Raw genomic sequence first — 54,742 nt, 5'->3', positions numbered from 1 at the left:
TTATCTTCTGATACGCGTACCTCATTCATTCTAGCTAACTTAAATATCCTATAATTATTTCCTTCAATACTAAAGGCTTGCAAATACCATTTGCTTTCCTTAAATACTGAATAATATTTGACTTATGAAAATGAATATAGTTTAATTACATTGTATATTAAATATTGTTGATAAATTTCACTTTTTTTATTATAAGGCTCTATTCTTTACATATTTTAATATTTATTATTGGGAGATGTTTAAAATGTCTAATAGATCTGTTCGAGTTTTTCATAATAATTTTTTTATAAATAAGCTAAAGAGAACCAAAAAATTTGATATGCCTCAACATCATTTTCATGAAGATTATGAAATATTTTATTTAATTCACGGCGAAAGAAAATATTTTATAAATGACACTATTTATAAAGTATCTGAGGGAAATCTTGTATTAGTAAACGTTAACGAAATCCATAAAACTTCTGATTTTTCAGATTATTCTCATGAAAGAATTGTAGTAAATTTCACTCAAACATTTTTGTCAGAATTTTCCCAAAATGTGAATGCTCTTAATTTATATTCATGTTTTAATTTAAAAAATAGAGTATTACCTTTATCATTTAAGTATAAGAACAATATTGAGAGTGTCCTAAATCATCTTCTTGAAGTTGATAAAAGTCAAAGCGATAAAAAAGATTTTCATTCCAAAGTATTGTTGTGCGAATTGCTAATTCTAATTAATAATTTTGTTGATGATTTTAAGTTAAAGGATTACAATTCTATGCAACCAATTAATCCAAAAATCTCAAAAGTAATTAAATATATAAATGAAAATTACTACCAAGCTATATCCTTATCTTCAGTTGCTAAAGAATTTTATTTGAGCCCATTTTATTTAAGTAAATTATTCAAGCAAACAACAAACTTTACATTTATTGAATACTTAAATAGCATAAGAATTAGAAATGCAACACAATTGCTTCAAAATAGAAAGTATAAAATTATTGATATTGCTGAAAAAGCTGGCTTTACCAATAATACACACTTTACACGAGTTTTCAAAACTGTAATGGGCATGTCTCCAATGAAGTATAGAAAACTTCTAAGTGAGAGATAAATTCACCCTATGATATTCACCATATAGCTTAAACTTATGCCATAATCCACCGAAAGAATTAGAACTGGTAGTCTTTTGGCTATGTTACTAGAGAATATTGCTGTGAATTTCTAACAATAAAAGTTATGCCCATTTAAACTTCCTCTTAATATAAATTTCTGGTAAGTTTAAACGGAATAACTTCAACTAAAGAAATACCTACAGCTATATTTTCAATGCAACACTGCACAATAAACTACCAGTTCTTTCTAGTGAATATATAAACTTAAAGTTTTAGCAACTTTATAAATATGATCATCTAATACGCTTACACATACTTTTAATTTTTTCCATACCATAAATTAAATATATTTTTGGAAACATGCCTTTGAAATTGGACGGTTAAGGTTCTTAGTTCAAGGTTGATCTATTTATCTATATTTAATTTTATTATTGGTTCTGTTGCTGAATTTTCTACTACAACATCTTTTAGCTCTAATTCTTCTATATTATTGAAATAGAATCCATTTTTATACATTGGTTCAACAAAACTTAGCATATCAGGCTCACCAGCTTTTGCATCTGCATCAAAGTTCACATAGATATTTTCCATTTTTACTTTCTTGATCTTTCTTTCTGGAAGTCCATACATGAATCCAGCAGCAACTTGAGCATTTAAACAAGTGATATTTTGAAGATAAATGTTACCTATATATGGCGTTTTATCGTCTATTGGTAATTTCTCTTTACTCCATACATATTCTGTCTTACCATCTATATCACAGAAGTAAAAACAATTAATAGTAAAAGGTGTCAATACTTTATTCATCTTTATATTTCTTGCATATATTTCGTCAATAATAGCAGTATCCCCTCTGCCTCTCCTTGTTTTTATTCTAATACCTCTATCCGTCTCATTAAACAAACAATTTTCTACATATATATTATTTATCCCACTGGACATCTCACTTCCAAGCACTACAGCGCCATGTCCAAAATTCATATTGCAGTTTCTAATATAAATGTGTTGTGAAGGCATTGTCTTTATTTTACTTATAAATATTTTTCCTGATTTTATTGCTATACAGTCATCTCCAACAGAAAAGTTAACTCCTAATATATGCACATTCTTACAGGATTCTGGATCTAAACCATCAGTATTTGGAGAATCCTTAGGATTTTCAATATATAAATTAATAAATTTTAAATCTTCACTCATTAAAGGATGTATTGTCCATGATGGCGAATTTTTAACTGTAACGCTTTCAACTAAAATATTTTTGCATCCTACAAGAAATATCATTCTTGGTCTCCATGCAATTCTTTTTTTCTTTGCTTCAAACCACCAATTATCAATGCTGGCATTTCCATCTATGATTCCATTACCAATTATGTTTACATTCTCTACATTGATTCCAGTTATTAAACTAGCAAAGCAATCATCTGGATCGCCTTCCCAAGACCCTAAGAAGTATTCTTCCTTTGATGAACCTTTTAGCAATCCTGGTAATATAGGATATTTATTTCTATCCTGAGCGCCTAATAATACAGCACCTTCTTCTAATTCAATAGTTATATTACTTTTTAAAAAGATTGGAGTTAATAGGTATCTTCCTTTGGGCACTATAATTCTTCCATGTAATGGGCAAGCTGCTATAGCTGCTTGTACTGCAGCTGTATCTAATTCTAGACCGTCACCTTTTGCGCCAAAATCTTTTACATTAAGAACATAAGATTCACTTAAAGTTTTTATTTTAATCTTCTCACTTATGTCTTTTGTAGAAATCTCTTCAATGTATATAATATATTCAGTATCTTGATTTAAATCCTTAATTGTATATACATTAGTATTAATTTCCGATATCTTTTCATTATTTATATATAAATTCACTGCTTCCTTTAAATAAAAACTTTCTTCATTTACAATTTCAATTGAAATTGTCCTAGATGTTTTTGATATTATATTGAAATTTAAAATTGTAATCTACATCCTTTCTAAATTTATATACACGTATCATTAGTATATATAAAAACTTATATCCTACTACTCTAATTAAAGTGCATTTTTTGCTTCATATTTTATATGTTTATAAGTTGGTACATAATCTACACATGTTTTACCCATTATATTTATTAATGCAAAAATTGTTAATAACATTAGTTTGCGATAATACTCTATAAACTTATAACTACTATAAGTTTATTTTATTTGCATATGCTACATTATTTGTATATGCTACATTGTTATTTCCAAAGCAGTTTTCATATTTCCAGCCTGTCAAAACTTCAACAGCTACTTTAGCTTCTGGAGTTACGTCATCCATTGATCCGCCAGCTTTAATTCTATTTACTTCATCTACCAATAATTTATGAGTTTCTTTTGTAAGCTTATATCTTGAAGCTGCAATCCAAGTTATTACAAGCAATACTATTGGAAATACAATTGTAACTACAGATATACCTGTTATTGCACTAGCTGGCTGTGGAGGCATAACCTTAGCTTTTGCACTTGTGCTTACAAATCCAAATGCTGCTAAACCAATTCCAAGTACAAATGATTCTATTGATGTTGCAAGCTTACCAAATAAACCATTTATTCCATTATAGATACCTTCTCTTCTCTTTAATGTAAGTGCTTCATCTATATCTGCAACGAATCCCATTTGGTAAGTTGGTATATAGTCAACAGCAGCTTTACCTACAATATTAACTACTGTAAAAATAAAGAATAAAGTTAAAGTCATTGAATTATGTCCTGCAAATACAAGATATATATAACCTAAAAGTGAAACTAATATTATTCCAATACCTAGTTTGAAAGTCTTTGGTCCACCAAATTTATATGCAAGTATTATATATATAAATATAGCTACAAGTGATACTCCTGAAGATACGCTATTTACTGCTGAAACATTAACTGTTGTTAAGCTTAAGACATAAATCGCAAAGAAAGTAAGAACCCCTCCTGCAAGCTGTTTATAAACACTGCCTAAGAACCACATAATACTATGGAGTCTAAATGCTCTAAGTCTCATACAAGAAACTAAATCAACTCCAAGCTTTTTAAATACTTCGCCAAGTGAGCCTGCTGCATCTTCGTAAACAGCTGATTCTGGATCTCTTTCATATACATTAAATATAAAGAATAGTAAAGCTAATGTAGTTATAATTCCCCAAGAAAGTCCTATATACCAAAAGGATTGAGCTGAAGTTTTTCCAAAAGTGCTAAAAATCCATGCAGTTAATAGCCCTGAGATAAATCCAGATAAAGTACCACAATATTGTTTCCCACCAATAAGTTTTGCTTTTTCAGCAGCACTTTGAGTCATTTCAGCCGGAAGAGTTGTCCCAGGTACAAATATTAAAGTATAAGATATTTCATATATCATATTAACAGCAAAGTAATATTCAAAAGAGTGTCCTGATATCCATAAACATGGGAATATAATAGCTATTCCAACTATTCCAAGTGCAATAATAGGTTTCCTTCTACCAAATTTTCTACCTAATTTAGTTTGCCCCAAACCATCGCTTATAAAGCCTAATACCGGATTTCCAACAGCATCAATAAGTCTTGCAATTCCAAAAATCGATCCCGCTCTTACTGGATCAAGTCCACAAACAGTAGTATAGAAAAATAACAGCCATGCAGACATTAAGCCCTGAGCTCCACTTCCCAAAAAATTTATACTCGAATATCCAAGTATGTTTCTTAATTTAATTTTTTCAGTCATTATTTTTTCCTCCTTGTTATAATTTAGTACTCTCGAAAACTCTATAAAGCCAGAGTTTACTCGATTTTTATTTTTAATATTTCTTACAGTTTCCTTCAAAATTTATGCATAAATTTTCTGTTTTTTGTACAAATCACTTAACAAACTTACTGACTTTTTTCTAGAGGGCAAAAGTTCTTCTAACCACTACAAACGTCTTCTTCAAAAGATTTTCTCTATTCCAAAATAAAACTTCTCCCATTCTATTAAACGTTATCATAAACTATAACCGTAACAAATAGAACATTTCAAACGTTATCATTTACACTATTATTTATTAGAGGATATTTACATCTCCCTCTATTATTCGATTAGTTAGTGTAAACATCCCTCAATCAAACAAATTTATTATTAACACTTCAGATTAATTGATATTCAGATGCTGCTAAGATGAATGGCCCTAATCCCTTTGGTTCATTACTTATTATAGGTTCACTTATATAATAAGCAAAACTCCCATCTCTCTTATCAACTCCACCTAAACCTGCAACATAACAAATTTTGTTTAAATTTATTAACCCTTCTCTTGTTTCCAATATAAATTCATCGATTAAACCTTTATAAGATTTCTTTGCAACTTCTTTTAAATTTTCCGATAAATATCCTTTTCTTACTCCTTTAAGTAAGGCATATACTATCATTGATGATCCTGATGCTTCTAAGTAATTACCTTTTCTATCACCTTGATCTAAAATTTGATACCATACATAACTTGATTTATCTTGAACTTTAAGCAGAGCGTTTATGCAATCTTTTAGTATATCAATTAATCTCTCTCTATCCTTATGATCCTGTGGAAATACCTCAATTGTATCAACTAAAGCCATTACATACCAACCCATAGATCGTCCCCAAAAATGTGGCGATAATCCTGTTTCTTTATCAGCCCAAATTTGCTCTCTACTCTCATCCCAAGCATGGTATAAAAGACCTGTCTTTTCATCTTTCAGATTCTTTTCACATATTATAAACTGCTTAGCCACATCATCAAACTCTGATACTTGTCCAAACTCTTTTATATATTTAGCATAAAATGTTGCCCCCATATATAGTCCATCAAGCCATATTTGATGAGGATATATATTCTTATGCCAAAATACACCTTCATTAGTTCTTGGATGAGTATCTATTTGTTTTCTTAGTGAATCTAGTGCTTTCTTATACTTCTCATTTCTAGTCTCATCATATAAAGTTATCAGTATTTTACCATTGTTCAAATGATCTATATTATATTCATCTAGCATATAGCCATTTATAGTTCCATCTTCTTGTATAAAATGTTCCATGGTCTTTATTATAAAGTCTAAGTATTTCTTTTCTCCTGTTTTCTTCCATACCTCAGCTACTCCGTCTAAAGTTAAACCATACTCATAGCCCCAGTGATCAGTTAAATTTATATCTTTTGCTATTATCGAATCTGCCATCCATTTTCCGTAATCTCTCATCTTTTCTACCTCTTAATAAAATTAAAATCCTGCTTCATCAGCTATAACTATAATACTTATCCTACCATCAAACTTCCATCCGTGATTTATTACAGTCAAATAGTTACATATTCTTTTCTTCACATTACAATCCATGCATTTACCTGTTCTTACACAAGGTGTTTCATGGCCTATTCTTCTAGCATTTAGTGGTGCTATAGATTTAATTCTTTTAATAGCTGCTTCTACATCATCCACTAACTTATTTGCACTAGCGACTACTATAACTCTTTTAGGACCAAATATCATCCCAGAAACTCTATTGCCTGAACAATCCATATTAACCAATTCGCCATTTCTTGTTATAGCATTAGTTCCAGTTATTAGAAAATCTGCTAATAAAGATTGTCTTTGTATTTCAATGATCTCATCATGAGGTAATTTCTGATATCTATCAAATAGTTTATACTTACCTTCTCTAAATATTTTCAGTAAGCCCATTTCATCTATAGTTACAGAGCCTCCTAATGCAACACTTGCGCCTTCTGTAATCATGCCTAGTACCATATCTTTAGCTTCTTGAAGATTCTCTGCATAATGAGCATCATAGTGATTATCTTCAAGTATATCTACTGCTTCTTTGGCAAGACATCTATACTGCCATTTTTTATTTTCATTCATTATCTTCCCTCAAAAAAACTTTCATAGGTGAATTGTTAACGTTAACTTAATGTAAGTATAGCTCATCAAATGTAATAAATCTTATCATTTATTGTTTTTATTATTGATTTTATACATATTTTGTTGTCCATTTAAATTCTTATACAAAACTTAATTTCCCAATTATATTCATCAAGTTAGGCTTAAAAGTGCATTTGTCGAGATAAAAATCTATAAAAATGTCTATTAACACTATGCAGTACTTTTATTCTGAAATTTTTTATGCATTTGAATTTTTAAGTATGTATTTAGGAAAAATTTGTAAGATAAATATAATTTATTTTTTATTCTTTTAAATATTAAAATGAGTTAATTAACATGTTCAAAAAGTTATACCTTCAAAGAGTACCTCGTGCAGAGATTTTACTAAATTATAATTTCCTTAAGAAAATAAAAAAAAACAGACTGTTCTGTGCAGCCTGCCTTAAATCCTCTAAATAAAAATCACTTTCTTATAAAATTTTGATAAGCTTTTCTGATTTTTCTCTATGACCTTGTGCAAGTACTTCTATATCCTTATATTCATCAGTGTTTGTTACAACTATTGCTGTAGTAGTCACATATCCTGCCTTTTCAATATCAGATATAGAAAATGTCATCAGTGTTTGCCCACATTTTATTTTTTCTCCAGCTTTCACTAATGGATTAAAGCCTTTTCCGTTCATTTTAACTGTATCCATTCCTATATGAATTAGTAGTTCTATTCCATCACAGCTTTTCAATGCAATTGCATGTTTTGTTTCTGTAATCAAAAGAACTTCTCCATCAAAAGGTGCATATAATTTTCCATCGGCCGGCTTCATTCCACATCCTTTTCCAAGCATTTCTTCTGAAAATACACCATCATTAATTTCTTTTAATGAAATTACTTCGCCTTCCATTGGTGCATAAATAAAGCCATTTTCCGTTTTTTCTATAATTGTTTCTTCTTGCTTTTTATTTATAAATTTTTGAAATATATTCATTATATCACTCCCTGTATTTTACTCTTATTTTTTAATCAACTAATTCCTCTACTTAAATTTCTTATCTAAAAAGGGAATCTAAAATAATATATTAATTTTCAGATTCCCCTTTGTAAAAATACTTATTTATATTAAACATTCACCGTTTGTTTCTATTACTTTTTTATACCAATAAAAAGATTTTTTTCTTCTTCTCTCTAAAGTTCCAGTTCCATCATCCTGTTTATCTACATATACAAAGCCATATCTTTTACTCATCTCTCCAGTGGATGCTGAAACTAAATCGATGCATCCCCAAGATGTATATCCTAATAGTTCAACTCCATCTTCCATTGCTTCTTTCATTTCAATGATGTGCTGTCTAAGATAATCAATTCTATAATCATCATTTATTGAGCCATCCTCTTCTATTGTATCTTTAGCACCTAGTCCATTTTCTACTATAAATAAAGGTTTTTCGTATCTATCATATAGAGTATTCATAGTTATTCTAAGTCCTAACGGATCAATTGCCCATCCCCATTCACTAACTTCTAAATGAGGATTTTTTATAGATTTAACAACATTAGCTTCAGTTTGATTTTCCATATCCTTAGATGCACATCTAGAAGCATAATAACTAAAAGATATAAAATCTACTGTATTTTTTAATATATCCAGATCATTTTCTTCCATAACAATACTAACTTCTTTTTCCGCAAATACCCTCTTTGAATATGATGGATACTTACCTCTAGCCTGTACATCTATGAAAAATAAATTTTCTCTATCCTTTGTATGAGCCATCCATACGTCTCTTGGATCACATGAATACGGATAAAAATCTCCTCCTGCAAGCATACATCCAACTTTATTTTCTGGATTTTGTTCATGAGCTATTTTAGTTACTAAAGCACTTGCTACTAACATATGATGCGCTGACTGATATTTAACCTGATCTTTGTTTTCGCCTTCCTTAAAATATATACCTGCTCCCGAGAAAGGACTATGTATCAGTATATTTATTTCATTAAATGTCAGCCAGTATTTAACCAAACCATCAAATTCTTTAAAACAGCATCTTGCATACTTTTCAAAAAATCCTATCATTTTTCTGCTCTTCCATGATCCATATTTATTAACCAGTTCCATTGGAACATCAAAGTGACATAATGTTACCAATGGCTCTATATTATATTTTTTACATTCTAAAAATAAATCTTTATAAAATTTAATTCCTGCTTCATTAGGTTTTCTATCATCTCCATTAGGGAAGATTCTTGTCCATGCGATTGAAGTTCTAAAAACTTTGAATCCCATTTCAGCCATTAGAGCAATATCTTCTTTATAATGATGATAGAAATCAATTGCCTCATGACTTGGATAAAATTCACTATCTTTCAAAGTCAAATCTTCTTCTAACCCTAATTTTACTTTCATTCTGTTTATTCCATGTGGTATAACATCTACAGTACTTAAACCTTTTCCATCTTCTCTATAAGCACCTTCAGCCTGATTTGCTGCAATAGCTCCGCCCCACAGAAATTCTTCTGGGAAACTGTATTTACTCATTATCTGCCCCCATTATTTCAATATTATCTTCTGCTGGAATATCTTCAAATCCAAATATTAGAGTTAATACGAAAGATAATACAACTGCTAGTATCATTATTCCAATTATCCAAATAAGGCTTGATGGATTTTGTGGATCAAAAAACTGAACACTTGTGAACAAACCTGGTGCAGCCATAGATCTACTTGCGAGTCCTGCTATCCCTGCTACGGCACCACATACACCACCTGAAATTAATGATGCTATCAAAGGCCTTTTAAATCTTAATGCTACTCCATACAGTGCTGGTTCTGTGATTCCCGCAATGATTGCAGAAGAAGCAGCTGCAATTGCAGTTTGTCTTAACTCTTTATTTTTAGTTTTGAAAGCAACAGCTAAAGCTGATCCTCCTAATGAAAGGTTCGCACCTATTTCTGAAGGCATTACCATTCCTTCCATGCCTGTTTCTGCTATAGTTGTTAATATAGTTGGAGTAAATACTCTATGCATTCCAGTCATAACAAGTAGTGGCCATAAAGCTCCCATTATTGCTACTGATACCCATCCTAATTGACTGTGAACAAAATAAACTAAAGATGATATTGCTGTACCAATCCATATACCTAAAGGTCCTATTAATCCAATTGCTATTGGCGCTGCAATCAATACTATAATCGCTGGTTTTAAGAAATTTTTAGTTACTTCTGGTGTTATCTTATCTACAAATCTTTCAATATATGATAATATCCAAGTCATACAAAGTGCTGGTATTACCGTATACGTATACTTAACGGATGCAATAGGAATAAACGCTAAAGTTACTGCCTTACCTTCTGCTGCTTTTGCCATTAGGTTCACAAAATCCGGATGCACCATAAGTCCTGCTATTGCAATAGCTAAATAAGTATTAGTTTTAAATTTCTTAGATGCTGATACTGCCACCATAATTGGAAGGAAATAAAATGCTGCATCTCCCATAGCATTCAGTAAGGTATATGTAGTACTGTCTGCTGGTAGTACTTTTAACATAGATAAAATCATTACTACTAGTTTTACCATTGAACCACCAATAATTGCTGGTATCAATGGTGACATTGTACTTACTAATGCATCCAATATATTAGTTCCAACTTTTTTGATAGTTAGCTTTTCTTTTTTTATCCCTTTTGCAATGTCACTTTCATCTCCAAAGTTTCCTAATTTTAAAAATTCCTTATAAACATAAGATACATTATTTCCAATAATAACTTGATGTTGTCCACCTTGGTTCACATATCCCACTACTCCATTAATTTTTTTAATCTCATCTACATTTACTTTTGAGTCGTCCTTTAAACAAACTCTTAAACGAGTCATACAATGAGTTACACTTTCAATATTTGAGATACCGCCTAAATTATTCGCAATCGTTTTCGCAATTAATGCATAATCCTTTGCCATTTTATTACCTCACTTATATTTATTATTTTCGAATAGCTATTGAATTTATCTTAATGTTAATTGAAAAAGCGAATTTTGTCACTATGTAAACCTTTATAAAAAACATGTCTGTTCTTAAATAATTTGTTATTGCAAAAAAACAAAATGTTTTTTTGCAATCAAAATCGAAATATGTTCTTGACATTTCATATATTTAAATAACTGTGATTAACAAACAAAAGAGTAATTAAAATGAGCTTTATCAACTTGAGTTAAAAACTTCAAATTAATAAAGCTCTATGTAAAATACTTTTATTTTTCATGCATAGCTATTTACTCATCTTGTATAGATTCTTCTCGACGATTTTGTAATTTCCTTCCAATTCTCTCTATTATACTTATGATTGGAATTTGAGTTGTAATATCATATATTCCTATTTTAACATATGGTACATAATATGGTATATTATAATCAGACATTTTCGCTATAGTGCAGTTTTCAGTATTAGTAATACTAACAATACAGCAATTATCTTTTTTAAATCTATTTATGTGACCTATAATATCTTTTGATTCTCCAGACACAGAACATACTATCACAACTGAATTTTCATAAAATTTACCTGTAGTCGGGTAATACGGATCATCAATGCATAAACTAAATTGTCCAACACTTGATAGATATCTTGCTCCATATCTTGCTACAATTCCTGACATACTACTTCCTATAAAAATTGTTCTCTTTGCTTTTAATATGGCCTTTACTATTTCCTCTATCTTTTCATCATATTCTTCAGTATTCGTTTTCTTAAAGAAATCAATTATCTCTGTATTATCTTCACTTACTTTTGTAATTTCTTTTTCTTCTATAAATAATTTAAATTTTAGTTTAAACTCTGAATAACCACTACAACCTATTTTTTTGCAGAAATTTAATATGGTTGTAGTTGATACATGAGATTCAACTGCTAATTCCCTTATTTTCATATATCGAACCTTATCTTTATTATCCATAATATAATTATAAACGGAAATTTCTAAATCATTAAGACTTTTGATCTGACTATAACTGAACATATAATACTTCCTTCCATTGGACTATTGCCTCTACATTATATCAATTGATAACGTTTTTTTCAATCAAGGTATAATTAAATAAAAAAGAAAAGATCTTAGCTTATATTAGCTAAATACAAATCTTTAACTCCCAGAAATGGACTATATTTAGCCAAACTATTAAAAGAGAAACTTGATTTTTATAAATGCTGTTTCAGAATTATTAAGTTCTCCGGCAATTTTCTGCATTATAGACACTTTTATTTGTATAATTGAATTAATTTATAAAAAAGTTTTATCTTAATTTTAAAGTGAAAATTAAGATAAAACTTTTTCATACATATACTATTTATATTTCCTACATAGGGTGAATAATTTTGTATTATGTTATAGCCAATATTTTTATATAAATTTATTGCTTCGGTTTGTTTTATTCCAGTTTCTAGTATAGTATATTTATAGTTTTATATTCTGGCATTTACTTATCCCACAAATGTTATAAATGAAGTTTTATTATTGCAACATATTTAAACAAATTACCTCAGTTCTTATTTCTTTGGTATAACATTTAATTCTGTATTAATAACAGTTAACAGTTCCTTTGGTATGTTAAACCTTGATCTCTTAGACATGCTGTCTATAGTCATGAGCCCCATCATAACCTTAAACTGTTGACTTTCAGCTATATCTCCAAAATATTTCACAAATACAGCTTTTGCCTGCTCATCTTTATAAAGTTCTTCAATTGTATCAAAAGTTGAATAATATCCTTCTTTTATAGCTACTTCTTGAACATTAGACAAATCGAACTTTTGGAACCAGTTAGTAACATGTGTTTGTTCTTCTGGTTTTTTAAGTATGTAGCTTTCATCTGCTTCTTTAACATGCTTCAAAATCATTTCATCAATATAAATATCTCCATTTTCGTCAAAAGCCTCTGCCTTAATTTTGTTTTCTCCTAAAACTAATTTAACCGCTTCGAATTTCTTTATTGGTTCATTGCTATTAATTTCACTTATGAATTCATTATTTACGTACAGCTTAATATTATCAACATTTGAAATCACCACTATATCATTTAACTCCTCATGCCTATTTACAAATCTGCTGCCAGCCAATTTAACAAAATGCTCTTTTGACCAATATGCTTTGCAGAGATAAAAAGAATCTTTTTTTATCTTTCTGTCTATGGTTACTAGACCTTTTTGATTTCTCCCCTTTTCTCCGCCTTCATTTCTGATTTCGCTGCCAAAGTCAAACATAGCCCATATATACCCGCCCAAAACAAATTCTCTCTCATTAAAAGTTTTTAGAGCATTATTTTGGAACAATAGCTGATATTCTTCTGTATAATCCTTTACTGTTGGGTTATATGAATGAAGCTTAGGATTAGTATCAACCCCATATTCTGTAACCATAACTGGTATATTAGGTCTTGCCTTATGAAATTCATCTAATCTTGTTCCCAAATCCTGCATTTCCTTATAATACCATCCATAATATAAGTTATAGCCTACAAAATCAGTCAATTCATTAAGCTTACTTTCATTAGCCACTGAGTGAATATTAGCCTGGGCTATAAATCTGCTGGAATCTAATTCTTTAGCCATAATTGCAAGTTCTTTTACCATTTCATGTATCTGTTCATTTTCTATTGCTATAGTGATTTCATTTTGAACACCCCAGCAATAAATAGAACTATGATTATACGCCTGCTTAATTAATCTTTCTAACTGTTCCTTAGCATTTTTATTTTCCTTATCAGAAGTGGTTGGAATACTGATAAAAGGAATTTCAGCCCATACTAATATTCCCTCACGATCACAAAGGCTGTAAAAATAATCATTATGTTGATAATGAGCAAGTCTTATAGTATTTGCACCTATTTCTTTAATAATTGACATATCTAAATCCATGTGTTCTTTAGTTAAAGCATTACCAATACCTGCGAAATCCTGATGGCGGCTTATTCCATTAAATTTAATAGCTTTACCATTTAAAAATACTCCTCTATCTGGTGTTATTTCTATGGTCCTAAATCCAATTTCTATGCTTCGTTTATCACACATCATTTCTTCATAGTATAATTGTGCTTCAAATTTATAAAGATAAGGATTTTCTATTCCCTGCCATAATTCTGGATTATTTATTTCTTCTATTAATTCAAATTCCGAATCTCTAGATATGTTAATATTAACCGTTTTCTTAAATATTATTTTTTCTTCTTTATTTAATAATTTAAATTCAATCTTAGAAGCTTTTGTTTCTTTTAATTCATTTATGACTTTTCCATTTATTTTTAATTCAAACTTGTTCTCACAAATTCTCTTTTGAGTTAAGTATATACCATCTCTACCGTTATCCATTAAATCAAAGTGAAGAGCATCTGCTACTACAAGGTTAACTTCACGATATATTCCTCCATAAAATGAAAAGTCAGCCATTAGTGGATATACATCGTCATGACGACTGTTATCTACTATAATTGAAATAATGTTTTCTCCTAAATGTAAGAATGGATTTAAAAATACCCTAAACATTGAAAATCCACATTTACTGCTTCCAGCCAATTCTCCATTTACATATACTTTAGAAATAATAGCCGCGGCGCCTATTTCTAGAAATATAAATTTATTTAATTCCTTTTCTGTTATATCTAATTTTCTTTGATAACAGCATTCTCCTTTAAACATTCCCTCTCCGCTTTGCCCATCTACATCATTAAAACAATGGGGTAAAGTTACATTTTCACCTTCAGAGATTTCTTTTCCTATATATTCTTGAGTTTTTTCTTTAGTAAATATCCATTTATCATTTAAATTTATTACTTTCACAGCACTATCCTCCATATATACGTAATATCAAAAGTTAGAAATTCAACCATCACTAAAGGTGATGGTTTTAAATTAAATCTTTTATTTAAATTTCCTTAGTTTAAGAAGAGAATTAATTAAATTTAATCCGCTCTTAATAACATTCTATATTTCTAAAATATACTATTGATTTTCTGACTTTTGCTCTAATTCATAGGCTTCTTTGTCCGCTTTTCTAAAGAATGGATACCACACTAAAGTTGATAGTCCTACAAGTGCAACTTGTAATACGGCTATCTTCCAGCTTCCTTCCATTAAACCGCTAAATATTATTGGCATTCCACTCATTGGCGTCATCCCTGCAACTCTTGGCACTATTCCTGTTACTGTCATAAAATACGCAATAGTTAAATTAATTGCATTCATAAACACAAATGGTATTACAAATTTAAAATTAAAAACAAGAGGTGTTCCAAAAACTAATGGTTCACTAATTCCAAATAAAGATGGTACTGCTGTTAGCTTTCCTAAAGTTTTATATTGTTTACTTTTAGCTACAAATAGCATAAGTAAGGCAAATCCAATTGCACTGGCAGACATTGTATATACACTTACAAATGCTCTACCTGTTATATTTGGAAGAGCTTCTCCTGCTGAATAAGCAGATAGTTGTGCTGCATCCATTGCTGTGAATATCGGCATCATAACTGAATAAATAACCAATGTTCCATGAATCCCAAAAAACCATAATACTTGTGCAAATGTCCATAGAATTATTATTGATACAATATTTCCGCCAACACCTTGTAATGGTGTTTGAATAAAACTATATATAAATTGGTGCATAGTTTTAAATGGAGTTGCAGCAAAAATAGCTGATACAATTAAAAATACAATAATAGCTGCAAATCCAGGAAGCAAGCTGCTGAAACTATCAGATACAACTGGTGGCACAGTTGAAGGCATCTTAATAGTAATCCCTTTTTGCTTGATATATACATATATTCTGGTTGATACTAAACTTATAATAATAGCTGAAAAAATTCCAGGTGCCCCTAACCAGTACATAGAAAGTGTAGTACCTCCCTTATCTGTGGTAAATGGCGTTACTATAAAAAAGCAAACCAAAGCTAGTAATGCTGGCACTGTGCCATCTTCTTTATGCTGCTTTGCATAACTGCTTGCTATAGTTAAACCAAAAACTACAGCTAAGAAATTTGTTGAAAACATTATAGCTATATTTAAGGCATATGCAATTCCAGTTGCAGTAATAAAACCTTTCCATGCAGGTATTTGTAAGTTTAAAAACAATGCTGCAAATGCACCTAAAAGTGTAACTGGCATTGCCATCATCATTCCTCCAGAAACACCATTTGCTATCTTACTTTTCTGAATCTTATTTAACATTGGAGATATTTTTTTAGATATAGCTTTTGCATCAAAATTTGACATATTAAGTCCTCCTCCAAAAATATTTATAATAATATTTTCTTAATTAATCTAATAATGCAAGTGCATCCTTTAATACTTTTTCACCATTGAGAGTTCCATAATCCATCATATCTATTACTGCTACTTTAATTCCCTTTGGTTCATATTCTTCCTTTATTTCATCTGCCATATATTCAATTTGAGGTCCTAAAAGTAAAACTTCTGTTGGCTCCTCATATTCCTCAAATTTTGATTCTGACATAGCAATAATTTTTGCTTCGATTCCTTGCTTTTTTGCACTTTCCTGCATTCTAGCCATTAAAATACTTGTTGACATACCTGCTGCACATACTAAAGTTATATATCTCATTTTTTCTTCCTCCTAAAATTTTGTTATTAATTTTATTTACATCTTGTTATCAAGCTAATTAAATTTATTTTTACTTCATTTAATAATTATTTTCTAAACTCTTCATACATAGAAACCATTTCTTTAGCTAAATCTCTTACAGTCATAGCATTCATTAAATGATCTTGTGCATGCACCATAAGTAAACTTATCTCCAGACTTTCTCCTGCCGCTTCTTTTTGAATTAAGCTGGTTTGAAAATCATGGGCTTTATTTAAAGCTTCATTAGCTTCCTTTATTTTTTCCTTTGCTAATTCAAAATCACCTCCTTTTGCTGCTTTAATGGCTGCCATTGCTTTGCTTCTAGCATTCCCTCCATTTACGACTAATTCCATGACTATTTGCTCCATTGATAATATTTCCATTACTTCACCTTCTACTCTGATTATTTGATTTGCTTCTTGCTAATATATATAGCAAACTTCATGCCAACATAAAAAATTAATATAAAATATTTTTCAATTTCTTTGACTCTTGCATTTTAGCCTTTTTAGGCTAATAAAAAAAAGCTTTTAAAAAGTATTTATGTGCTTTACTTTTTAAAAACTTTTCAATGCACATGAAGAATGTGCTTTATTTTTTTCTACTCTTCATAGTAAATAGATTCATAAGATAACATATTTCATCATCTGAAATATAAATTGTATACTTAGTATTTAATATTGAACATTCACTCTTTATTATTCTATATAATTCTAAATTTTCTTTTATATATGAATCAGTATTTGCATATGTATCTATTACTCCATTATCACATAATCTATCAATCATTACTGCCATATGAAGAGTTATTCCTATAATTGCATTTGATGTTAATTTTATATTTAGTAACTTAGTAACTGTTGTAATAAATCTCCTTATATCACTAAGAACTACTTTCCCTTCTATTTTCTTTAACTGATGTTCTAAGGTATCTTCCATCTTAGCGTAAACTTTTTCTCTATTTATTAAGTCTTGTATATTTTCTATGCAATTACCTTCAATAACATCATCTAAATTATATTGCAGATAGTCACTTTCAAGTTCAAAAGGACTAACTAAACAAATTATTTGATATTTATTTGATAATTTATCTAATCTACTGTATATGCTTTCTTTTCCTATGAAATTAACAGGAACAATTTCTAGAAAATTATTTTCAAATTTGAGTTTTCTTTCTAACAATGCTTTCATTGCTTTAGCACTGCCTTCGCCAGTAGTACATACTGTTACAATTGCTAGCTTTCTTTCTTCAGGATCATCTGGAATATAATCTAATACATTATTATCGTATAAATTATTTACCTCTAAGGTATCTCTATATATTTCATCTAAGGTATACCCAAGCATCGCTTTTCTAGTTGCTTCAATACAATGTAGCGTACTTACTAATGGAATTGTCCTTGTCTTCAATTTAAATTCTTTTTCTATTTCTCTGCCAAATGTAACTAGAGAGCCCATATCCACTAAAAATAAAATATCTGATTTAATACCATTTTCTCTTACATAATCTTTAGTCTTCTCCAATATAATCTGTGGCTTTTCTTCTATTGGTGCATTTATTCCCTTTGCATATTGTGTTCCTAAGAGTCCATTTACTGCATTAACCATGGATGTAGCAGTTCCTTCACCATGAGCAATAATTATTACATTTACATCATGTCGCTTATTTCTTATTTTTTCACTATTGTAAATTAAAAACATAGTTAAAAATCCTGCTTCGTCAATAGGAACTTCTCTGTCTATAGATTCTTCTATTATCTTCAAAGCCTCTAGTGCAATATTAAATTCTTTATTATATTCTTTCCTTATTTTATTTAACTTTGGATTTTCAATTTTTTTATTTCTCTTAATTCTATCTATGGAATTACTAATATGGACTGCTAAGCCATATTGTATCTGTTTATCAAGCTCCCTTTTTAATTCTGCTTCACAAAAATTAATTACCCTTTTTATTATATCCATAATATATGGCTCTATAATATTCTCTAAATTCGTTGAATCTACTTTATTATGAAATCTAATCATGTAATTTTTAAAATAATCTTCTATATCACTCTCCATTTCTTCTTCAAATTGTTTCCCTTCAACCCCTTTCGCTTTAAGTTCCCTAGTTTTTGCTTCTAACATCTCATAAATATTTTCATCTTGGTCCTTTTCCTCAAAAATCATTTGTTTTTCATCTTTATCAAAAATGCAGTATCTGTTATTTATATCAATTAACTTATTCCATAACTGTCTATGCTCAACTTCTTTATATAATCCTTCTCTTATATAAGGCTGCAATTCTAAACTGCTAATCCTTATATCTTCCTTTCTATTAGAAAGGAAATCTGCATATGCTTTAGCACAAGTGAGCTGGATATCAGATTTTAACTGCCCTATATTATTGGGGCAATCGTAAAACAAAAAGGCCTTTAATGAATTTACTGATACTTTAATGCTCTTCCCTAAGCGGCTAGACTCTTCAATCATAAACTGTTTTATAAGATTAAATCTCTCTTCAATTCCCCTATTTCTTAAAGCTGGTATATTTATAACCATTGGAATTCTTCTGCTAAAGGTTTGAAGTAAGTTCATGTTTGGATCTTCAGTTGTAGCTGTTATAATAATTACCTTTGCACTTCTTTCGCTGTCAGTTTCCCCAAGTCTTCTGTATACGCCTCTATCCATAAATGTAAAAAACATTTCCTGCCCCTCTGCTGGCAGCCTATGAACTTCATCTAAAAATAAAATTCCCCCATCAGCTTTTTCTAAAAGACCTTCTTTATCAAAATCTGCACCTGTATAAGCACCTTTTTTTACTCCAAACAATTGTCCAAGTAATAGCTGAGGATTATTAGCATAATCAGCACAATTGAATGTTATAAAAGGACTATCTTTAGATTTTACTTTCATTTCAATTGCATACTTATATATTATCCCTGCAAAAGTAGACTTACCAACACCAGTTTCTCCAAGAAGTAATATGTTCATTCCATTAGGTGGATATAATATGGCTGCTTTAGCTTGTTCTATAGCTGTATACAAACTTGGATTATCTTCAGAAAATTTATTTATTATCGATATTACTGGAACCTCAATTTTTTCATTTGCAGCAATGAATAATGTTGGTTTCCCTTTTAACTTTATTGCCTTCCCTTCACTTGCTAGCTTATTTAAATCGGTACTTACATTACCTCTAATAAGCTTTAGCTCTTCGGCAATTTCAGTTGCAGAGCAGCCTTTTGTATTTGTACTCGTTTTCTCTTTGAGCTTCATAAGAACTAATTCAATTCTCTTCATAAATAGCTTTCCTCTTTCTTCACTCTTATATAATCTTAAATACTGTTTTTAATTCACACGTAATATTTACTTTATTATATTTAAATACTAACATATATTTATATTCTCACCTATATTAAATACTATGTTTAAAATCTTCTAACCCAAAATAACTACACATAATTATGATAAATTTGAGTATATCATAATAACAAAATAAAAGACCCACGAAAATCTAAATTAAATTTTCGTGGGTCTCATGGTGGAGGTGAGAGGTGACTTTTAAAATCCACCAGTGAAATTCATCTCACTTTTTCCATTAATATATTATGTATTACCAATTGTAGTTATAATATTCTTAAGAATAGATTTTTTGTTTAAGTTTTTCTGCTGTAGAGGATGAAGCTGTATAAATCATCACTTTCAGATCAGGACAGTTAGACAGCTGTAAATTCACATGCTCAAACTCCACTTTTCCAATTTCAGGATAATCCCATGATTTATGACAGTCCGTAACAGTTTTAACTTCATAACGAGGCCACCATAAATCGAATAATTCACTTTCCTGCTTAAATTTTTCGATCATTTCTTTTAACCTTTCATCTTGAGGATACCTGACACAATCTGCCCTAAACCTCGCAATCATGATTTTAGCCTTCTCTTCCCAATCAGAATTAATTTCTTTTTTAAATGGATCTGTTAAAAATTGATATAACAAATTCGGCTTTGAATTCATGCTAGTAGAATATGGAGGGAATCGAAATAAAAATTCTGCTGCACGATTCCATAATAATACATCCCAATATTTATTAATTATATATACAGGATTAGGTTCTAATGCAAAAACAGTTCTTTCTAATCCAATACTGATCTCTTTATAAATTTCTGATTCCTCTATCTCATCTGATTTAGATAATAGAAAAAAATAACGACGTTCATCCTCAGATAATCTTAACACACTAGCCAAACTTTCTAATACTTGATTGGAAGGACGTACGTCTTTACCTTGCTCTATCGATGTATACCAAGAAACACTGACATTTGCAAGCTCAGCAATCTCTTCTCGTCGAAGTCCTGGTGTACGGCGACGTCCATATGAAGGCAAACCAACCTGTTCTGGTGTAAGACGTTCTCTAGTTGCACGTAAAAATTCACCTAACGACTGCTGCATTGTAATCTCTTTCATTTATTTTCCTCCTTTATCCTACCACTCTCAATCATATGATAATCACAATATGGTTAAGCTATTTTAAGCCTGATATATTAGTAATATAACATAAAAATAATTAACAAACAAAACTGTTTAGAATGGAGTGAATTAACTTATGAAAATATTTGTAACTGGAGCAACAGGTAAGGTTGGAAGTCGTTTTGTACCATATTTATTAGAGCAAGGTCATGACGTGCGTATTCTTGTAAGAAATGCTGATCGTGCACTTACCTTGAAAGAACAGGGAGCAGAAGTGGTTTTAGGTGATCTTTTAGATAATGAAAATCTCACTGAAGCTATAAAGGGTGTTGATGCTGTAGTGCATCTGGCAGCTCAATTTCGCGGTGTCAGCGAAGAAATAGCACGAGCATCGAATGTCGATGCAAGCATAATATTAGCTAAAGCTGCTCTGGAGGCCGGTGTCACAAGATTTGTTTTTAGTAGCACCAGTTTGGTATACAGTGGTATCAGCAGAAATAATCCATGTCGTGAAGATGACGTCCTTCAACCGACTCTAGCCTATCCAAAAACAAAAGTTGTGGCTGAAGAAGCTTTACTTAAGATGCACCATGAAATGGGCTTAGATTTGCGTATTGTGAGATTTGCTTTTGTTTATGGCGATCATGACCCACACATTGAAGAATTTTCACCAATTATGAGTACATGGAATCCTTCGCAAAAGCTTTCGCTAGTACATCATGCGGATGTCTGTCAATCGTTAATGCTTGCAGCAAGTACACCAGGTTTTGACGGTCACGTATATAACGTTGCTGATGACACACCAATTACTGTTGCTGAACTTCTTAAACTTAATGGCGTACCAGAACAGGTACCTCCTAATGGCGGATGGCCTGATTTTAGCCCATGTGATATGATATTGGATACGGAGCGTATTAAGAATGAACTTAAATTCCACCCTAAATATCCTTCTTTTCATACTGCTATGGATAAGAAAGCATTGTAATTAGAATTTACAAATAAGTATCTCTTGCACTTAAATATGCCAATGTGACTAGGCATGATAAACTATTCTCAAGTGAAGAGCCAAATCTATGATTTGGCTCTCTGAACTTGTCCAGCGAATGTAATGAGTCGGACTTCCAATACTGTAATATTGGTATTTCTGAATTATGAACATCATGTAATATTTGTGCTACTTTTTCAGTTTCTTGTGATACTATTGCCTTTAGCATGCTTCTAGAATTTTTTATAATTTCTGATACGTAACCAAAGTTTTCCATTTTGAAGTGCTTTAACTACAGAACGTGGATTGTATATTCTATCTCCATCTTCATTAGAGACATTAATCTTTTCCTCCAATGCTGCCACATTTATTTCTGCAACAATTATGAACTCCGTTTAATATTATTTCTATCGAAAATTATCAACTATGGTATGATATAATTATCTAACAAACTTATTTTACATAAACCTAGGAGGTAACCATGAAAAAAGCACTGATTATAGGCTCTACCGTACTTGACATAATTATAAATATAGAAAAACTTCCCGCTACCACTGAAGACTGTCACATAAATTGTCAGACTATGTCTATCGGCGGTTGTGCTTTTAATGTGCAGAACATAATAAATCTTTTTGAAATCCCTTATGTGTTTTGTTCACCTATCGGTACCGGAATCTATGGAGATTATGTGGCTTCACAGCTGAAAAAAATGGGATTATCACCCTTTGTCCGAGTTACAGATCAAGATAATGGGTGTTGTTATTGTTATGTTGAATCTAACGGCGAACGAACTTTTCTATCATATCACGGTGCTGAATATACTTTTAACCCTATGTGGCTTAATGGAATTAATATGGATGATTTTGACCAGGTTTACATTTGTGGCCTAGAAATTGAGGAATCCACAGGTAATAAAATCATATCCTTTCTTAATAAAAACAGACATCTACAAGTTTTCTTTGCCCCTGGACCAAGATTCTCAATGATAGCTAAAGAAAAGATTGATGCAATTTTCAAACTTTCACCAATTGTTCATTTAAATATGGATGAAATTCTAGATTTTACAAAAACTTCAACTTTAGAAGTAGCTGTTAAGGTACTTTATTCTTTAACCAATAATTTGATTGTCATTACAGATGGTGAAAACGGATCCTATCTATATGATGGTGAAACCTTACAGCATACCATGGGTATCAAAGCTGATGTTGTTGATACAATCGGTGCAGGTGATTCGCACATTGGAGCCTTCATGGCTTCTATAAAATTAGGATATTCCTATATAAAAAGCCTCGAGATAGCCAATCAAGTATCTGCTAAAGTCGTGGAGATAAAAGGCAGTCTTCTACCTTCGCATGTTTTTAAGCAGATAATACCCAAATTGAAATCCTGAATTATATAAATAAATTATGGTAATTACTACTTTCGCTAATGTTATCATATTTTAATTCAAAATAGATTACATATTAACAACTTTACTTATAAAATCAACCTCATTATTTATCAATGTGTATGTTTAATCTCACCATTATCATAGTATTCTCTTAATAACTTTCCAATATTATTATCCTTAATGTGTTTATATAAATGTATATGAAGCTAATAATTGGTATTGATACAACAGAAAATAATGTTGAAATTTATTCTCTCCATTTAAACAAATCATCTCTATGAGTTTCTAACCAATTAAATGCAAATTTTTTAAAGCATTCAGCCTCTGGAGATAATATTTTTCCTTTATTATATACAAAATATGTATCCCAAACACATTCTTCATCCTCAAACTGTTTTATAACCGTATTTGAGTATGGATTACTCCATGCAGCGAAATCTACAGAGATGCCTATCCCTTTGTTCATGTTTGCTATTTTATGTGTTAATGCAATCTCTGTGGTTTCCATCAAAATAATAGGCTTAACATTTGCTTTTAAAAATCTATTCATATTATTATAATATGGTTTAAAGTTTCTTCCTTCTAAAGCAATTTGTTCATTATCTAAATCACTATAGGCTATTTTATCCTTCTTGGCTAAAGGATGATTCTCATTTATAACCAAACAATGTTTATGTGAGGAGAAAATTTCAGCATTATACTTAGTAATATCAACTGGGCCTGCAATAAATCCAATTTCTATCCCTTCTTCTTGCATGTTTTTATCAATTAATTTATCTGTTCCTTCTAAAACATCTAATTGAATATCTGGATATTCTTCTTTGAAATCCAATATAAAATCAACTGTTAAATAATCCATTACTCCAAATGTAGAAGCAACTTTCAATATTTTCTTATTTTCATTTCCCTCCATCTTAATTCCGTGCTTAATTCCTTCTAAATATTCAATTATTACCAAAGAATTCTTATATAAAATGTCACCATGAGCTGTTGGAAATACACCATGAGTATTTCTGTAAAATAACTGAACCTCTAATTCCTGTTCTAGTTTTTTTATTATTTTACTAAGCCCCTGAGGTGTAATGAATAATTGTTTTGCCGCATTACTAATATTACGTTTCTCATGAACTGCTAAAAAAGCTTTTAGATCCTTTGTATCCAAATTAAATCACCTCTTATCCAAAATACTTTTGTTATGACTTAATAATTTTATTATTTCAACTTTTTGATTAGAGCTTATTTACTTTCTCCTCTATAAATTACCTAAACTAATAATTGTACTATCTCAACTATTAATTGATAGCAAATTTAATTCTCATAAGTTATTATACTATTATAGCAATGGCGCTTGATATTTCAAGTGCCATTTTTTTATTTTCAAATTCAAAGGAGGACATTAAAATGGCAAATTATCCAAAATTCAAAGCAGCAGCAGTACAGGCTGCTCCAGTATTTTTAAATCTTGATGCAACTATAGAAAAAACTTGTAACCTTGTTGACGAAGCAGCTTCAAATGGTGCAAAAGTAATTGCCTTTCCTGAAGCTTTTATTCCTGGATATCCATGGTGGATATGGCTAGGTAATGCAGACTATGGTATGAAATTCTATATTCAGCTCTATAAAAATGCAGTTGAAATTCCAAGTAAGGCTATCCAAAGCTTAAGTGAAGCGGCCAAAAGAAATAAAGTTTACTTTTGTGTTTCTGTTACTGAAAAAGATGGTGGTTCATTATATCTAACTCAATTATGGTTCAATCCTGAAGGTAATTTAATAGGTAAACATAGAAAATTAAAAGCTACAAATGCAGAAAAAACTATCTGGGGGGATGGTGATGGAAGTATGATGCCAGTATTTGAAACAGAATATGGCAATCTTGGAGGTTTACAATGCTGGGAACATTTAATTCCTTTAAATATAGCAGCTATGGCTTCTCTTAACGAACAAATTCACGTTTCTTCTTGGCCAATTGCTATGCCTTATGAAGGACATTTATTTGCACAGGAAGCATGTGATACTGCAGCAAAATATTATGCAATTAGCAATCAGGTTTTCTGTCTAGTAACTTCTCAAATCTGGACTGAAGAAATGCGTGATATTTTAGGTGAAACAGAATATCAAAAGAATTACATGCAGCTTGGATATGGATTTGCAAAAATACTAGGTCCAAATGGTGCAGTTATAAGTAATATACTACCTCATGATGTTGAGGGTATTGTATATGCAGATGTTGATTTAGAACAAATTATACCTGGAAAATTCCTAATTGATACTGCTGGCCACTATTCTACACCTGGATTCTTAAGTTTGTCTTTTGATAGAACAATCCACACTCCAGTGAAGAAAATTGGTGATACTAAACCCCAAACCTTAACTTATGAAGAAATTCAATATAATGAAGAATAATTATACTTAAATTAAAGGTTACAACCTGCTTATGCCTAAGAATGTTGTAATCTTTTAAATTTATTATCATCGTATAACTATTGCTTACAATATGCGTTATACCTATTTTTATTATTTTAATTTTTGATCAGACAACCATTCCATAATTGTTGTACTCTTGCCTCCTATAGTTGCTTTGCACTGATTATTATATACATATATCCAAGACCAATTACTTGAATATTCATATGGTGTTCCATCTTCCTTATTATATAATCCTGTAGTATCCACTACAGCATCAAATAACGATAATTATAAATACTTATAAATAATTAAAGTAATACTGCAATAATTGGTATTGATACAACGGAAAATAATGTTGAAAAAAACACTCCTTTTGTAATGAAGTTTTGATCCCCACCATATTCATTACTCATCATTACTATATTTGATGCTACTGGCATTCCAGAAATAATTACTAATACTCCTAAAAGTAGCTTGTCTGTAATAAAATATCGACCTATATACCATATAATTATTGGTAGTATAAGCAATCTTATAATTGTAAATATAATTACCCATTTTTCTTTTATTAATTCTTTAATAGAAAAGCCTGCTAATGTTGATCCTATAACAATCATAGCTAAAGGAGTTGTTATATCTCCTGCTAACTTAATAGGTTCTGCAATTACTTCTGGCAAAGAAATATCCATTAAATATATTGCAATTGCTATAATGGCTGAAACAGTTCCTGGATTAAAGAAGTTTTTAACATTAAATGAATTTTTATTATTATTCGGACCCTTCATATCTTTACTAAGCAAAAGTATTCCATAAGTAAAAATTGAGACATTAAACACACTCATAAAAATTGACACATATAATACTGCACTATTTCCAAATATAACACTAACAACCGGTATACCCATAAATCCTAAATTAGAATATACAAGCATACTTTCATATATTGCAGCAATATCTTTTTTTATTCTAAATATTACTATTAATAATTTAGCAATAATAGGTATTAAAATGTAATACAATATAGCTACTATAAAAATATATAAAACCATCGTCTTATCTTTTAAATGATCCCCTGATAAAACTGAATAAATAATTAAAGCAGGACTCGTTATATTAACAATTAGTTTTGAAAATAATTTATCACTATCTACAGTCATAATTTTTTTCTTATTAGCTAAGTAGCCAACAATCATTAATATAAATAAAATTATCATTTGTTTAAATACAAGTATAATATCCATTTGACTTCTCCTAAGTTATTCTAATTTTGTTTTTAGCACTAATATTTTATTTTAAACATAGCTATTCACACCTTATTAATTTTGTTATTTTTAATATTCTAAATTCTTTCATGCTACTTCCATGAACAAATTTTACTAAACCAAAAAAGGAGTTAATTCATTAAAATTAGCTCCTTTGCTGTAAAGTTCAATTTATTATAACATAAACACTAAATATTTAGGTATCAACTTTTTGGTGTTATGTCATAAACAAAAAATTGATACAAAATACAAAGTTTTTGTGATATTAATTTAGAATTAAATAATACAATAAAATTTTCAAAATCTATCATATAAAACTTATTGAAGTTAAAATAACAAAACTGTTATTTATTTATTTCATTATAAGCCTGTAATCTATTTATATGAACAGCTAAATAAGTTAATTCGTCTTTTGGAATATCTCCATCATAAACCTTTTTTATATAATCCTTTATTTTAAATGCAATCTCCATTGATTCTGGATATAATGTAGCTATCTGCTCAAACATTACATCATTTTCATCTTCCAACATTACATCATTAAAGAATCTTTCTGTAAAAAATTTAACATGTGTAATGAAACGCTGATAGTGAATCCCTTCCATTTTCAGACTGCTACCAATGGAATATCTTACTAGATTGACAATTCCACCAATCATTTTAGCATATTTCATACCATCTTTTGAGTCATTACTTTTCGATTGAGCGTTTATTAAATGAAAAGCAATATTTGCAGCCTCTTCTTCCGGAAGCTTGACATCTGTTATTTTACTTAAAAGCTCTAAAGCATATATTCCAATTTTAAATTCCTCTGGATAATAATTTTTTATTTCCCAATAAACACGATTTGTTATATTAATATTCTTCTTTGATCTTTCTACTGCAAAATTTAAATGATCACTTAATGTAAAATATATGCTTATATTAAGCTTAGAATCTAGCTCCTTTTCAGCTTTTGAAACAATTTTTTGAGTTATATCAAGATATATTGGGGGAATTGAATCTAATAATTTTAAGTATTCATTTATTTGAATGTTTTCTACAGGCATAAAAATTTGATCTATACTCTTTTTTTCAACGATATCTCCATTTTTTTTATTGTAGCCTATACCTTTTCCTAAACAAATGAATTCTTTGTTATTCTCGTCAATAGCTAAAATGACACTAGAATTAAGTACTTTTTTTATTTTCATAATCATTCCCCCTACTAGGGATGTTCAAAGAAATACCAAGTCAGTATGCTAGTATATTTGACTTGTTATTTTCTTTCACATCCCTTATCTTTATTCTAAAATTTCTCCATTTGTTTTTATAACATTTTTATACCAGAAAAAAGAATCTTTCTTTTTTCTTTCCAATGTTCCATTTCCTTCATCATCTTGATCAACATATATAAATCCATATCTCTTACTCATCTGAGAAGTTGAAACACTTATACAGTCGATAGGTGCCCAGCTGGTATATCCTATTAAATCAACACCCATTTCCACAGCTTTCTTCATTTCTCTTATATGTTCTCTGAAATAATCAATTCTATATAAATCGTGAATAGTTCCATCTTCTTCTATAACATCTTTAGCACCCATACCATTCTCTACTATAATTAATGGAATTCTATATCTGTCATATAGTTCAATTAATGATATTCTAAGGCCCACTGGATCTATCTGCCAACCCCATTCTGTAGAAGGCAGATAAGGATTTTTCACACCCATTATAGTATTTCCAGATGCTTTTTCTTTAGTTGTATCCGCCGACTCTGTTCTTGACATATAATAACTAAAAGATAGATAATCAGCTGTATTCTCCTTTAATATTTCTTCATCATTTTCTTCCATTTTAATATTGATTCCATTATTCTTCAAGAATACTTTATATAATCTAGGATATTCTCCAAATATCTGAATATCAGCATGAACATGATTTCCTAAATTACTATTTAACGAAAGCAATACATCTTCTGGATTACAAGTATTAGGATATGTTGTAAGCTTTGTTAACATGCATCCCATTTTACTGTCTTTAATGATTTTTCTGCATTCCTTTGTTGCTAAAGCTGCTGCAACATATTGGTGATGCAAAGCTTGATAAATAGCTTCATTAAGCTTTCCTTCTGCACATTTATCTGGAATAATTCCTGCTGTTGTAAATGGATGTCTTCCAACACTATCTATTTCATTAAAGGTCAACCAGTACTTAGCATAATCTCCGAAAGACTCAAAACAAACTTTTGCAAACTTAACAAAATGATCAACTAATTTTCGCTCTACCCATCCATTATATTTTAAACTTAAATGCAAAGGCATTTCATAGTGTGATAACGTTACAATTGGTTCAATATTATGTTTCTTAAGTTCTTTAAATATGCTTTCATAATATTTAATTCCTTCTTGATTTGGTTCACTTTCTTCTCCTGTTGGAAAAATTCTTGTCCAAGCAATAGAAATTCTTAGAGCCTTAAAGCCCATTTCAGCAAACAAAGCGATATCCTCTTTATAATGATGATAAAAATCAATTCCCCTTCTCTTTGGATAGAATTTCGTAGTTTTATCTTCCATAGCTTCTTGTATCATTTTGGTAGTAACCTTATTGTGACCAGCATAATCCTCTACACTAAGATTTGGCTTATAACTTGCTACATCAGCTACAGACATTCCTTTCCCATCAGCATCAAAGGCCCCTTCTACTTGATTAGCTGAGATTGCTCCACCCCATAAAAAATCTTCTCTAAATGACATTTTATACATCAACTCCTATCTAATTTATTGTAAATACTTTATCGCTCTTATTAACTTTTTTACTTTCTATAGTTTCTATCTTAGCATCTGGTCTATTTGTAATAATTACTGAAGTTACTGGATCAAATCCTTCTTCAACAATTTTATCTAACTCAAAGCTTAATAATAAATCTCCCTGCTTTACACTTTTACCTACAGATACTTCTGGTTTAAAATATTTTCCTTTTAAATTCACTGTCTCTAATCCTACATGAAAAAAAATTTCAGTACCATCTTCTGACTTCATTGCTAAAGAATGTTTTGTTTCAAATACCATTTCAATTGTACCATCTATTGGAGCATATAGTTCTCCAATAGATGGAATTATTGCAAAGCCTTCGCCCATTAATTTATTAGAAAACACATCATCTTTTACTTCACTTAAAGGGATTAATTCTCCTTCTAGCGGTGCATTAAATTCTTCTTTTTTATTCTCGATTTTTATATCTTCTTTACTCTCGATTTTTATCTCTTCCTTATTACTAGGTGCTTGTTCTTTCCATAAAACTGCTACAGCAATAAATGAAGCTACAAATGAAATCCCTAATCCTATTACTGCATTCACCAGATTATTTGGTAATGTTTCAGAAATAAACATAGATAAACTTGCGATTCCAGGGCCTACTGCTACATATGCTTCAACAGCTTGAATTCCTAAAAAAGCACCTCCTATAAAAGACCCAACCATTACACCATAAAGTACACGTTTATGTAAGATTGTAACACCATATAATGCTGGTTCAGTAATTCCAAATAGTGCTGATATACCTGCTGATACAGCAGTAGATCTTAACGCTTTATCTTTTGTACGAATACTTACTGCAAAACATCCGCCTGCTTCTGAAATATTATGTGCAAGTGATGCAGCATTATATATTAATTCTCTACCTGATTGACTTAAAGAGGTAACAACGTAAGGAATCATTGCCTTATGCATACCTGTAACAACCATAAATGGCAAGAATGCTGCTAAAACTGCTACTGCTAGCCAACCAAATTTACCAAAAATAAATAAGATTACAGCTGCAAACCCTTGACCAAAATTAAAACCTATTGGCCCAAGAAGAAGCAAAGTTACTGGTACAGTTATAAGTAATGACATCATTGGAACGAAAAAGCTACGAATAACCTTTGGACTAATTTTATTAAAGAATTTTTCTAATTGTGAATATAATAATACGCATAATATTGCTGGGAAAACTTGATATGCATAGTTTATATTCTGCACTGGTATATTAAAAAGTAAAGTTCCATCTCCAAGCATCTTAGCTAAATTAGGTGTTAACAGTGCTGCAACAGCAGATACTGCAACTAATGGATTTACCTTCATTTTATTAGCAGTTGTAAATGCTACTAATAGTGGTAAGAAATATAATGGTGCATCACCAACAAAATTTAATATCTTATATGTAGATGTAGTATTTGATAGAATTCCGAGCATGTTTAAAAGCATTAAAAGTGACTTTAAAATACCACCTCCAGCTATAGCTGGAATCAATGGCTGGAATACACTTATAACAAAATCTAAAATTATTGCGCCTACTTTTCTTTTCTCTTTATTACTATTATTATTATTTACTCCTTTATCAGAAATAAGTTTCTTAACCTCATCATATACTTCAACAACTGCATTTCCAATAACTACTTGGCATTGTATATTTTGCTTAACAGCAATTACCTCTGGAATACTTTCAAGATCCTTCACTTTTACTTTGTTATTATCAATAAGGTTGAATCTCAATCTTGTTGAGCAGTGTTCCAAATGTTCAACATTTTCATCTCCACCTACTGCTTTTAATATCTTCGCTGCTACTTCTTTGTAACTCATATTATTTGTCTCCTCTCATTAAATAATGTTCACAGACTTTTTTTATTTGGCCAAGATAAAAAAGGACTCAAATAAACTAATATAATATTAGCCTATTCAAGTCCTGCCTGCATTACCAGTCACATGCCTGATATTTATATACTTTTATGTTATGAATGAAGTATAACACGAACTAAAGTAAACGTCAACATTTTCACAAATTATTTTTTCAGCATGTGTTAAATTATTGTGATACTACCCGTGACAATAAAAAAACGTGACCACCTGTAAGCATCTATTCAAGCCACATACAAATGGTCGTGGGTTTCATGGTGGAGGCGAAGCACGACCTTTGAAGCCCACCTCACTTTAGTTTATTATCAATTTATCTCATATTATTTTTCTATCAAAAACACTCAACAGTTTATTCATTAATTTTATTGCTCATTATTATCTTCTGTGTAATTATAGGAGTTATTATTGTAGTCAATATTACTACAAATGCAATTTGAGCTATCGATACTTGAATAAATTTTTCATAAACCGGATTAAGCTCTGCTGCCAAAGTTGGCACTACTAATGACAATCCTGCAACAGAGCTCATAGCTGTTGCAGCATAACCTGGTCTTTTCATTACTTTTTTATCTATAATAAGTAATGGTATCAAGCAAATTATATAAAATAAAATTGTGCTTATTATACCTGATATTCCTGCCCTCAATGCTACTATTATATTAATATTTACTCCAAAACTTATACCCATAAATGGCAGCAATATTGCTGTTCCAGATGAATATAGCTTTCTAAAATTTCCATCTAAATTCCCAAGTAATATTCCTAGTATGAATGGAAATAATGTAGCGATTATAGTGTTAAAATCTATTCCTTGTCCACTTGTAGAACTTAATATGGTAATAGGTACTGCAGGTACTACAATTAAATTTAATATTCCAAATGCTGAAGCGTCAACTTCGTCGCCATAGCTATCAACAAGTGCTAAATATAAACCTGGATTGCAGCTTGTTACAACAGCTATAATTGTAACTACTGATATTCCCCAAAACCCTTCTTCTCCAAAATATTTATTAATAAAAATTCCAACTCCATATGCTATTATAATTTTTACTAAACATAAAGTTCCGGATCTTTTGATCATAGTTTTTATTTGAGAAACTTTGCACTGTGTCCCTGAAAAAAATAACATAAGCCCAAGTAAAACCATCGTCCCTTTGTTTGTAAATAAAGCTGTAGTCGGATTCCCTATTTGAAGTATTTGCGGACAAATGGTATTAATTACTGCTGCTAATAACATTGGAATAATCAATAATCCTCCCGGGATTTTTTTCATCTTATTTAGTATATCCATTAATTCCTCCTAATTATTTTCGCCACCTTCATTATTTATTTTTAAAGGCAGCGAAAATTTAATATATGCTCATTTTATAATTTTCTTCCATTTGTTTTAATTACATTTTTATACCAATAAAATGAATCTTTTTTGTAACGCTTTTTACTTCCATTGCCATAGTCATCTTGATCCACATATATAAATCCATAACGTTTAGTCATTTCAGAAGTACTTGAAGAAATCATGTCAATTGGCCCCCACATAGTATATCCTATAACATTTACTCCATCTTCAACTGCAAGTCTCATTTGCTCAATATGTTGCCTTAAAAATTCTATACGGTAAGGATCATTTATCGTAAAATCTTCATTTAATTTATCAACAAATCCAGAACTGTTCTCTAGAATGAAAATAGGTACATTATATCTGTCATAAACATGATTTAAGGTATATCTTAATCCTACAGGGTCAATCTGCCATCCCCATTCATTTGCTGGTAAGTGAGGGTTTTTAAATACACTATGAACATTTCCCGCTGTAAGCTCTAACTGTTCCCCATCACTACTTGAAATCATTGAATTATAATATGACATACCAATAAAATCTGCTGTATATTGTTTAATAATTTCTAAATCCCCGTCTTCAATATTTATATTAATATTATTCCTTTCAAAATATGTTTTAGAATAATACGGATAAATACCCTTGTTTAGAACATCTAAGAAAAATAAATTTTTCATTTGATCATCACTTTGCATTGCTAAGGCATCATCTGGTTTACAAGAGTATGGATATGTTGTAAAATATGCAACCATACTTCCAATTTTGTTGTCTTTATCAATTTCATGAGCTAATTTTGTAGCTTTAGAAGCTGCTACAAATTGATGATGCAAGCCTTGAAATAACATTTCCTCATAATTTGATTGTCCTTCATTTAATATTCCTAAAGTCTTAGCTCCAGCTTTAACACTCATATTTATTTCATTAAAAGTAACCCAATACTGAACTTTTCCTTTATATCTATTAAATATAACTTCACAATATTTTAAATATAAATCTATTAATTCTTTGTTATACCATCCACCAAACTTTTCTATTAGTACTATTGGCATATCAAAATGAGATATTGTTATTAATGGCTTCATATTATATTTAAGACATTCATCGATTACATCATCATAAAATTTTAAGGCTTTTTCGTTTGGCACTTTATCATCTCCATTTGGAAATACACGTGCCCAGGAAATAGAGTATCTAAAAACTTTGAAGCCCATTTCTGCAAATAAAGCAATATCTTGTTTAAATGTATGATAAAAATCTATCCCCCTACGTTTAGGATATTTTATTGTATCGGGATCATTTTGTGCTTCTCTTATCATTTCCATTGTTATTTGCATTTGTCTTGTAACTTTTCTATCACTTTTCGCATTAAATTTCATTACTTCTGGTATTGTTAGTGTTTTTCCATCCTCATTATATGCCCCTTCTGCCTGACATGCAGACAGTGCTCCTCCCCACAAAAAATCTTCTAAAAATCCTTTATTCATAATTTCCTTCTATCCTTTCTTACTTAATTACTTTAATAATTTCGTCTCCTGTAGAAACTGGTCCAACCTTAGTTGGAATGATATCTTTATATTCTTCAACATTAGTAACCAATACTGGTGTTATAATATCATACCCTTCTTTTTGTATAGCAGTAATATCAAATTCTACGAGTAAATCTCCAGTTTTTATATTTTGCCCCTTTGTGACATGAGCTACAAAATATTTACCTTCTAAATTTACAGTATCTAATCCAATATGAATTAACATTTCTACTCCATTGTTTGACTTTAGGCCAATTGCATGCTTTGTGTTAAATAACGCCTCAACTGTTCCATCAAATGGAGCTAAAACCTTCCCTACCTTTGGTTCAATAGCAACACCTTTTCCCATTATTCCTTCTGAAAATACTTTATCATTAACTTCTGATATATCCTTTAAGTTTCCTTCTAATGGACTTTTAATCAGCTCATCAAAAACTACTTGCGAATCAATTTGGTTTTCAATTCTATTATTTGCTGTTTCCTCGATAGAATCCTCATTAATTCTTTCAATAAATGTAAATACTGCTCCTAAAATAAATGCTGCTACAGTACCAATTATTATATAGATAAACTTATTTGCTTGATATGTTCCAAGACTTAATATACCAGGTACTGCAATAGCTGTACCACTAGCATTTACCATTCCAAAAAAACCACTAACAATTCCTGCTGCTAAGCATCCAGCAAAAAATGGCTTCTTATATTTTAAATTTACTCCATAAATTGCTGGTTCAGTTATACCAAAAATTGCTGAAACTGAACTTGAACCTGCAGCTGCTTTCATTGTCTTATTTTTTGTTAGCATAAACACTGCAAATACTGCTCCAGCTTGCGCCATATTTGCTGCAAGAGCACTTGGAAGCATTGCTGTATATCCTGTTTCTGCTACTTGTTGAATTTGCATTGGCATAATTGAATAGTGCATACCAAACATTACAAGTATTGGTCTAAAGAATCCTAAAATAAATCCTGCAATTATACCATTGGCTGAGAATAGAAAGCTTATCACATTTGATAACCATGTACCAATATATGAACCAAAAGGCCCAAGAACTATTAATTCTAGAGGTACCATCACTAGTAGTACTAACATTGGCACTAAAATTACTTGTAACATCTCTGGTATGAATTTATTTATAAATCTATATACATAACTCATTACCCATACGGATAATATAATAGGAATTACTGTTGATGTATATTTAACAAGCAATATTGGCATTCCTAGGAAATCAATTGTACTTACCCCTGTAGTTGCAATATTAGACGCAGCTGTAAGTATTGTTGGGTGTATTAAGCATCCAGCAAGTGCAACAGCTAAATACTCATTAGTCTTAAATTTTCTAGCTGAACTTACTGCTAAGAAAAATGGCATAAAGTAGAATATAACATCTGCTATCATATTAAATATAGTTATAAATCCTGATTTGCTATCAATAATTCCAGTTACTGTTATTATTGAGGATAAGCATTTTAGCATTCCACAGCCAACAAGAGCTGGTAAAATCGGTGTAAACACACCTGCTATAGTTTCTATTGCTTTGTTTACTGGATTCTTTTTAGCTTCTACAAGATTATCCGATGAAGTATTACTTATATTAGCTATTCTTACAAACTCATCATATACTTTTTCAACTTTACCACCAAGTACTACCTGAAGCTGTCCTCCACTATTTTGTGCTTTTAAAACACCTTCAATTTTATTTATTTCTTGCAAATTTGCCTTAGAATCATCTTTAAGCACTAACCTTAATCTTGTTGCACAATGAGTTGCATTTGAGATATTTTTCTCACCGCCAATTAATTCTAAAACTTTTAGGGCTATATCTTTATTTGTCATAATATCATCTCCCAAAATTATATTTTGTAAATTGTAACTATCTTTTATAACAAGATTTATATATAATTAATCAAATTTACGCTAGCATCTAAATTTGATACTTTATCTAAATTTATTCTCAATTTTTTTAAATAAAAAAGACCAAAATAAGCGTACCTTAAGTAACGTTATTTTGGTCATGCCTGATCGAATCAGTAACAGTCCTTATATATTATTTTCTCTTAATTTTACTCTCTGTATATGCATCATTAAATATAATTTTTCATCTGCTGAACAAGTCCAGTCATAGTTCTTATATAAATAATTCTCAATTTTCTTTACACATTTATATTCTTCAATATATCTTTTTTTCATTAAGTCATACATAAATTCATCATCATTTTCTAATTTTTCTTTGTTTAATTGTCTTAAAATAAAATATCTAATATGAGTTACAAACCTAGTAAAATTAAAAGATTCTTCATTAAAATTAATTTTAAAATGATATTTTACTATATTTAAGATTTCTCCAGTAATCGAAGTTATTTTAGTGGTTTCTCCCATATCCTTTGCACCTATTTGTGAATTTATAAAATGTAGTGCAATAAATGAAGCTTCTTCTATGCTAACTTCAATTTTTAACTCTTTATTAATTATATTTACAGCTTTAAGTCCAACCTTATATTCGTCAGGATATAAATGTTTTATCTCCCAATAAAGGGGACTCTTTATTTCCATTTCATCCTTATTTCTTTGTACTGCAAAATTTATATGATCGCATAAACTTAAAAATATAGTAGAATTTGATTCTTTATTCAGCACTTTATTTCCATAGTTTATTATTTTTTCTGTTACTGCAATGATTTCTGCTGGTATAGAATCTAGAATATCAGCTGCTCTCGTATTATTAGGAATCACATATATTTTTTCTATAAGCGATTCATCTTTAAGCTCATATGGTGTCTTTTGAAATCCAAGTCCTTTTCCAACAACAATAATTTCTTCATTATGTTTATTTAGTGCTAAAACAACATTATTATTTAACTTTTTGATTACCTTCATTTTCATCATCACCATTCTAACCATAAAATAATAATCATATTATCAAACAAAAAAAGCCAATCTATAGATATAATAATCTACAAATTGGTCATGCCTGATCGAGTCAGTAACAGTCCATTCACTGTGTATACGTATACTGTACCATTTAAACAGACATATGTCAATAGCATTTTTTGATTAATAAATAACTATAAATTTTACTAAAAATTATAATTTTATATACTCTATTCAAGCATCTATTTACCATTTTGGAACTAATTGCTTTTTAACATTAATGCAATTGCTTTAAATGTGACTGATCTGTTCCACACAACAACCTCCAAAAATTTTAAAATTATTATTATATAATATTTTCATTTTACTTGCTAATTCATTAGGCCGTGATGACTTCAGTTCTTTAGAATTATCTAATTCCTCTAGTTTAAAATCTGACGCGTTAGCTTGCAAACCAATGAATCTATTTTTAATAATCTTATTATTGTTAAAAGGTTTATTTATTGCATTGATAACAACATTAGGATGAACACAATTGGTCATATAACAGATAGGATTTTTTTGTGTTTTTATCTATGGTCTCAATTGCACTTATTATAGGTGTTCCATCTAATAATCTGCCATTACCTCTTATCATAAAGCTAATTATATATGGAATATTGGTTTCTTACGTAGCCTTTGCCATAACTAAGGCTTCAGATAGATATGCATGGCATTATTCCAGCATAGAGATAATCTACTTTAGCTTGCTTAAATAGATTTGCCTGCCATGAATGAAACTTATATGCATGTTCAACATTAAAAATGTAATCCACCATTTAACCTTGTATTTGCTAAATTTAATTTACCCAAATAATAATTTCTATTCACTTGGAGTGTTTTCTAATATGTATGAAAATATAGTAGTAATCACTTTTCCAATGAAGACTATTAATGATAACAAATGCCTTAACAATTATTTTATTAACACCTATAATAACCAAAATACCCTTAAAAGTTAAAACTTTATTTAACACAGCTATATCTGGATTTTTATACGCCATTGGCTTTGGGATGTATTTTATCACTCATAATCTATTTTCTCTAATAATTGCTACACTAATATGGGCATTAGGTGAAATATTTTACTCAATAAGTTTTTCCCTATATTTATCAGAAAATTCACCTTCAACTCATATTGGCAGGATTAGTTCCTTAGCAAACGTATTTGCACGTACTGGTAAATACATTTCTCCTTTATTATCAGGATTAATAATAAAATATATTTGCTTGAGTTATATATGGATATTAATATTTTTAATAATGCTGATTGCAGCATCTCTAATATTACAACTAAATCTAAAAAGGCAGTCTAGAAGTAACGATAATTCAATATATCATTAAATTTACTATTTTATATTTAACAATATACAAGATATTTTTATTTCATTTATTATTTCAATTCTCAAGATTTAACTTAACATAAATTAAAATAAACCCACGAAAATCCAAATTTTAGATTTTCGTGGGTTTCATGGTGGAGGCGAAACGTGACCTTTGAAATCCACTATATACTGACATTTATTTTAAATATATCTTTATTTATTTTTTATCTATAATAGTGCAAAAATGCACTATTATAGTTTTATATGTTATATTGTAACATTTAACTCCTAAAATCAAAAATATGACTAATTGTGAATTATAAAATTATATAAAGCACCTATAAGATTAGCATCATTTCTATATTCACACCTAACAACTTTAGGCTTTGGAACATAAAAATTAAACCCATTAAAATTTTCAAAGCTTTCACAATATTTTTCTACATTTTTTTGAATATACTCTATTAATATATCTTGAGCACTTATCCCTCCGCCAATTGCAAATACCTCTGGATCCAAAACACATTGTAAATTAAAAATTTGAACTGCTAATTTATACGTAAAATCATCTAATATTTTAAGAATATTATCATCCTTCTTATTTGCATACTCAAATACTCTATACCCATCTAGATCTTCTGATTGTATACCTTTAGCCTTTGCAGCAGCATCTATTAATGCTTTAGAACCACTAATAAATCCCCACAAATTTTCAATATTTTCAGTATTATTAACATTAGTTCCTATATAACTAAATTCACCTGCAAAAAAGTTTTTTCCCTTATGTAGTTTTCTATCCCTTATGATACCTCCACCTACACCTGTTCCAAGGACAATAACTACTCCATCATTAGAATCTTTTAAACTGCCTTTCCAGACTTCTGCAAGTGCTGCACACTTTCCATCATTCTCTATTGTTATCTTTGTTGGACATCTTTCTTGTAAAATCTTCACAATTTCTTTTCCACTATTGTACGTTAAAAAACCTCCTGAATAAGCATATCCCTTTTCACTGTCTAAAACTCCAGGCATACTTATAGCCATACCTTCTATCTCATTCTTATAATTATCATATATACCACCAACTACCTCTATAAAACTTTCAATACTATCCAGAGGAGTTGGTGCCTTTCCTTTTTCAATAAATTCTAATTCCTTTGTTATAAGCGCATATTTAATAGCACTTCCTCCAATATCTAAAACTAAATACTTCATCTCTTTTCTCCTTAACTTATAATTTGTCTAAATCAATTCTCTATTTATTTTCATGTGCCTTAATTCAAATTAATATTTTATATAAAGCCCTTTCTCTGCAATTCCATAAATCACATAATACAGGAGTTGTCCAAAACACCCATAAGAACAACAATCTGAGATAATACTACAAACTAATCTCTATATATTGTGCTTTTCTAGTTTAAAACAACACCTGTACTACATTATCACCTTATATAAACATAATTATTTTATTATTGGCAGTTCAATAAATGATGAATTTATATTTCCCGTATAAACTGTTTGATTTGCTATTAATACGTCCTTTTGCTTTGCCCAATTTCCTGCTTTATTAGTATGATTGTTATATGCTGGAAAATTCGACGATGAAATGTCAACGCGTATTTTCGATCCCTTGCTTATGCACCAACTTACAGGCCAAGCTTCAATTTCTACTTCCACTATTTCATTTGGAACATATTCAAGTGCATGATCTGTTCTATTTCTATAAACCAAACTGCTAATTCCATCACATATATTAAATGAACGCCCATCAGGAAGTACAACCATGACTTTAGCTGCAAAAGCTGTATCTTCTGCTTCTGTGCTGATTTTTAACTTAACTTTTATGTTCCCAACTATTTTTTTATCTTCTGAAAATTCTTCTGACATAAAAGTTAATACGTCATCTCTATATCCTGGTTCTTCTTGTAACCTGGCTCCATGTTTAATATCACCATATCCTGGTGTAATCCATGCAAGTAATGCTGTACCTCCATTTGTAATAATATATTTATCAGGATCATATTTATATTCTAACTTTTCTTCATTGCATGGCTTATTTTTTGATAAAATTCCACCTTTATATTTCTCTTCTGACTTTTCAAAATACATAGTGTAAATTTCTGCTTTAGGAGGCCAAGCCTCGAAGGATTCCCATTGGTCTTTACCAACAATATAAGCATCAATACTTCCGACTTTATAGTTATAAGGCTTTCCTTTTAACATATAATCAAACCATTCTAAGCCTGCTCTAACATTTAAAGTTCCCATAATTCTATTATTAAAATACTCTAGTTCTCCTGGACTATTACCCATATGATCCCAAGGTCCAATTATTAAACGGCTCTTCTTTTTTACTTCTTCACTTAAATTAAAATATCCCTTTACTAATCCATCTAAATGATGATCAAACCAGCCATCAATTAAAAGCATTGGTATCTTAATTTTTGAAGGAATTTCTTTAAGCTGAGCCCAGATACCCTTTCTCCAATATTCACTTGAACTCGCTACATTTGACAGATATTCTCGATAAAAAGGAATTTCACCTCCAAACAGCTCTTTATCGGCATCAATATGCGGCCTCATATAAATCCCTTTTTGATATAATTCTCCTGGAAGAGTGTTTGGCTTTAAACCTGAATTACCATAAGCCCAAGATGTATAAATATCTTGCCTAAACATGCCGTTCATATAAATTTGTTCATAACGTTCAGTTCCAAAACAGTCTATAACCAAAGTTTTTACTTCATTTGGTAGTGAATCTGAAACCATCCATTGACAAAATGATAAATAAGAACTTCCAAACATACCTATGTTTCCATTCTGCCATTTTTGCTTAACAAGCCAATTTACAGTATCTATGCCATCATTTCTCTCGTTAAAAAATGGCTCCCATTGCCCTTCAGAATCTCCAGTTCCACGTGCTGACTGCATTACAAGTACATATCCATGTTCAACAAAATGACTGTATGCTGCATAGTATATTGGTTCATTATTAGGATATGGGTATCTTACTAATATAACTGGCCATGGTCCATCACCATTTGGGAAATATACCTTAGTAACCAGTGATACATCATCTCTCATTCTAACTTTAATCATTTCACTTTTAACAACCTCATGAGTTGCATCAGGTAATTCTTCAAGAATTTTATCATTAATTTGTTTTATAAATTCCTTTACATCCATAATATTACCACCTATCTTATTAGCTCTTTTTATGATTTATAGACTAATTATTTACCTCTAATTCTACTACAGTTTTTTTCTTACTTGCAGTAGCAATACAAATTGTAATTAATGCTATTGCAAAATATGCTGAATTTAATGAAAGTGGAATTCTATATGATCCAGTTGCATCAAAGAATGCTCCTCCAATATAAACTGAAGCTGCTGAAGCAAGTGCTCCCAATAAACTCATTGTTGAAATAATAGCACTATATTCTCTTGTTCCAAATGCTTTTTTCACAAAGAATGGCAATGCTACAAGTACTAATGCCTGAGCTATTCCTATTACAAATCCTGATGCCACCATTACTTGTTGATTTAATGCTACATTTAAACCTAACCATCCTACAAAACCAATAGTCGCATATATGCAAGTAACAAGCTTTGATGACCATTTATCTAATAAGAATCCAATTATAAACTTACCAGTTGCTGCTCCAAGCATTATTCCTGAAACAACTGTTGCTCCTACATTTAATGAATAACCAATGTTTACTATGTGAGCTGATACGTGTTGTACAATACCTCCAACCATTTGTAATACAACCATAGCTATACAGAATAAATAGAATGGTGCACTTTTATAAGCTTCCTTTGCAGTAACTCCACTTTCTTCTAGTTGCTTGTCTGCTTTTATTTGTGATGGATCTACTCCATATGGGTATAAACCTTTATCTGCTGGTTTGAATACCATTACAAACAATGTAAACGGTAAAACAAGAATCAACGCTATAACTCCTATGAATATATAAGCTTTTCTCCAGCCATATGTTAAAATAATATTACTTACTACTGGATTAAATATAGTACCGCCTAAACCTGAAAGTGCTGCTGCTATACCTAATGCTAATCCCAATTTCTTTTCAAACCAATTTCCAAGAAATATTGGTAATACTAAGCTTACGCAAAATGGTTGAACTATTCCCATTACAATTCCTGCTGCATAAAACATGTATAAGTTATTAAATGTTGAACATGCTATTATTGCACCTGCAAATACTAAGAAACTTCCAGTTAATAATACCTTTGCATTATATTTAGGGAACATTTTACCTGCAATAGGCATAGTAATCATTTGTGTTATATTTTGAATCGTTAACATTAACGCTATTTGTGTACGTGTAAATCCTAAATCCTTGCCTACTGGCGTAAAGAATAATCCTTGTGTATTTATAATTAATCCTAATCCTACAAATGACATTACGCAGCACCCTACAAATATAAGCCAAGAGTAATGCAATTTTGATTTTTCCATAATACTTCAAACTCCTTTTAATTTAGTTTTTCTTAATTTACTTAAATTCATTTCATTGATTATTTTTTATTCCAAAAAGTTCCAAAGCTCTTTGTATACATTTATCCCAGTAACCCCATTCATGAGTTCCTGTACTTTATTCATAATTAAGGTTTATTCCTAATTCTTTAGCATACTCTTTAAATTCTATATTCATTTTATATAAAAAGTCTTCTGTCCCACAGCTTTGATATAATCTAGGTATATTAACTTTCTCATTTACGGCTTTTTGTGCTAGATATTTCAAATCGTTTTCTGAATTCTTAATTTTCTCTAATGAACCAAATATCTCTTTAAATTCTTTTTCTCTATGTGGAACATAATTTATCATATTATCCATGCAAAGTGTTCCTGAAAAACTTGCTGCTACATTAAACATTTCTGGTTTTCTTAATGCCATTTTAAAACTTCCATAACCGCCCATTGATAAGCCTGCAACAAAATTATCTTCTCTTTTTTCAGATAGTGGAAAATGAGCTCTTACAAAATCAGGTACTTCTTCACTAATAAAGGTCCAATACTTTCTTCCTTGAACCATATCTGTGTAATAGCTTAAATCAGCATCTGGCATTACTACTGCAATTTTATATTCCTTTGCATATCTTTCAATAGCTGTTTGTCGCATCCAAGCAGAATAATCATCAGTACCTCCATGTAATAAATATAAGGTGGGATATTTTATAGTTCTATCTATAGGAGCATACTCTCTGCTATCACTTTCTGGTATTATTACACTTAGCATTGTTGCTTTTCCTAATACTTTTGAAAAAAAACTTACTTGAAATAATGACATTTTAAATACCTCACTTTTTAATTAAATTTTAGACAAATGAAAATAAATAACAAATCCAAAATTGCCATTAGAAAATCATATTATTTCAACCAACTCTCTAACTAAAAAGATAAACAGTTTCACTTGATATAATTAATTGCTTTATCCAAATTATAATTCCATAACTTTTATATCTTTTGCTATTATTAAATTACTTTTTGTTGCCTTTTGTATTTCTTCTAGTGTAACACTTGGAGCAATTTCTTTTAAGATTATTCCCTTTTCTCTATCAATATCCATAACTCCCATATCTGTTATAATAGTATTCACTTGCTTGGCGGCAGTTAACGGAAGGTTACACCTTTTAATTATCTTCCATTCTCCATTTTTATTTAGATGCTCCATTGCTACAATAACACGCTTAGCTCCCACTACCAGATCCATTGCTCCCCCCATTCCAGAAACTTTTTTACCCGGAACCATCCAATTTGCTAAATTTCCTTCCTCATCTACTTCTAAAGCCCCAAGAACAGTTATATCTATATGTCCTCCTCTTATTAGAGAAAAAGAATACGCACTATCAAAAAATGAAGCTCCTTTTATTGTAGAAATGTGCTTTCCTCCAGCATCTAAAACATTATCATCTCTTTCTTCTTCACTAGGTGCTGGTCCAAGTCCTAAAATACCATTTTCAGATTGTAGATGAATATTAAGTTCACTTGGAATATAATTTGCGACTAAAGTTGGTATTCCTATCCCAAGGTTTACAACATCACCATCTTTAAATTCCTTAGCAACTCTTCTAGCTATAATTTCTCTTTTATCCAATCTTATTCACCTGCCTTAACAATTTTATCTATTAATATTCCTGGTACATCAACTTCATTAGGATCTATTTCACCTAGCGGAACAATTTCATCAACTTCTGCAATTACATGCTCTGCCGCTAGTGGCATGATAGCATTAAAATTACGCGAAGATCCTTTGAATACAAGATTTCCATTTTCATCAGCTTTAGCTGCTTTAATAAGTGCAACATTAGCCTTTAATGGCACTTCTAGTATATATTCTTTTTCTTCTATAGTTATTTTCTGCTTTCCTTCTTCAACTATAGTTCCAACTCCAACAGGCGTTAAGAAACCTCCAAGACCTGCTCCTCCAGCTCTAATTTTTTCTGCTAAAGTTCCTTGGGGTACAAGCTCAACCTCTATTTCTCCAGTTATCAAGCCTTTGCCAGTCTCAGGATTTGCTCCAATATAAGACGCTACAACTTTTTTAACCTGTTTATTTTTTATAACATTATATAACGAACATTCTGTAGTTCCTGTATCATTTGATATTACAGTAAGATTATTTACATTTTTCTTAGCCAGTTCTCTTACCAATGTTTCAGGATGTCCACCTTTAAGAAAACCTCCAACCATTAATATATTTTCATTTTCTATAATTTCAACTGCTTTTTGTGCTGTAGTTATTTTAGACATGATAACCTCCTATTTTACTCATCTATTTCTATCTCTAATAACAGTGAACTTAAAGACTTACCATGAGGATCTATTGATAACGAACGAGTAACCCCTCCACCAAGTGCATTTTCCATTACAAAGTTTAACGCTCCAAGGCTTTCTATTTCATATCTGGTTATTTTACCTTTTACAATATATTGAAATTGTTTTTTTACTTTTTCCACTGTAACTTCTTTTTTTAATTTTTCATAATTTTTTTCATCGTAAGCAATAACTGAAATAACTGAAATATTTCCTTTATCTCCAGTTCTTGAATGTGCTATTTCTCTTAACTTCATCTTTATACCTCCTCATATTGAACAGATATTTTTATATCCTCTGCTGGAATTAAAATTGATGCAATTGAAACTACTTCTCTCACATATTTTCTCGCACCGCCTCCACCAGCTGGTCCATTTGTGTAAAGCGCCTCTACTTCATTACCTATAACTATTGCATCTGCTTTAGTTAATGTTCTAGCAGCAACTCTAAGTCTTACTTCATCATAGGAATCTTTTTCTTTTAAACTAGAACCATATAAAGAATTTGCGCCAATGTAATCTATTCTTAATTCTTCAATGGGTAGCTTTATATATTCAAGTCTCTTTCTTATTATCTCTCCTGCAATCTTTGCTCTTTCATAAGCTCCAGTACCACCATAGCTTATTTCACCTTCACCAATGAAACAATCTTTATAACCTACACTTGTTTTATATAATCCAGTTGATGCTTTTCCACTTGCACCTTCTACTAAAACTTTATCTTTTTCTATCTGTTTAACTGCAGCCTTTGAAAAATCTGCAACTACATCTGGAGTAAAATAATTTTCAGGATCTTGAATTTCATATAATATTTGTTCTTTACATGTATCTACTGTAACTTCTCCACCAGCTTGTTCTAATTTTGAAATCACTATACATCCTTCTTCATTTATTTCACCTATTGGAAATCCTAAATTCCATAAATCTTTTATTTCCTTATAAGGTGGATCTACAAAATATCCTCCCATAACTTGAGCTGCACATTCTAAAAGATGCCCCGCTAATGTTCCTTTTCCTAGTAATTCATAATCATTAAAGCTCCATCTAAATTCATGGATAAGTGGACCAAGCACCAAGGAGGGGTCTGCTACTCTTCCTGTAACCACAATATCTGCTCCATTTTCTAAAGCTTCAACTATACCTTTGCATCCTATATAAGCATTTGCTGATATAATATTGGAAATTGAATTTAATTTTTCACCATTTTCAATTACTATATTTTCTGAATATCTTTCAATATTATTACTAATGTCATCGCCTAAAACTGCTGCTATCTTTAAATTACTAACATTCATAACTTTAGCCATTTCTTTTATCACATTCATCGCTGAAATTGGATTAGCACTGCCCATGTTTGTTATGACTTTAATATTTTTTTCCTTGATTAAAGGTAAGACTTTTTCCATTCTATATTCTAAAAGCTCATTATAACCTTTAGTATTATCTGAAAGCTTTTGTAATTGACCAAGGGCTATTGTTCTTTCTGCTAAACATTCAAATATGATATAATCAAGATTTCCATATTTAATCAAATCAACTGCAGGCTCAATTCTATCTCCTCCATATCCAGCTCCGCCGCCTATCCTAATACTTTTCATTGCTCTTATCTCCTTTTTTAGTTTCTTACTTTTATATAAAGCAATTGTCATGCCAACTTTTCATTATTATTGATTTTTATTCATAAATTGAGTTATAAAGCTATATTGTAAATATTAATTTCAAACTTCATTGTTATTGCCTTAATACTATAATTCTAAAATTTTAGAATTATTCTTTTACTACATCAGTAAACATTTTCACAGTTTAGTGTATACATATAGTAAAAAAGAGTTATTCTAGAAAAATAGAATTTTAAAATGCAAATTCTATTTTTTTAGAATAACTCTTCTATAATAATTATTATTCCTTATTTAAAGTTTTATTGTATAAAGAAGCAAGAGAAATTCCTAACGCTCTTGCAGCCTTTTTCTTACCTTCTAAGGTATTTCCATAAATCTCAATGACCTTATTAATTTCTTTCTCTTCAAATTCTTTAACCGCATTTTTTAATGGTTTTATATTTAGTACGCTTCCTTTTATTCCTTCAATTTGAAGTTTTTTAGGTAAATGCTCTACTTTTATTATATCTTCATCAGTCATCATAACTCCAAATTCAATTGTATTTTTTAATTCTCTAACATTACCTTCCCATCTATAATTATAAAGAACATTAAAGGTCTCCTCTGCAATTTTAACTTCCTTTGCAAATTTTTGCCCTGATTCTTCTAAGAAATAATTTATTAAAGTCTCAATATCTCCTTTTCTTTCTCTTAAAGGCACTGTATCTATTGTAAAAACTGCTATCCTATAATACAAATCTGCTCTAAATTCTTTATTAGCTATCATATTTTCAAGACTTCTATTCGTTGCTGCAATAATTCTAACGTCTATGGGTATCTCATTAACAGCTCCAATAGGTCTTATTATGTTCTCTTGAAGCACTCTAAGAAACCTTGCCTGAAGATTATAATCCATTTCTGAAATTTCATCTAAAAAAATAGTTCCTCCTTCTGCTTTTTGAAAAAGTCCTATCTTACCTCCTTTTCTTGCTCCAGTGAAAGCTCCTTCCTCATATCCAAAGAATTCACTTTCCAAAAAATTTGCTTCAAAGGTTGCACAGTTTATTGCGATAAAAGGTTCATCCCTTCTATCACTTTCATTATGTATAGCTTGTGCTAAAAGTTCCTTACCTGTACCACTTTCACCTGTAATAAGAATATTTACTTTCTTCTTAGAAATTCTTTTTCCAAACTCTTTTAATTCTTTTGTTTTCTTATCTTCTCCAACGATACTATCAAAAGTATATTTTGCTGCATCATTTCCTCGTATTTTCTTCTTTAAATCTTTTATAATTCTTTTAGAATTGCTTAATTCCTCTGTTAATTTATAAATATCATTTATTTCATTTAATATGGATATACCTGCTACTACTTCTCCATTTTCAAAAACAGGGACCATATTTACAAAATATTCAATGCTATCTACACTTCTTTTAATTCCTAAAAGCTTTTCTCCACTTTTAATTACTTCTGGCAATCTGCTTCCTATTCTTACTTGGCCTATTTTTCTTCCAATAATATCCTTACCTTCTACTTTGGTTATTCTTGTGTATGCTGGATTTACATATACAACATTATTATCCTTATCCGCAATTAGTACTCCATCATATAAAGAATCAAAAATAGAACTACTTAACTCTCCAAATTTCATAGCCATTCTCCTTGTACTTTACACTAAATAATTCTCTTTGTTTATAGTAATCCGTAATAAGTTTTACAGTAATAAATTGATCTAATATTAATATTTATTATATTATACACTAATCATACTTTAATATATAAATAGTAAAATAAACTTGTATTATATTCCTCAAAAATAACATTTTATACACAAAAATAAACCCACCAAAATCCAAATTTTAGATTTTCGTGGGTTTCATGGTGGAGGCGAGGGGTCAGTGGCATCCATACTTTCATATGGCCCTGACTATATCTTATTCTGCAAATTAATCTTTCTGCAGAACCCTGGCATATTATAGAAGCTTAGTATAGTTTACATCTTCTATCCTAGTATTTCATGATGCTAAAAATAGCATTTTAGAAACCTATAAGTCGATACGAGGCTGTTAAGTTTCCTTACATACCTCTCGGTATTGCCGTCAACATCACTTGTTACGGTTTCACCGATAAAGCCAAGTTTTCATTTAAGGATCACTCCTTAATGCGACTCTGTCAATGAATCGAACCCCTGTCCGAAAGCAGCTGAATTTACCTTTCTCCGAGTGCAGTCTAACTTTTAAGATTCCCCAAAAGCATCGCCATTAGACAAGCTATACTTTCCGGTAGCTTCATAAATACCCCTTTAGCTCAAAGCTTTGCTAAACTTCGTTTCCTACTTAATGACACCAGTTATCCAAGCCGTAGGCAGCAAGGGCTGATGAGTAGCTTTAAACTAAGCTGCTAATGCAAAATTGTCTTCTGCGTTTACATTTAATGCATACTTGATTAACGAGGATACATGCTTCCCTCGACTCGCTTAATAAACCCATCCCGCCCCCGTCGAAGCCAAAACGCCCCCATGGTTTAAGATGGTTTAATAACATATTCAATTTTCAAAGAATGTTCATCTTGTATAGTCTATTCTATCTCAATCACTGCATACTGTCAACTGGAACATTGTAACTCAGTTTCAAATGAAACCATTTATTTTATCTCTATTGCAACCATAGTACAATCATCCTTTAGATTTCCAAATTCTAATATAGTATCATCCAAAAATTGATCTATGTAATTTTTAAATTCAAAAATATTTACATCTTTCATATAGTTTTGCACAATCTTATCTTCATCTAATATAAAATCTAATCCGTCGCTAAAAAATATAAACTTATCTCCTTGTTTAAATTTAATAACTTCCTCAGAAAACTCGCTATCTTCAAACATACCCAAAAAAGTTCCTTCAATTATTTCTTCTTGAACTTCATCTCTTTGAAAAATAAATTGATTTATTCCGGCACCAACAGCCTTAAGTTCACCTTTATTAAAATCCATACTAAAGCAGCATACTGCAATATAATTTTCTTCATAATAATCTATCAATTTTTTATTTAAATTCATCACTATTTCCATTGGTTCATAAGTAGCAGCTATCTCCTGAGCACATAACATATCAAATGCAGATATACTAAGTGCTGCTGAAATTCCCTTCCCCCTGACATCTCCAAGCATTCCAACTATTAAATTTTCATCTATTCTATAAATGCGATAGAAATCACCACTGACTGTCTTAGCTGGCATATATGTTGTAGCAATATTAACATTATCTTTAGCCGGAAAATCATTTTGCAAAGTCTTTCTTTGAAATTCGGCTGCTTTATTTAATTCTTTCTTGAACTCCGTTATATCCCTTATTATTGCAATAATAGCTGGATTTCCTTCATAAGATATGTAACTATAAGAAATTTGCAGATTTGCTATCTTATCACCTGGGAAAATAAATTCGTAATCCGAGATTTCTTTTAACTTTCTATTTAACAATATATTTCTAAATTTTTTATGTAGAGATTTCACGTACTTTTCCTGAAAATACTTATATATATTACTTCCTATTATTCCAACACGCTTTACATTAAGTAAGTTTAGCAGATTATATGCTTCATGATTTGCTAAAACAATTAAATTATCCACAATTATGACTACAGCATCTGGTATGCTGTTGATAACTTGTTTATATCTATCTTCACTTTCCTTACGTATTTTATCTAATATTTTCTTTTCTGTAACATCCCTAAGTCTTTCTACAATATATAGTATTTCTCCGTTCTCACCTAAAACTGGACTATAGCAGACATCCATAAACTTATTTAATTCTGGAATATATTTTTCCTTTGATATCATATTCTTATTTTCTACAACTTCTTCAAAGGAACAATCTGAACATCTTTCATTCCTGCCTAAAATTTCATAGCACTTTTTACCTTTAATTTCGCTTGGCACTTTACTATAAAAATTATACCCAGCTTCATTAAAAAAACTTATTGTGTAATCCGGATTATACACTTTTATTATATCCGGAATTCCATTAAGTACCCCGCTTATCTCCTTTTCCAATAGCTGCTGTTCCCTGCTCGTAATAGCATTTGTGACATTATAATTTTTTTCATTTTTATTCAAATTCAAAGCCTCGGTTCCTTTTTTTCCCTCATACATAAATTAGAAATCCTTTCAACATTACTTATCTTAATTTTTGCTACAAAACATATAGATAAACAAACTATACATTAGGCTTATTATACAGACTAATTATTCATAGTTGTTGAATTCTTGTGTATGCTTACACCAGAAATTACATACATATTTGTGCAAGAGGCATTTGAAATTGAGCTGCTCTAAGGTTCTTAATGGGAGCTTGTTCCATTTACTGCTTGTCACGAACTTGCTTCGGGAACATGCAGAAATGGATACAAGCTCCCATTTAGAACCTTCCAGCGAAAATTTCATAAGTCCGCTGGAACAAATATGTATGTAATTTCGGTAAGCCACCACCTAATTCTAAAATCAAAGTTGTTTACCTATAAAGTTGGATATCTATATTTATGTACTAACTAAGGGCATATTTCGAATACTCTATCTAATCTTGTTAATTTGAATAATTTTTCTACTTCAGGTCTTAATGCCTTTAATTTAATGCTTCCACCTTTTTCTGCGCACTTTTTATAAATAGATACTAATGCGCCAAGGCCCGTACTATCTATAAAATCACATTGACTGAAGTTGAAAATAAAATTTTTCTGCCCTTTTTCTATCAACTTATTTATTTCAATTCTAAAGTTTGCTACTTCATCTACAATAAAATTTTTGGGTATATTTATAACTGTACTATTTTCCATCATTATCACCTCATAGTTTAAATCTTTCCACAAGTTTAGTTAATTCTTCAGCCATTGCGCTTGTCTCCTGCGCTGTTGCTGTGAAATTGTTTATTGCATTTGCCTGTTCTTCTGATGCTGAAGATACATTTTCACAATTTTCAGTATTACTTTCAGTTACTGTGGCTATCTCATTGATTAATTTAACAACTTTATCTGAAGATGCAACTTCATCACTTGTGATCTCAAGTATTTCACCAACATGTTTAACTATCTTTTCTATAGCATTTCTTATATCTACAAAAGCTTTATCTGTTTCTGATACTATCCTTACTCCATTATCGACTTCAGCCTTTGCTCTTCCCATTGAACTTACAGCATTTTGTGTTTGCTTAATCATTTCACTAACTAGTGTAGCTATTTCCTTTGCTCTATCATTGGTTTCTTCTGATAATTTTCTTACTTCTTCAGCTACAACACTAAAGCCTTTACCATGTTCTCCTGCCCTGGCTGCCTCTATAGATGCATTTAATGCTAAAAGACTCGTTTGCCCTGCAATATCATTTATAGTATTTACTATTCCATCAACTTTAGCAGATAATCCATTTAAAGCTTCAAGTGCTTCTGCCGTCTCCTGGCTTCCACTATTAATAACATTCATTGCCTTTACTGTTTCTTCTACTTTTCCTCTTCCAAACTCAGCCACGTTCATTGTGTTAGTTGCATTTGAAGTTGTTGCTTCAGCTCTATTTTGTGCAAGCTGTACTAAACTTGATAATTGTACTAAAACTGTTGAGATTTCAACTATAGATGCATTTTGTTTTTCTGCATCTTCTGCAACTTGATTTATAGTTGCAGTTATTTCCTCAGTAGTGGCGCTTATTTCTTCTGAGGATGAAGCCATTTCTTCTGAGGCTGCCGTTAATTGCTCTGACGCCTCTAAAACATTTCTAACTATGTGATCCTGATGCCCTATCATGTTATTAAAAGATTTTTCAAGCTCGGCAATTTCATCATTTCTATCTACTTTAGCTTTAACAGTTAAATCTCCTTCTCCTGCAAGCTTCATTAGAGCTTCCAGTTTATTAATAGGATTAATTATTCCTTTAGTTGAATACAAGTATGCTAATAACATAGCTAAAATAATAGATATTAGCATAATGCCAATTGTATAATTTCTAATGCTTAGGGCTGGTGACATATAATCATTATAATCTGCTGTAATCCCAATTATCCATTTATCAGCTGACTGAAAAACAACGTACTTTTTCACATTATCTGAATTATAAAATCCATCAACAGCCTTTCCATCTTTCACTTGATTAATCATAGAAATTAAATCATTACTTGCACTTTCCTTTAAAATTTTACTTTTATCAGGATGATAGTCATACAATCCGTTTTTATCAGTAATAAATGCATATCCTGTTTGTCCAATTTTTATTTTCGATGCATAATTGGAAATGCTTTCAAAATTTATACTTCCAACTAAAGTTCCAATGACCTTATCTCCATCTTTAATTGGATAAGCTATGGAAATACCTTCATTTCCTGTAGTTCTAGATATTAATGCATCACTAACGGTTTCTTTTCCACTAAGTGCCTCTTTTATGTATGCTCTGTCACTTAAATCTACGTCAGGTTCTATCGACTGATTATTAATAACTTCATCCCCTGATATATCAGTAATAATTAATACTTCCATATTATCTTTGTTTTTATCTTGAACAGTTTTGATATAATCATAGGCCTTTTCCTTATTTTCTGGGCTTAAATTTTTGAGTGCATTATTAATATCTCCATTTAAGCTAGCTACTTCTAAAGTACGTTTTAAAGAATCTATTTTATCATTAATTAAATTTCCTGTACTCAATGCCTGTTCATCTAATTGCTGCTGAACTGATGCTTGTATGGATTTACTTGACATCTCATATGATATACCTCCTAATACCCCCATTGGTATAGTAATCATACAAAAAAATGTAATCATTAATTTTATTTTTAAAGAAATTTTCACTAGACTTCCTCCTCTGCTTATAAAAAAATAATAAAATTTATTATTTTGCTATGAAATATATTTTTTCATAATTATAGAGTTGTCTTTAAATTCTACTTCATCAGTATAACATCTTATAATATACAACCCTCGTCCACTCTCTTCTAGAATATTATCTTCATTTATTTCTTTATGTGATTCTAGATTTTCAATTCCGCTTCCACAATCTGTTACAGTTAATATTAATTTTTTTTCATCTAATTCCCATTTCATATATATAGGTTTATTTTTATCACTTTTGTTCCCGTGAACAAATGAGTTATTAAGTGCTTCTGATACAATTAACTTTATTTCAAAGCACTGGCTTTTTAAATTTAATGTTTCTACTAATTCATCCAATTTATTATTTATATTATCTAAGCCATAAAATATCATCTCATTTTCTGTATTTCGCATATTCAATATCCCCCCTAGCATTACCAGCTTTTAATATTAGGTTAACTTATAATAATGAATAACTTAACCTAATGCTTATAAACTTCATTATCAAATATATAATTATTGATTTACATATATATGTTGCAATTGATTTTCTACATTTAACATTTAGATATTTACTTAGCGGATAGACATCCTAAATGTAATTTTATTA

At 30.3% G+C, this 54,742-nt stretch carries 42 protein-coding genes, 1 other RNA gene and 2 pseudogenes; 4 read left to right on the top strand and 41 right to left on the bottom strand.

Translation table 11 applies throughout. From position 1 onward, the window contains the following. A pseudogene (locus tag CLOBL_RS27550) lies at window positions 1-95 on the bottom strand (YafY family transcriptional regulator); the annotation flags it as partial. A 149-nt stretch (window positions 96-244) separates the two neighbouring features. Between CLOBL_RS27550 and CLOBL_RS14560 the strand changes: the two are divergent. Then, a complete protein-coding gene (locus tag CLOBL_RS14560; protein ID WP_179117761.1) occupies window positions 245-1,096 on the top strand; it encodes an AraC family transcriptional regulator in 852 nt (283 codons plus the stop codon). Between the two features lie 406 nt (window positions 1,097-1,502). Here CLOBL_RS14560 and CLOBL_RS14555 read toward each other — a convergent pair whose 3' ends face one another. The 14 genes from CLOBL_RS14555 to CLOBL_RS14485 form a co-directional block, all read right to left on the bottom strand. Then, window positions 1,503-2,966, bottom strand: coding sequence for a glycoside hydrolase family 28 protein (locus CLOBL_RS14555; RefSeq protein ID WP_143323875.1), 1,464 nt, complete (start codon window positions 2,964-2,966; stop codon window positions 1,503-1,505). 301 nt (window positions 2,967-3,267) lie between these two features. Further along, window positions 3,268-4,809 (bottom strand): MFS transporter, encoded by a 1,542-nt coding sequence (locus tag CLOBL_RS14550; protein WP_009172384.1) that lies wholly within the window; start codon window positions 4,807-4,809, stop codon window positions 3,268-3,270. 398 nt (window positions 4,810-5,207) lie between these two features. After that, complete coding sequence (locus tag CLOBL_RS14545; RefSeq protein WP_077859700.1) at window positions 5,208-6,293, bottom strand: glycoside hydrolase family 105 protein; 1,086 nt, start codon at window positions 6,291-6,293, stop codon at window positions 5,208-5,210. Window positions 6,294-6,314: 21 nt separating this feature from the next. Next, window positions 6,315-6,953 carry a lactate utilization protein gene (locus CLOBL_RS14540; protein WP_009172386.1) on the bottom strand — a complete coding sequence of 213 codons (639 nt, stop codon included), beginning with the start codon at window positions 6,951-6,953 and terminating at the stop codon, window positions 6,315-6,317. A 491-nt stretch (window positions 6,954-7,444) separates the two neighbouring features. Continuing rightward, on the bottom strand, window positions 7,445-7,957 hold the full coding sequence (locus tag CLOBL_RS14535; protein ID WP_077859699.1) for a PTS glucose transporter subunit IIA: 513 nt from the start codon (window positions 7,955-7,957) through the stop codon (window positions 7,445-7,447). A 126-nt stretch (window positions 7,958-8,083) separates the two neighbouring features. After that, window positions 8,084-9,508, bottom strand: a complete 1,425-nt coding sequence (ascB, locus tag CLOBL_RS14530; RefSeq protein WP_077859698.1) for a 6-phospho-beta-glucosidase — start codon at window positions 9,506-9,508, stop codon at window positions 8,084-8,086. Beyond that, window positions 9,501-10,928: a PTS cellobiose/arbutin/salicin transporter subunit IIBC gene (ascF, locus tag CLOBL_RS14525; protein WP_077859696.1), complete on the bottom strand. Its 1,428-nt coding sequence runs from the start codon at window positions 10,926-10,928 to the stop codon at window positions 9,501-9,503. Before ascF ends, ascB begins: the two co-directional genes overlap by 8 nt. A 312-nt stretch (window positions 10,929-11,240) precedes the next feature. Then, complete coding sequence (locus CLOBL_RS14520; protein ID WP_077859695.1) at window positions 11,241-11,984, bottom strand: MurR/RpiR family transcriptional regulator; 744 nt, start codon at window positions 11,982-11,984, stop codon at window positions 11,241-11,243. Between the two features lie 527 nt (window positions 11,985-12,511). Further along, window positions 12,512-14,797: a glycoside hydrolase family 2 TIM barrel-domain containing protein gene (locus CLOBL_RS14510; protein WP_077859693.1), complete on the bottom strand. Its 2,286-nt coding sequence runs from the start codon at window positions 14,795-14,797 to the stop codon at window positions 12,512-12,514. A 162-nt stretch (window positions 14,798-14,959) separates the two neighbouring features. Then, on the bottom strand, window positions 14,960-16,228 hold the full coding sequence (locus tag CLOBL_RS14505) for a PTS transporter subunit EIIC (RefSeq protein ID WP_077859692.1): 1,269 nt from the start codon (window positions 16,226-16,228) through the stop codon (window positions 14,960-14,962). Between the two features lie 43 nt (window positions 16,229-16,271). Continuing rightward, a complete protein-coding gene (locus CLOBL_RS14500) occupies window positions 16,272-16,577 on the bottom strand; it encodes a PTS sugar transporter subunit IIB (protein WP_077859691.1) in 306 nt (101 codons plus the stop codon). Window positions 16,578-16,663: 86 nt separating this feature from the next. After that, a complete protein-coding gene (locus CLOBL_RS14495) occupies window positions 16,664-16,981 on the bottom strand; it encodes a PTS lactose/cellobiose transporter subunit IIA (RefSeq protein ID WP_077859689.1) in 318 nt (105 codons plus the stop codon). Between the two features lie 208 nt (window positions 16,982-17,189). Then, window positions 17,190-19,880, bottom strand: a complete 2,691-nt coding sequence (locus tag CLOBL_RS14490; protein WP_077859688.1) for a sigma-54-dependent transcriptional regulator — start codon at window positions 19,878-19,880, stop codon at window positions 17,190-17,192. A 337-nt stretch (window positions 19,881-20,217) separates the two neighbouring features. Continuing rightward, a complete protein-coding gene (locus tag CLOBL_RS14485; protein WP_077859687.1) occupies window positions 20,218-21,045 on the bottom strand; it encodes a helix-turn-helix transcriptional regulator in 828 nt (275 codons plus the stop codon). Between the two features lie 139 nt (window positions 21,046-21,184). Between CLOBL_RS14485 and CLOBL_RS14480 the strand changes: the two genes are divergently transcribed. Next, window positions 21,185-22,033, top strand: coding sequence for an NAD(P)-dependent oxidoreductase (locus CLOBL_RS14480; RefSeq protein WP_077859686.1), 849 nt, complete (start codon window positions 21,185-21,187; stop codon window positions 22,031-22,033). Between the two features lie 13 nt (window positions 22,034-22,046). On the opposite strand, the pseudogene CLOBL_RS14475 reads toward CLOBL_RS14480, so the two are convergent. Then, window positions 22,047-22,313, bottom strand: a pseudogene (locus CLOBL_RS14475) (hypothetical protein); the annotation flags it as partial. Further along, window positions 22,267-22,398, bottom strand: a complete 132-nt coding sequence (locus CLOBL_RS28965; RefSeq protein ID WP_278281334.1) for a hypothetical protein — start codon at window positions 22,396-22,398, stop codon at window positions 22,267-22,269. The pseudogene CLOBL_RS14475 and the gene CLOBL_RS28965, both read right to left, overlap by 47 nt. Window positions 22,399-22,514: 116 nt before the next feature. Here CLOBL_RS28965 and CLOBL_RS14470 point away from each other — a divergent pair, with 116 nt between their 5' ends. Next, complete coding sequence (locus tag CLOBL_RS14470; protein ID WP_077859684.1) at window positions 22,515-23,423, top strand: PfkB family carbohydrate kinase; 909 nt, start codon at window positions 22,515-22,517, stop codon at window positions 23,421-23,423. A gap of 247 nt (window positions 23,424-23,670) precedes the next feature. Here CLOBL_RS14470 and CLOBL_RS14465 read toward each other — a convergent pair whose 3' ends face one another. Then, on the bottom strand, window positions 23,671-24,585 hold the full coding sequence (locus CLOBL_RS14465) for a LysR family transcriptional regulator (RefSeq protein WP_077859683.1): 915 nt from the start codon (window positions 24,583-24,585) through the stop codon (window positions 23,671-23,673). Window positions 24,586-24,824: 239 nt separating this feature from the next. Between CLOBL_RS14465 and CLOBL_RS14460 the strand changes: the two genes are divergently transcribed. Continuing rightward, on the top strand, window positions 24,825-25,826 hold the full coding sequence (locus CLOBL_RS14460) for a carbon-nitrogen hydrolase family protein (protein ID WP_077859682.1): 1,002 nt from the start codon (window positions 24,825-24,827) through the stop codon (window positions 25,824-25,826). A gap of 111 nt (window positions 25,827-25,937) precedes the next feature. Here the strand turns inward: CLOBL_RS14460 and CLOBL_RS14455 are convergent, their stop codons facing one another. The 23 genes from CLOBL_RS14455 to CLOBL_RS14335 form a co-directional block, all read right to left on the bottom strand. Continuing rightward, window positions 25,938-26,096, bottom strand: coding sequence for a hypothetical protein (locus CLOBL_RS14455; protein WP_242953846.1), 159 nt, complete (start codon window positions 26,094-26,096; stop codon window positions 25,938-25,940). A gap of 41 nt (window positions 26,097-26,137) precedes the next feature. Next, window positions 26,138-27,070 (bottom strand): AEC family transporter, encoded by a 933-nt coding sequence (locus CLOBL_RS14450; protein ID WP_077859681.1) that lies wholly within the window; start codon window positions 27,068-27,070, stop codon window positions 26,138-26,140. A 365-nt stretch (window positions 27,071-27,435) separates the two neighbouring features. Further along, a complete protein-coding gene (locus CLOBL_RS14445) occupies window positions 27,436-28,284 on the bottom strand; it encodes a PRD domain-containing protein (RefSeq protein WP_077859680.1) in 849 nt (282 codons plus the stop codon). 90 nt (window positions 28,285-28,374) lie between these two features. Further along, window positions 28,375-29,829 (bottom strand): glycoside hydrolase family 1 protein, encoded by a 1,455-nt coding sequence (locus CLOBL_RS14440; RefSeq protein WP_077859679.1) that lies wholly within the window; start codon window positions 29,827-29,829, stop codon window positions 28,375-28,377. Between the two features lie 19 nt (window positions 29,830-29,848). Beyond that, window positions 29,849-31,696, bottom strand: coding sequence for a beta-glucoside-specific PTS transporter subunit IIABC (locus tag CLOBL_RS14435; RefSeq protein ID WP_077859678.1), 1,848 nt, complete (start codon window positions 31,694-31,696; stop codon window positions 29,849-29,851). Between the two features lie 403 nt (window positions 31,697-32,099). Continuing rightward, the gene (locus CLOBL_RS14430) at window positions 32,100-33,041 is read right to left on the bottom strand and encodes a 2-keto-3-deoxygluconate permease (RefSeq protein ID WP_077859677.1); all 942 of its coding nucleotides are present in this window, start codon (window positions 33,039-33,041) and stop codon (window positions 32,100-32,102) included. Window positions 33,042-33,115: 74 nt separating this feature from the next. Beyond that, window positions 33,116-34,570 (bottom strand): glycoside hydrolase family 1 protein, encoded by a 1,455-nt coding sequence (locus tag CLOBL_RS14425; RefSeq protein WP_077859676.1) that lies wholly within the window; start codon window positions 34,568-34,570, stop codon window positions 33,116-33,118. Window positions 34,571-34,589: 19 nt separating this feature from the next. Beyond that, window positions 34,590-36,452, bottom strand: coding sequence for a beta-glucoside-specific PTS transporter subunit IIABC (locus CLOBL_RS14420; protein WP_077859675.1), 1,863 nt, complete (start codon window positions 36,450-36,452; stop codon window positions 34,590-34,592). 204 nt (window positions 36,453-36,656) lie between these two features. Then, entirely contained in the window at window positions 36,657-37,493 is an 837-nt protein-coding gene (locus tag CLOBL_RS14415) for a PRD domain-containing protein (RefSeq protein WP_077859674.1), read from the bottom strand. 1,664 nt (window positions 37,494-39,157) lie between these two features. After that, window positions 39,158-40,066 (bottom strand): ROK family protein, encoded by a 909-nt coding sequence (locus CLOBL_RS14400; RefSeq protein ID WP_077859671.1) that lies wholly within the window; start codon window positions 40,064-40,066, stop codon window positions 39,158-39,160. A 246-nt stretch (window positions 40,067-40,312) separates the two neighbouring features. Next, window positions 40,313-42,037: a CocE/NonD family hydrolase gene (locus tag CLOBL_RS14395; RefSeq protein WP_077859670.1), complete on the bottom strand. Its 1,725-nt coding sequence runs from the start codon at window positions 42,035-42,037 to the stop codon at window positions 40,313-40,315. A 43-nt stretch (window positions 42,038-42,080) separates the two neighbouring features. Further along, the gene (locus CLOBL_RS14390; RefSeq protein WP_077859669.1) at window positions 42,081-43,331 is read right to left on the bottom strand and encodes an MFS transporter; all 1,251 of its coding nucleotides are present in this window, start codon (window positions 43,329-43,331) and stop codon (window positions 42,081-42,083) included. 136 nt (window positions 43,332-43,467) lie between these two features. Continuing rightward, a complete protein-coding gene (locus CLOBL_RS14385) occupies window positions 43,468-44,163 on the bottom strand; it encodes an alpha/beta hydrolase family protein (protein WP_179117760.1) in 696 nt (231 codons plus the stop codon). Window positions 44,164-44,313: 150 nt separating this feature from the next. Further along, window positions 44,314-44,970, bottom strand: coding sequence for a 3-oxoacid CoA-transferase subunit B (locus CLOBL_RS14380; RefSeq protein ID WP_077859668.1), 657 nt, complete (start codon window positions 44,968-44,970; stop codon window positions 44,314-44,316). Window positions 44,971-44,972: 2 nt separating this feature from the next. Next, window positions 44,973-45,626 carry a 3-oxoacid CoA-transferase subunit A gene (locus CLOBL_RS14375; protein WP_077859667.1) on the bottom strand — a complete coding sequence of 218 codons (654 nt, stop codon included), beginning with the start codon at window positions 45,624-45,626 and terminating at the stop codon, window positions 44,973-44,975. Window positions 45,627-45,640: 14 nt separating this feature from the next. Continuing rightward, the gene (locus CLOBL_RS14370) at window positions 45,641-45,946 is read right to left on the bottom strand and encodes a hypothetical protein (RefSeq protein WP_077859666.1); all 306 of its coding nucleotides are present in this window, start codon (window positions 45,944-45,946) and stop codon (window positions 45,641-45,643) included. A gap of 2 nt (window positions 45,947-45,948) precedes the next feature. Beyond that, window positions 45,949-47,286, bottom strand: a complete 1,338-nt coding sequence (locus tag CLOBL_RS14365) for an acyclic terpene utilization AtuA family protein (protein ID WP_077859665.1) — start codon at window positions 47,284-47,286, stop codon at window positions 45,949-45,951. A gap of 301 nt (window positions 47,287-47,587) precedes the next feature. Further along, window positions 47,588-48,937 (bottom strand): sigma 54-interacting transcriptional regulator, encoded by a 1,350-nt coding sequence (locus tag CLOBL_RS14360; RefSeq protein ID WP_077859664.1) that lies wholly within the window; start codon window positions 48,935-48,937, stop codon window positions 47,588-47,590. 525 nt (window positions 48,938-49,462) lie between these two features. After that, window positions 49,463-49,796: a transfer-messenger RNA gene (gene ssrA, locus CLOBL_RS14355) on the bottom strand. A 133-nt stretch (window positions 49,797-49,929) separates the two neighbouring features. Continuing rightward, window positions 49,930-51,435, bottom strand: a complete 1,506-nt coding sequence (locus tag CLOBL_RS14350; protein WP_077859663.1) for a SpoIIE family protein phosphatase — start codon at window positions 51,433-51,435, stop codon at window positions 49,930-49,932. Window positions 51,436-51,830: 395 nt separating this feature from the next. Then, the gene (locus CLOBL_RS14345) at window positions 51,831-52,115 is read right to left on the bottom strand and encodes an STAS domain-containing protein (RefSeq protein ID WP_242953847.1); all 285 of its coding nucleotides are present in this window, start codon (window positions 52,113-52,115) and stop codon (window positions 51,831-51,833) included. A 10-nt stretch (window positions 52,116-52,125) separates the two neighbouring features. After that, window positions 52,126-54,111 (bottom strand): methyl-accepting chemotaxis protein, encoded by a 1,986-nt coding sequence (locus CLOBL_RS14340; protein WP_077859662.1) that lies wholly within the window; start codon window positions 54,109-54,111, stop codon window positions 52,126-52,128. A 48-nt stretch (window positions 54,112-54,159) separates the two neighbouring features. After that, the gene (locus CLOBL_RS14335) at window positions 54,160-54,546 is read right to left on the bottom strand and encodes an ATP-binding protein (protein ID WP_077859661.1); all 387 of its coding nucleotides are present in this window, start codon (window positions 54,544-54,546) and stop codon (window positions 54,160-54,162) included. Between the last annotated feature and the right edge of the window lie 196 nt (window positions 54,547-54,742).

Origin of the sequence: Clostridium sp. BL-8, assembly GCF_002006495.1 — a bacterium.
Lineage (GTDB): Bacteria > Bacillota > Clostridia > Clostridiales > Clostridiaceae > Clostridium.
The sequence above is the reverse complement of the archived record's forward strand: the minus strand, read 5'-3'. Positions and strand labels throughout refer to the sequence as shown.

What these genes read in the sequence shown, in the direction of transcription:
- CLOBL_RS14460 (WP_077859682.1), top strand. Translation starts at nt 24,825, where the DNA reads ATGGCAAATTATCCAAAATTCAAAGCAGCAGCAGTACAGGCTGCTCCA.
- CLOBL_RS14480 (WP_077859686.1), top strand. Translation starts at nt 21,185, where the DNA reads ATGAAAATATTTGTAACTGGAGCAACAGGTAAGGTTGGAAGTCGTTTT.
- CLOBL_RS14495 (WP_077859689.1), bottom strand. Translation starts at nt 16,981, where the DNA reads ATGGAAATATTATCAATGGAGCAAATAGTCATGGAATTAGTCGTAAAT.
- ascB (WP_077859698.1), bottom strand. Translation starts at nt 9,508, where the DNA reads ATGAGTAAATACAGTTTCCCAGAAGAATTTCTGTGGGGCGGAGCTATT.
- CLOBL_RS14485 (WP_077859687.1), bottom strand. Translation starts at nt 21,045, where the DNA reads ATGAAAGAGATTACAATGCAGCAGTCGTTAGGTGAATTTTTACGTGCA.
- CLOBL_RS14450 (WP_077859681.1), bottom strand. Translation starts at nt 27,070, where the DNA reads ATGGATATTATACTTGTATTTAAACAAATGATAATTTTATTTATATTA.
- CLOBL_RS14500 (WP_077859691.1), bottom strand. Translation starts at nt 16,577, where the DNA reads ATGAGATATATAACTTTAGTATGTGCAGCAGGTATGTCAACAAGTATT.
- CLOBL_RS14415 (WP_077859674.1), bottom strand. Translation starts at nt 37,493, where the DNA reads ATGAAGGTAATCAAAAAGTTAAATAATAATGTTGTTTTAGCACTAAAT.
- CLOBL_RS14335 (WP_077859661.1), bottom strand. Translation starts at nt 54,546, where the DNA reads ATGCGAAATACAGAAAATGAGATGATATTTTATGGCTTAGATAATATA.
- CLOBL_RS14365 (WP_077859665.1), bottom strand. Translation starts at nt 47,286, where the DNA reads ATGAAAAGTATTAGGATAGGCGGCGGAGCTGGATATGGAGGAGATAGA.
- CLOBL_RS14370 (WP_077859666.1), bottom strand. Translation starts at nt 45,946, where the DNA reads ATGAAGTTAAGAGAAATAGCACATTCAAGAACTGGAGATAAAGGAAAT.
- CLOBL_RS14360 (WP_077859664.1), bottom strand. Translation starts at nt 48,937, where the DNA reads ATGAAATTTGGAGAGTTAAGTAGTTCTATTTTTGATTCTTTATATGAT.
- CLOBL_RS14490 (WP_077859688.1), bottom strand. Translation starts at nt 19,880, where the DNA reads ATGAAGAGAATTGAATTAGTTCTTATGAAGCTCAAAGAGAAAACGAGT.
- ascF (WP_077859696.1), bottom strand. Translation starts at nt 10,928, where the DNA reads ATGGCAAAGGATTATGCATTAATTGCGAAAACGATTGCGAATAATTTA.
- CLOBL_RS14350 (WP_077859663.1), bottom strand. Translation starts at nt 51,435, where the DNA reads ATGTATGAGGGAAAAAAAGGAACCGAGGCTTTGAATTTGAATAAAAAT.
- CLOBL_RS14390 (WP_077859669.1), bottom strand. Translation starts at nt 43,331, where the DNA reads ATGGAAAAATCAAAATTGCATTACTCTTGGCTTATATTTGTAGGGTGC.
- CLOBL_RS14430 (WP_077859677.1), bottom strand. Translation starts at nt 33,041, where the DNA reads ATGGATATACTAAATAAGATGAAAAAAATCCCGGGAGGATTATTGATT.
- CLOBL_RS14345 (WP_242953847.1), bottom strand. Translation starts at nt 52,115, where the DNA reads ATGGAAAATAGTACAGTTATAAATATACCCAAAAATTTTATTGTAGAT.
- CLOBL_RS14545 (WP_077859700.1), bottom strand. Translation starts at nt 6,293, where the DNA reads ATGAGAGATTACGGAAAATGGATGGCAGATTCGATAATAGCAAAAGAT.
- CLOBL_RS14395 (WP_077859670.1), bottom strand. Translation starts at nt 42,037, where the DNA reads ATGGATGTAAAGGAATTTATAAAACAAATTAATGATAAAATTCTTGAA.
- CLOBL_RS14520 (WP_077859695.1), bottom strand. Translation starts at nt 11,984, where the DNA reads ATGTTCAGTTATAGTCAGATCAAAAGTCTTAATGATTTAGAAATTTCC.
- CLOBL_RS14440 (WP_077859679.1), bottom strand. Translation starts at nt 29,829, where the DNA reads ATGTCATTTAGAGAAGATTTTTTATGGGGTGGAGCAATCTCAGCTAAT.
- CLOBL_RS14375 (WP_077859667.1), bottom strand. Translation starts at nt 45,626, where the DNA reads ATGTCTAAAATAACTACAGCACAAAAAGCAGTTGAAATTATAGAAAAT.
- CLOBL_RS14420 (WP_077859675.1), bottom strand. Translation starts at nt 36,452, where the DNA reads ATGACAAATAAAGATATAGCCCTAAAAGTTTTAGAATTAATTGGCGGT.
- CLOBL_RS14470 (WP_077859684.1), top strand. Translation starts at nt 22,515, where the DNA reads ATGAAAAAAGCACTGATTATAGGCTCTACCGTACTTGACATAATTATA.
- CLOBL_RS14425 (WP_077859676.1), bottom strand. Translation starts at nt 34,570, where the DNA reads ATGAATAAAGGATTTTTAGAAGATTTTTTGTGGGGAGGAGCACTGTCT.
- CLOBL_RS14560 (WP_179117761.1), top strand. Translation starts at nt 245, where the DNA reads ATGTCTAATAGATCTGTTCGAGTTTTTCATAATAATTTTTTTATAAAT.
- CLOBL_RS14445 (WP_077859680.1), bottom strand. Translation starts at nt 28,284, where the DNA reads ATGAAAATAAAAAAAGTACTTAATTCTAGTGTCATTTTAGCTATTGAC.
- CLOBL_RS14550 (WP_009172384.1), bottom strand. Translation starts at nt 4,809, where the DNA reads ATGACTGAAAAAATTAAATTAAGAAACATACTTGGATATTCGAGTATA.
- CLOBL_RS14385 (WP_179117760.1), bottom strand. Translation starts at nt 44,163, where the DNA reads ATGTCATTATTTCAAGTAAGTTTTTTTTCAAAAGTATTAGGAAAAGCA.
- CLOBL_RS14535 (WP_077859699.1), bottom strand. Translation starts at nt 7,957, where the DNA reads ATGAATATATTTCAAAAATTTATAAATAAAAAGCAAGAAGAAACAATT.
- CLOBL_RS14540 (WP_009172386.1), bottom strand. Translation starts at nt 6,953, where the DNA reads ATGAATGAAAATAAAAAATGGCAGTATAGATGTCTTGCCAAAGAAGCA.
- CLOBL_RS14505 (WP_077859692.1), bottom strand. Translation starts at nt 16,228, where the DNA reads ATGTCAAATTTTGATGCAAAAGCTATATCTAAAAAAATATCTCCAATG.
- CLOBL_RS14400 (WP_077859671.1), bottom strand. Translation starts at nt 40,066, where the DNA reads ATGAAGTATTTAGTTTTAGATATTGGAGGAAGTGCTATTAAATATGCG.
- CLOBL_RS14435 (WP_077859678.1), bottom strand. Translation starts at nt 31,696, where the DNA reads ATGAGTTACAAAGAAGTAGCAGCGAAGATATTAAAAGCAGTAGGTGGA.